General features: G+C 47.6%; 53 protein-coding genes (1 of these 53 running past the window's edge). 14 read left to right on the top strand and 39 right to left on the bottom strand.

The features are described from left to right. Positions 1 to 152 precede the first annotated feature (152 nt). The 9 genes from tuf to fkpA form a co-directional block, all read right to left on the bottom strand. Positions 153 to 1,337: an elongation factor Tu gene (gene tuf, locus J4N39_RS01385; protein ID WP_252021290.1), complete on the bottom strand. Its 1,185-nt coding sequence runs from the start codon at positions 1,335 to 1,337 to the stop codon at positions 153 to 155. A 119-nt stretch (positions 1,338 to 1,456) separates the two neighbouring features. Further along, positions 1,457 to 3,553 (bottom strand): elongation factor G, encoded by a 2,097-nt coding sequence (gene fusA / locus J4N39_RS01380; protein WP_252021288.1) that lies wholly within the window; start codon positions 3,551 to 3,553, stop codon positions 1,457 to 1,459. Positions 3,554 to 3,716: 163 nt separating this feature from the next. Next, complete coding sequence (rpsG, locus tag J4N39_RS01375; protein WP_252021286.1) at positions 3,717 to 4,187, bottom strand: 30S ribosomal protein S7; 471 nt, start codon at positions 4,185 to 4,187, stop codon at positions 3,717 to 3,719. A 97-nt stretch (positions 4,188 to 4,284) separates the two neighbouring features. Beyond that, positions 4,285 to 4,659 (bottom strand): 30S ribosomal protein S12, encoded by a 375-nt coding sequence (gene rpsL, locus J4N39_RS01370; protein ID WP_004399892.1) that lies wholly within the window; start codon positions 4,657 to 4,659, stop codon positions 4,285 to 4,287. A gap of 241 nt (positions 4,660 to 4,900) precedes the next feature. After that, positions 4,901 to 5,176 carry a sulfurtransferase complex subunit TusB gene (tusB, locus tag J4N39_RS01365; RefSeq protein WP_252021284.1) on the bottom strand — a complete coding sequence of 92 codons (276 nt, stop codon included), beginning with the start codon at positions 5,174 to 5,176 and terminating at the stop codon, positions 4,901 to 4,903. Positions 5,177 to 5,184: 8 nt separating this feature from the next. After that, positions 5,185 to 5,541, bottom strand: a complete 357-nt coding sequence (gene tusC / locus J4N39_RS01360) for a sulfurtransferase complex subunit TusC (protein ID WP_252021283.1) — start codon at positions 5,539 to 5,541, stop codon at positions 5,185 to 5,187. Further along, a complete protein-coding gene (gene tusD / locus J4N39_RS01355; protein WP_252021281.1) occupies positions 5,538 to 5,930 on the bottom strand; it encodes a sulfurtransferase complex subunit TusD in 393 nt (130 codons plus the stop codon). Before tusD ends, tusC begins: the two co-directional genes overlap by 4 nt. Further along, positions 5,927 to 6,607, bottom strand: a complete 681-nt coding sequence (locus J4N39_RS01350) for a helix-turn-helix transcriptional regulator (protein ID WP_252023582.1) — start codon at positions 6,605 to 6,607, stop codon at positions 5,927 to 5,929. The genes tusD and J4N39_RS01350 overlap by 4 nt, the downstream gene beginning before the upstream one ends. Before the next feature lie 238 nt (positions 6,608 to 6,845). Beyond that, positions 6,846 to 7,625, bottom strand: coding sequence for an FKBP-type peptidyl-prolyl cis-trans isomerase (gene fkpA, locus J4N39_RS01345; protein WP_252021280.1), 780 nt, complete (start codon positions 7,623 to 7,625; stop codon positions 6,846 to 6,848). A 143-nt stretch (positions 7,626 to 7,768) separates the two neighbouring features. Between fkpA and J4N39_RS01340 the strand changes: the two genes are divergently transcribed. Together J4N39_RS01340 and J4N39_RS01335 are read left to right on the top strand one after the other, a co-directional pair. Further along, entirely contained in the window at positions 7,769 to 8,749 is a 981-nt protein-coding gene (locus tag J4N39_RS01340) for a WD40 repeat domain-containing protein (RefSeq protein ID WP_252021279.1), read from the top strand. A 10-nt stretch (positions 8,750 to 8,759) separates the two neighbouring features. Further along, on the top strand, positions 8,760 to 8,981 hold the full coding sequence (locus J4N39_RS01335; RefSeq protein WP_252021278.1) for a SlyX family protein: 222 nt from the start codon (positions 8,760 to 8,762) through the stop codon (positions 8,979 to 8,981). 92 nt (positions 8,982 to 9,073) lie between these two features. Here the strand turns inward: J4N39_RS01335 and slyD are convergent, their stop codons facing one another. The 4 genes from slyD to kefG all read right to left on the bottom strand — a co-directional run bounded on the left by slyD (position 9,074) and on the right by kefG (position 12,292). Next, positions 9,074 to 9,652 carry a peptidylprolyl isomerase gene (slyD, locus tag J4N39_RS01330; RefSeq protein WP_252021277.1) on the bottom strand — a complete coding sequence of 193 codons (579 nt, stop codon included), beginning with the start codon at positions 9,650 to 9,652 and terminating at the stop codon, positions 9,074 to 9,076. Positions 9,653 to 9,742: 90 nt separating this feature from the next. Then, a complete protein-coding gene (locus J4N39_RS01325; RefSeq protein WP_252023581.1) occupies positions 9,743 to 9,949 on the bottom strand; it encodes a YheV family putative zinc ribbon protein in 207 nt (68 codons plus the stop codon). After that, positions 9,940 to 11,724 carry a glutathione-regulated potassium-efflux system protein KefB gene (gene kefB, locus J4N39_RS01320; RefSeq protein WP_252021276.1) on the bottom strand — a complete coding sequence of 595 codons (1,785 nt, stop codon included), beginning with the start codon at positions 11,722 to 11,724 and terminating at the stop codon, positions 9,940 to 9,942. Before kefB ends, J4N39_RS01325 begins: the two co-directional genes overlap by 10 nt. Then, a complete protein-coding gene (kefG, locus tag J4N39_RS01315; protein ID WP_252021275.1) occupies positions 11,708 to 12,292 on the bottom strand; it encodes a glutathione-regulated potassium-efflux system ancillary protein KefG in 585 nt (194 codons plus the stop codon). The genes kefB and kefG overlap by 17 nt, the downstream gene beginning before the upstream one ends. A 122-nt stretch (positions 12,293 to 12,414) precedes the next feature. Between kefG and J4N39_RS01310 the strand changes: the two genes are divergently transcribed. The 6 genes from J4N39_RS01310 to crp all read left to right on the top strand — a co-directional run bounded on the left by J4N39_RS01310 (position 12,415) and on the right by crp (position 17,951). Continuing rightward, positions 12,415 to 14,337 (top strand): ABC transporter ATP-binding protein, encoded by a 1,923-nt coding sequence (locus J4N39_RS01310; protein WP_252021274.1) that lies wholly within the window; start codon positions 12,415 to 12,417, stop codon positions 14,335 to 14,337. Next, positions 14,334 to 14,798, top strand: a complete 465-nt coding sequence (locus J4N39_RS01305) for a TIGR02444 family protein (protein WP_252021273.1) — start codon at positions 14,334 to 14,336, stop codon at positions 14,796 to 14,798. Before J4N39_RS01310 ends, J4N39_RS01305 begins: the two co-directional genes overlap by 4 nt. A 10-nt stretch (positions 14,799 to 14,808) precedes the next feature. Beyond that, on the top strand, positions 14,809 to 15,828 hold the full coding sequence (locus J4N39_RS01300; protein ID WP_252021271.1) for a hydrolase: 1,020 nt from the start codon (positions 14,809 to 14,811) through the stop codon (positions 15,826 to 15,828). After that, entirely contained in the window at positions 15,785 to 16,000 is a 216-nt protein-coding gene (locus J4N39_RS01295; protein ID WP_252021269.1) for a YheU family protein, read from the top strand. Before J4N39_RS01300 ends, J4N39_RS01295 begins: the two co-directional genes overlap by 44 nt. Positions 16,001 to 16,206: 206 nt before the next feature. Further along, complete coding sequence (locus tag J4N39_RS01290) at positions 16,207 to 17,076, top strand: phosphoribulokinase (RefSeq protein ID WP_252021267.1); 870 nt, start codon at positions 16,207 to 16,209, stop codon at positions 17,074 to 17,076. 242 nt (positions 17,077 to 17,318) lie between these two features. Then, positions 17,319 to 17,951: a cAMP-activated global transcriptional regulator CRP gene (gene crp, locus J4N39_RS01285; protein WP_252021265.1), complete on the top strand. Its 633-nt coding sequence runs from the start codon at positions 17,319 to 17,321 to the stop codon at positions 17,949 to 17,951. A gap of 106 nt (positions 17,952 to 18,057) precedes the next feature. Here the strand turns inward: crp and J4N39_RS01280 are convergent, their stop codons facing one another. From J4N39_RS01280 to pilM, 19 genes are all read right to left on the bottom strand, one after another. Next, a complete protein-coding gene (locus tag J4N39_RS01280) occupies positions 18,058 to 18,849 on the bottom strand; it encodes a DUF1338 domain-containing protein (protein ID WP_252021263.1) in 792 nt (263 codons plus the stop codon). Between the two features lie 10 nt (positions 18,850 to 18,859). Beyond that, positions 18,860 to 20,317: a succinylglutamate-semialdehyde dehydrogenase gene (astD, locus tag J4N39_RS01275; RefSeq protein ID WP_252021261.1), complete on the bottom strand. Its 1,458-nt coding sequence runs from the start codon at positions 20,315 to 20,317 to the stop codon at positions 18,860 to 18,862. A 10-nt stretch (positions 20,318 to 20,327) separates the two neighbouring features. Then, complete coding sequence (gene astA, locus J4N39_RS01270) at positions 20,328 to 21,347, bottom strand: arginine N-succinyltransferase (protein ID WP_252021259.1); 1,020 nt, start codon at positions 21,345 to 21,347, stop codon at positions 20,328 to 20,330. 97 nt (positions 21,348 to 21,444) lie between these two features. Beyond that, positions 21,445 to 22,656, bottom strand: coding sequence for an aspartate aminotransferase family protein (locus J4N39_RS01265; protein ID WP_252021257.1), 1,212 nt, complete (start codon positions 22,654 to 22,656; stop codon positions 21,445 to 21,447). 363 nt (positions 22,657 to 23,019) lie between these two features. After that, positions 23,020 to 23,598, bottom strand: a complete 579-nt coding sequence (locus tag J4N39_RS01260; protein WP_252021255.1) for an aminodeoxychorismate/anthranilate synthase component II — start codon at positions 23,596 to 23,598, stop codon at positions 23,020 to 23,022. Between the two features lie 135 nt (positions 23,599 to 23,733). After that, a complete protein-coding gene (locus tag J4N39_RS01255; RefSeq protein WP_252021253.1) occupies positions 23,734 to 27,027 on the bottom strand; it encodes an ExeM/NucH family extracellular endonuclease in 3,294 nt (1,097 codons plus the stop codon). A gap of 25 nt (positions 27,028 to 27,052) precedes the next feature. Further along, positions 27,053 to 28,129 (bottom strand): porin, encoded by a 1,077-nt coding sequence (locus tag J4N39_RS01250; RefSeq protein ID WP_252021251.1) that lies wholly within the window; start codon positions 28,127 to 28,129, stop codon positions 27,053 to 27,055. 397 nt (positions 28,130 to 28,526) lie between these two features. Then, positions 28,527 to 29,552 carry a tryptophan--tRNA ligase gene (trpS, locus tag J4N39_RS01245; protein ID WP_252021249.1) on the bottom strand — a complete coding sequence of 342 codons (1,026 nt, stop codon included), beginning with the start codon at positions 29,550 to 29,552 and terminating at the stop codon, positions 28,527 to 28,529. A gap of 117 nt (positions 29,553 to 29,669) precedes the next feature. Then, positions 29,670 to 30,338, bottom strand: a complete 669-nt coding sequence (locus tag J4N39_RS01240; RefSeq protein WP_252023580.1) for a phosphoglycolate phosphatase — start codon at positions 30,336 to 30,338, stop codon at positions 29,670 to 29,672. 89 nt (positions 30,339 to 30,427) lie between these two features. Next, positions 30,428 to 31,102: a ribulose-phosphate 3-epimerase gene (rpe, locus tag J4N39_RS01235; protein ID WP_252021247.1), complete on the bottom strand. Its 675-nt coding sequence runs from the start codon at positions 31,100 to 31,102 to the stop codon at positions 30,428 to 30,430. A 105-nt stretch (positions 31,103 to 31,207) separates the two neighbouring features. Beyond that, entirely contained in the window at positions 31,208 to 32,029 is an 822-nt protein-coding gene (locus J4N39_RS01230) for a Dam family site-specific DNA-(adenine-N6)-methyltransferase (RefSeq protein ID WP_252021245.1), read from the bottom strand. 70 nt (positions 32,030 to 32,099) lie between these two features. Next, positions 32,100 to 33,629 (bottom strand): SPOR domain-containing protein, encoded by a 1,530-nt coding sequence (locus J4N39_RS01225; protein ID WP_252021243.1) that lies wholly within the window; start codon positions 33,627 to 33,629, stop codon positions 32,100 to 32,102. Positions 33,630 to 33,659: 30 nt separating this feature from the next. Next, entirely contained in the window at positions 33,660 to 34,745 is a 1,086-nt protein-coding gene (aroB, locus tag J4N39_RS01220; protein ID WP_252021240.1) for a 3-dehydroquinate synthase, read from the bottom strand. Positions 34,746 to 34,770: 25 nt separating this feature from the next. After that, positions 34,771 to 35,289, bottom strand: a complete 519-nt coding sequence (gene aroK, locus J4N39_RS01215; protein ID WP_252021238.1) for a shikimate kinase AroK — start codon at positions 35,287 to 35,289, stop codon at positions 34,771 to 34,773. Positions 35,290 to 35,530: 241 nt separating this feature from the next. After that, positions 35,531 to 36,946, bottom strand: a complete 1,416-nt coding sequence (locus J4N39_RS01210) for a type IV pilus secretin PilQ (RefSeq protein ID WP_252021236.1) — start codon at positions 36,944 to 36,946, stop codon at positions 35,531 to 35,533. Between the two features lie 38 nt (positions 36,947 to 36,984). Continuing rightward, positions 36,985 to 37,506 carry a pilus assembly protein PilP gene (locus tag J4N39_RS01205; protein ID WP_252021234.1) on the bottom strand — a complete coding sequence of 174 codons (522 nt, stop codon included), beginning with the start codon at positions 37,504 to 37,506 and terminating at the stop codon, positions 36,985 to 36,987. Next, positions 37,493 to 38,077: a type IV pilus inner membrane component PilO gene (locus J4N39_RS01200; RefSeq protein WP_252021232.1), complete on the bottom strand. Its 585-nt coding sequence runs from the start codon at positions 38,075 to 38,077 to the stop codon at positions 37,493 to 37,495. Before J4N39_RS01200 ends, J4N39_RS01205 begins: the two co-directional genes overlap by 14 nt. A gap of 2 nt (positions 38,078 to 38,079) precedes the next feature. Further along, positions 38,080 to 38,640, bottom strand: coding sequence for a PilN domain-containing protein (locus J4N39_RS01195; protein WP_252021230.1), 561 nt, complete (start codon positions 38,638 to 38,640; stop codon positions 38,080 to 38,082). Next, on the bottom strand, positions 38,627 to 39,583 hold the full coding sequence (gene pilM / locus J4N39_RS01190; protein WP_252021228.1) for a type IV pilus biogenesis protein PilM: 957 nt from the start codon (positions 39,581 to 39,583) through the stop codon (positions 38,627 to 38,629). The genes J4N39_RS01195 and pilM overlap by 14 nt, the downstream gene beginning before the upstream one ends. Before the next feature lie 144 nt (positions 39,584 to 39,727). Here pilM and J4N39_RS01185 point away from each other — a divergent pair, with 144 nt between their 5' ends. Next, on the top strand, positions 39,728 to 42,289 hold the full coding sequence (locus J4N39_RS01185) for a penicillin-binding protein 1A (RefSeq protein ID WP_252021226.1): 2,562 nt from the start codon (positions 39,728 to 39,730) through the stop codon (positions 42,287 to 42,289). A gap of 49 nt (positions 42,290 to 42,338) precedes the next feature. Here the strand turns inward: J4N39_RS01185 and oxyR are convergent, their stop codons facing one another. Next, positions 42,339 to 43,232 (bottom strand): DNA-binding transcriptional regulator OxyR, encoded by an 894-nt coding sequence (gene oxyR / locus J4N39_RS01180; protein ID WP_252021224.1) that lies wholly within the window; start codon positions 43,230 to 43,232, stop codon positions 42,339 to 42,341. Between the two features lie 206 nt (positions 43,233 to 43,438). Here oxyR and J4N39_RS01175 point away from each other — a divergent pair, with 206 nt between their 5' ends. Both J4N39_RS01175 and J4N39_RS01170 read left to right on the top strand, forming a co-directional pair. Next, a complete protein-coding gene (locus tag J4N39_RS01175) occupies positions 43,439 to 44,167 on the top strand; it encodes a redoxin family protein (RefSeq protein WP_252021222.1) in 729 nt (242 codons plus the stop codon). A gap of 94 nt (positions 44,168 to 44,261) precedes the next feature. Then, entirely contained in the window at positions 44,262 to 44,516 is a 255-nt protein-coding gene (locus tag J4N39_RS01170; RefSeq protein ID WP_503063709.1) for a DUF3624 domain-containing protein, read from the top strand. Positions 44,517 to 44,826: 310 nt separating this feature from the next. Here J4N39_RS01170 and argH read toward each other — a convergent pair whose 3' ends face one another. From argH to argC, 4 genes are all read right to left on the bottom strand, one after another. Beyond that, on the bottom strand, positions 44,827 to 46,701 hold the full coding sequence (argH, locus tag J4N39_RS01165) for an argininosuccinate lyase (RefSeq protein WP_252021220.1): 1,875 nt from the start codon (positions 46,699 to 46,701) through the stop codon (positions 44,827 to 44,829). A gap of 77 nt (positions 46,702 to 46,778) precedes the next feature. Then, the gene (locus tag J4N39_RS01160; protein ID WP_252021218.1) at positions 46,779 to 47,993 is read right to left on the bottom strand and encodes an argininosuccinate synthase; all 1,215 of its coding nucleotides are present in this window, start codon (positions 47,991 to 47,993) and stop codon (positions 46,779 to 46,781) included. A gap of 57 nt (positions 47,994 to 48,050) precedes the next feature. Beyond that, on the bottom strand, positions 48,051 to 48,845 hold the full coding sequence (gene argB / locus J4N39_RS01155; protein WP_252023578.1) for an acetylglutamate kinase: 795 nt from the start codon (positions 48,843 to 48,845) through the stop codon (positions 48,051 to 48,053). After that, positions 48,845 to 49,849, bottom strand: a complete 1,005-nt coding sequence (gene argC, locus J4N39_RS01150; RefSeq protein ID WP_252021215.1) for an N-acetyl-gamma-glutamyl-phosphate reductase — start codon at positions 49,847 to 49,849, stop codon at positions 48,845 to 48,847. The genes argB and argC overlap by 1 nt, the downstream gene beginning before the upstream one ends. A 139-nt stretch (positions 49,850 to 49,988) precedes the next feature. Between argC and argE the strand changes: the two genes are divergently transcribed. From argE to J4N39_RS01135, 3 genes are all read left to right on the top strand, one after another. Next, positions 49,989 to 51,125, top strand: coding sequence for an acetylornithine deacetylase (gene argE / locus J4N39_RS01145; protein WP_252021213.1), 1,137 nt, complete (start codon positions 49,989 to 49,991; stop codon positions 51,123 to 51,125). Positions 51,126 to 51,390: 265 nt separating this feature from the next. Beyond that, positions 51,391 to 54,021 carry a phosphoenolpyruvate carboxylase gene (ppc, locus tag J4N39_RS01140; protein ID WP_252021211.1) on the top strand — a complete coding sequence of 877 codons (2,631 nt, stop codon included), beginning with the start codon at positions 51,391 to 51,393 and terminating at the stop codon, positions 54,019 to 54,021. Between the two features lie 380 nt (positions 54,022 to 54,401). Next, entirely contained in the window at positions 54,402 to 54,941 is a 540-nt protein-coding gene (locus J4N39_RS01135) for a PadR family transcriptional regulator (protein ID WP_252021208.1), read from the top strand. A gap of 59 nt (positions 54,942 to 55,000) precedes the next feature. On the opposite strand, the gene metF is transcribed toward J4N39_RS01135, so the two are convergent. Together metF and J4N39_RS01125 are read right to left on the bottom strand one after the other, a co-directional pair. After that, positions 55,001 to 55,894: a methylenetetrahydrofolate reductase gene (gene metF, locus J4N39_RS01130; RefSeq protein WP_252023577.1), complete on the bottom strand. Its 894-nt coding sequence runs from the start codon at positions 55,892 to 55,894 to the stop codon at positions 55,001 to 55,003. A 160-nt stretch (positions 55,895 to 56,054) separates the two neighbouring features. Further along, a protein-coding gene (locus tag J4N39_RS01125) for a bifunctional aspartate kinase/homoserine dehydrogenase II (RefSeq protein WP_252021206.1) crosses the window boundary here: on the bottom strand, positions 56,055 to 57,671 show its 3' portion. Its footprint extends 795 nt past the window's final position; only the last 1,617 of its 2,412 coding nucleotides appear in the window; its start codon lies beyond the right edge, outside the window; it ends in the stop codon at positions 56,055 to 56,057.

Raw genomic sequence — 57,671 nt, 5'->3', positions numbered from 1 at the left:
TGTATTAATGATGTTCAGTCAACAACTTTCGCCGATTACCGTAAGCGAAGCGTCCGTTGGCCGACTGTCGAGATCAAAAAAGGAGAGCCGAAGCTCCCCTTTTTCAGATGCGTGTTCTTCTTACGAAGAAGCGTGCAAGATTCAACTAAATATTAGTCGAAGATCTTAGCAACAACACCAGCACCTACAGTACGGCCACCTTCACGGATAGCGAAACGTAGGCCTTCGTCCATAGCGATTGGAGCGATTAGTGTAACAGTCATTTGAACGTTATCACCTGGCATTACCATTTCAACGCCTTCTGGAAGCTGGATGTCACCAGTTACGTCCGTAGTACGGAAGTAGAACTGTGGACGGTAGCCTTTGAAGAAAGGAGTGTGACGGCCGCCTTCGTCTTTAGAAAGTACGTATACTTCAGACTCGAACTTAGTGTGTGGGTTGATTGAGCCAGGAGCTGCAAGAACTTGACCACGCTCAACTTCGTCACGCTTAGTACCACGTAGAAGTGCACCAACGTTCTCACCAGCACGACCTTCGTCAAGAAGCTTACGGAACATCTCAACACCAGTACAAGTAGTAGTTGTAGTCTCTTTGATACCTACGATTTCTACTTCGTCACCTACAGTTAGGATACCGCGCTCGATACGACCAGTTACAACAGTACCACGACCTTGGATCGAGAATACGTCTTCGATTGGCATTAGGAACGGCTGGTCTACAGCACGCTCTGGCTCTGGGATGTAAGAATCTAGAGCTTCAGCTAGCTCAACGATCTTGTCTTCCCATTGTTTTTCGCCGTTTAGTGCACCAAGAGCAGAACCTTGGATTACTGGTAGGTCGTCGCCTGGGAATTCGTACTCAGAAAGAAGTTCACGAACTTCCATTTCTACTAGTTCTAGTAGTTCTTCATCGTCAACCATGTCACATTTGTTCATGAATACGATGATGTATGGGATACCAACCTGACGGCCAAGTAGGATGTGCTCACGAGTCTGAGGCATTGGGCCGTCAGTCGCAGCTACTACTAGGATACCACCGTCCATTTGCGCAGCACCAGTGATCATGTTTTTAACGTAATCGGCGTGTCCTGGGCAGTCTACGTGTGCGTAGTGACGAGTTGGAGTGTCGTACTCAACGTGAGAAGTTGCGATTGTGATACCGCGCTCACGCTCTTCTGGAGCGTTATCGATAGATGCGAAGTCTTTCGCTTCACCGCCGTACACTTTAGCTAGAGTAGTACAGATTGCAGCAGTTAGAGTTGTTTTACCGTGGTCAACGTGGCCGATAGTACCAACGTTAACGTGCGGTTTAGTACGTTCAAATTTTTCTTTAGACACGATCGTGTTCCTTCCTAGTTATGATTCGCCCCGAATTCAGCTCCGAGGCGCGCCAGAATTTGCTATTTTATGCGTCAACTCTCATCAACGCAATAGGTTCGTTATTAATCAAATAACGATTAACCACGTTCTGCAATAATAGCATCCGCAACGTTTTTCGGTACTTCTGCATACTCGCTGAATTCCATCGAGTAAGAAGCACGTCCTTGCGTCGCTGAACGTAGGTCTGTTGCGTAACCGAACATAACGGACAACGGCACCTGTGCACGAATAATCTTCAGGCCAGCGGTACCCTCGTCCATACCTTCGATAATGCCGCGGCGACGGTTAAGGTCACCAACAACATCGCCCATCCAGTCTTCTGGAGTGGTTACTTCTACTTTCATCATTGGCTCTAGAATTACTGGTTGAGCTTCAAGCGCACCCTTTCTAAATGCCATCGAGCCAGCGATCTTAAACGCCATCTCGTTTGAGTCGACATCGTGGTATGAACCATCGTATAGCGTTGCTTTAATATCCAGCATTGGATAGCCAGCAAGCACACCGTTGTTCATTTGCTCCTCGATACCTTTCGATACCGAGCTGATGTATTCCTTAGGAACCACACCACCAACGATCTCGTCTACAAAAACAAACCCTTCGCCAGGTTCTGATGGTTCAATCTTCAGCCATACATGACCGTATTGACCGCGACCACCTGATTGACGAACAAATTTGCCTTCAGCTTCTGTGTTGCCGCGAATGGTTTCACGGTATGCAACTTGCGGTTTACCCACGTTACAATCAACACTAAATTCACGCTTCATACGGTCAACGATGATGTCTAGGTGAAGTTCACCCATACCTGAAATCAGGGTTTGGCCTGTTTCGTCATCGGTTTCCACACGGAACGATGGATCTTCTGCCGCTAGTTTTCCTAGAGCAATACCCATTTTTTCTTGGTCTGCTTTCGAGCGTGGCTCTACAGCGATCTGAATTACTGGCTCAGGGAATTCCATGCGCTCAAGAATCACTTTGTGGTTCTGGTCACACAGGGTGTCACCTGTTGTCACTTCTTTGAGACCGATCGCTGCTGCGATATCACCCGCACGAACTTCTTTAACTTCTTCACGCTTGTTTGAGTGCATCTGTACGATACGACCGAAACGTTCACGTTTTTCCTTAACTGAGTTGTAGACCGTATCACCGGAATTTACAACACCAGAGTAAACGCGCATGAAGGTTAGCGTGCCAACAAACGGGTCAGTCGCAATTTTGAACGCAAGCGCTGAGAACGGTTCGTTATCATCAGCATGACGCTCTACTTCGTTCTCGCTTTCGTCAACGCCTTTAATCGCTGGAACGTCAACCGGAGAAGGGAGGAATTCGATCACTGCATCCAGTACCGCTTGTACACCTTTGTTTTTGAACGCACTACCACAAGTGGCCAGTACGATTTCGTTGTTTAGAGTACGAGTACGAAGTGCTTGTTTGATCTCAGCTTCTGATAGTTCACCTTCTTCAAGGTATTTATCCATCAGTTCTTCACTTGCTTCCGCTGCCGCTTCAACTAGGTTGTTGCGCCACTCTTCCGCTTCTTCTTGCATATCCGCTGGAATGTCTTCGTAAGTGAAAGACATGCCTTGGTCGGCTTCATTCCAGTTGATCGCTTTCATCTTGATAAGGTCGATAACACCTTTGAAGTCATCTTCCGCACCAATGTTTAGCTGGATTGGAACAGGGTTCGCACCCAGACGATCTTTAATTTGGTCTACAACACGTAGGAAGTCTGCACCTGCACGGTCCATCTTGTTAACAAATACCATGCGAGGAACGCTGTATTTGTCTGCTTGACGCCATACGGTTTCAGATTGAGGTTCAACACCAGATGAGCCACAGAATACAACTACTGCACCATCAAGCACGCGCAAAGAACGCTCTACTTCGATAGTAAAGTCAACGTGTCCTGGGGTATCGATGATGTTTACGCGGTGATCTTGGAATTGAGCTTCCATACCACGCCAGAAGGTAGTCGTCGCAGCTGAGGTGATTGTGATACCACGCTCTTGCTCCTGCTCCATCCAGTCCATGGTTGCTGCACCATCGTGAACTTCACCAATTTTGTGAGAAAGGCCGGTGTAGAACAGAATACGCTCAGTTGTGGTGGTTTTACCTGCATCCACGTGAGCACAGATACCGATATTACGGTAACGCTCGATAGGGGTTTTGCGAGCCACTTTGCATCCTCAGTTCTTAGAACAGTTAGTAGGAATTATTAATGTTTCAAATACAAAACTATCGCTTAAAAAAGCGATGGCGTTATCAGGCTATTTGAAAGATGAATAAGCCCTAGTAAGTTTAAGGTAAAGTGCTGCGGCGAGCCGCAGCACTTTAAAGGCATTACCAGCGGTAATGAGCGAACGCTTTGTTAGCGTCAGCCATGCGGTGAACGTCTTCACGTTTCTTAACCGCAGTACCTTTGTTCTCAGACGCATCTAGCATTTCAGCAGCTAGGCGTTGAGCCATAGATTTTTCACCACGCTTACGCGCAGCTTCAACCAACCAACGCATAGCAAGTGCGTTACGGCGAACCGGACGTACTTCTACAGGTACTTGGTAAGTTGAACCACCTACACGGCGAGATTTAACCTCTACCGCTGGGCGAACATTTTCAAGAGCTTCTTCAAATACAGCTAAGTGGTCTTTACCAGACTTCTCAGCCATTGTATCTAGTGCACCGTAAACGATTTTTTCAGCAGTTGATTTCTTACCGTCAACCATTACGATGTTTACAAATTTTGCCAGCAGCTCAGATTTGAACTTAGGATCTGGAAGGATCTTACGCTGACCAATTACGCGACGACGTGGCATGGAAATTCTCCGTTGTCTTCTTCAGGTTATCCAAAACTTTTCAGTTTCTTCAAAAATTAAAAATAATTTAGTGTTTGGCCTTACTTAACGGAATCCATTAAGACTTAGGACGCTTCACACCGTACTTAGAACGACCTTGTTTACGGTCATTTACGCCTGCACAGTCAAGTGCACCACGAACAGTGTGGTAGCGAACACCCGGAAGGTCTTTAACACGACCGCCACGGATTAGAACAACTGAGTGCTCTTGAAGGTTGTGACCTTCACCGCCGATGTACGAAGTTACTTCGAAACCGTTTGTTAGACGTACACGACATACTTTACGTAGTGCCGAGTTAGGTTTTTTAGGTGTAGTAGTGTAAACACGAGTACATACACCACGTTTTTGTGGACACGCTTCTAGTGCAGGCACGTTGCTTTTAACAACTTGCTTTGCACGAGGCTTACGTACCAACTGGTTAATAGTTGCCATTAACTAGCTCCTGAATTTACTTAAAGTAAGCTTTGTGAAAAATCTATCCCTAACTACCATTGGCAATTAGGGACGCAAAATTCTATTCAGAGGTGAGAGGTGTGTCAAGAAATATACGGATCTTTTTTGAGCAGATTTGCTGCAACGGTCAGGAAAAGGAACCCGATTGAGCTGCCTATTATTTTGATAGAGGCGCTACAAGCGCATATCTAGTCAGCAAAGAGTGGTGCAGTGCCGGAGATTATGCCCAAGTCGCTGATTTGTCCTGAGCAACCGTAAGGCGAACAAAACCATTATAATCTAGCTGTTCAATCGATGGAGAAATGCGTTGTGCGATACCTCGAGCAACACAATCTTCTATGAGTACCGCTACGTTTTGTTTCGGCAAGTTGGCAAACGCAAAGTGCTGTGAATTACTCGCGTAGACCGCATCTTCAATGAGTAAGAAATTATCGCCTGCTGTTGCATATTGGTTGGCTTGTGTTACTGCCGCAACCGTCTTAATGATGTGTAGCATAGTGACTCCTAAAACGTCAGCAGCTTGCCAGCTTGATTAAGTTTGCTTGCAATTTCAGTCCTTGATAGCTTCTGCGCTTCAATGACCAAGTCAGCATGACCTAAACCTCGCTCTTCGAGTGACTCAAGGCAGACGTAAACCTGCTCTATGTCATACAGGTCAAACAATTTAAGCATTGGCGCATAATCTTTACTCAGGATGACGCCTGGCTGCTGCCCTTGCAGCAACTGACTTACGCCATCACCAACAAAAATAACGCTGATATCCTCACAATAAGCGGAAGCGGCCATCAGCGCATCAATACCTTCTCGACCACCACTAGAAGCGTGCGGTGATGACTGGAATAGATAAGTTAACTGACTCAAAATTGCACCACTCTATCTTGGGTTAACATAGCCTCAGCAAGCGAACCAAGCCCTGCTTGAGTAAAACCTTCGGCCAAGTTGTGATTGGCTAATCCGTGTTGCTGCGCCTCGTCCTCACTTACGATGCCTCGACGTAATGCCGCTGCAACGCAAGTCTCCAGACGTACTTGATGTTCTTTGGCCAGCTTTTGCCACGCTTTGGTGGTATCGACCTCATCATTAGCAGGTACTGCTAATGCGCTGCCATTACTTACTCCATCTTGATAAAAAAACACACTGCGAAGAGTGTGTCCTTGGGAGATTAATGCGTTAGCAAATTGCAGCGCTGTACGTGAGGACTGACTGCCATAGCCAGCCCCGTTGACCACCAGCGTGTAGCTTAAGCTCACTTTTCGCCATCCTCTGTTTTGCGTTGACGTATATACAAGTAAACCGTGTGCTTAGAAATATTCAAGCGGTCTGCAACACGGTTAATCGCATCCTTAATATCAAAAATGCCTTTATCGTATAGGTCCATAACAATTTGTCGGTTCTTAGTATTGTTTGAAACTGACTTATCGGCATTGATCTCTTCGATAGTACGTTCAACCGTCTGATCTACCAGCTCTTCAACGTCGCTGGCAAAGTTAACCGAAGATGCAGCATCTTTGGCGTCATCGGTCGGCATGAATGACTGCAACACCTGAGAGAAAGGGGCATCAAGGTTAACATTAATACATAGTAGGCCAATCACGCGGTTATCCGAGTTACGGATCGCAATGGTGATCGACTTCATCAATACGCCACCTTTTGCTCGGGTAAAATATGAACGAGAAAAGTTACGTTCCGAGCCTTCGATGTCTTTAAGCATTTTTAGCGCAAGGTCAGTGATTGGCGAGCCGACAGTACGACCGGTATTTTCGCCGTTGGCAATTTTCACCGCCGAGGTGTTGAGGTCTTCCAGTGAGTGCAGCACGATCTCACAGTGAGGACCGATCAAGCTTGCCAGTCCATCTACTACCGCTTCATAGGAGCGTAATATGGTTTTGTCGTGCGCCGTGAAAGGTTTTACGTCAATGGACTCCATTTCCAATAGTGAGTCCGTGTCGATTGTGACTTCTTTTGTATCCACGTTTACCAATCCAATGTAGTTATTTTTCTCAACGAATTACTGCAAGTTTATCAGATTTTTTGAATTCACAACCGTCATCCCTATGCCCAACAGGTGACATAGCGCAAACATTCGTGAATTTATCGTACTGCGACCGCTCAAAATCAAGTCAAAAAAAAGAGCCCCGTAGGACTCTTTCATCAATTTGAAGCGCTTATTGAGTTGCTTCTTGCTCTGGAGCGTCTACTTTCAGTAGCTCAACTTCAAATACCAGCGTTGAGTTCGCAGGAATCGTTGGAGTGTCTTGCTCACCATAAGCTAGCTCAGGCGGGATAACAAACTTGAACTTAGAACCTGGCTTCATTAGCTGAACACCTTCGGTCCAACCTGGGATTACGCGGTTAAGTGGGAAAGTTGCTGACTGGTTGCGGTCATACGAGCTATCAAACTTAGTACCGTCAATTAGCGTACCCGTGTAGTGTACTTCTACCGTATCTGTTTCAGATGGAGATTGACCTTCACCTTCGGTCAGTACTTGGTAAAGAAGACCTGATTCAGTTTTCGTCACGCCGTCTTGTTTTTCAAATTCAGCACGGAAGTCACTGCCTTCCTTAAGCGCAGCTTCAGCTTTTGCTGCAGCTTCTGCTTGCATCTTCTCTGCAACACGCTGGTCTAGAGACTCAAGCGCTGCACGGATTTCGTCTTCAGTCATTGCTGCGTTGTCAGCAAACACGTCTTCGATACCTTTAAGAACCAGCTCTTTTTTCAGGTCGATACCGATCTCACTTGGTTTTTCGATGCTAGTGCTTAGGTAGTTAGCAAATGATACACCAATTGCGTACGCTGCTTTCTCATCATCCGATTGGAAAGTCACAGCTTGTGCCGTTTGCTCAACTTTTGGTGCTTCTTCAACTTTAGGTGCTTCTTCTTTTTGGCAACCTACCGCTAGCATTACAGTCGCAGCAAGCAAAGACACTTTAAAAAACGGTTTCATTTATTTCTCCATTATTGGCTTAGCATCTCAGTGACGTTGTTCGACGACACTAATTTTCTAATTCGGGTACACACATGTGCAAAACTGTTGTCGCATCAATATACTAGGTTAATAACCCAAGAGACAAACAGGATTTGTTGGTGATGCGTCTAATTTCTCACTCTATTTGGCTTGCAATTGTCAGCCTGACGTTAAATGGCTGTCTATTTACTGCAGAGCGTGACCAACATTGGTCAATAGAGCCTCAAGGTTCGACAAGCTTTGCGCTGAGTCGAGATGGACGGTTTGCACTTCTGTATTCAAACCGCCAACAACTATTACTTTGGGATCTTTATGACAATAATCAACTGGCACAACTCGGTGCTCAGGATCCCGACGAAAATACGGTGTCGCATATTCGCATTGCAGACAGTGGTCGCTATGCCGTCACCGCCACTCAACAAAATTTCGCCACTTGGGACCTCGGTTGGACTCAAGCACAAGGCCTATGGTCGATATCTGATGGTCTGATCCGTGATATTGATATCAGCAGTGATGGTGAACAGGTGTTACTTGGACTATCCAACGGCAAAGCTATCTACGTGGACTTAGTCAGCGGTCGACGCATGGAGTTCCTTGCACATCGAGAAAAAGTGAATACCGTGGCGTTATCCCCTAACGGACGTTTCGCTCTGTCTGGAGGTAACGATTACCAAGTTTACTTGTGGGATACTCAGACAGGTCTTGCGAGATTCCAATTTGAACATGGCCACCGCATTGTACGCATAGCGCTGCAGCGGGATGGAAAATTAGCCTTCACCTCTGATAGTGCTAACGACGCCTTTATCTGGGATCTCACCACGGGTGAAAAAATCTCTGAGTTGAAAGCATTTGATCGCCAGTTAATCTTTACCACTGCCAGATTCTCTGATGATGGCTCGCAGCTGCTCACTGGCACCCCAGGGGGCAGAGTCATGTTATGGGACACATACTCAGGTAAACGTCTCGACTACTGGGAGGTTCAAGTGCAAAAAGATTCTCGCCCACCACGAGCGGTAGTGTATGATGCCGCCTTTGACCGCAACCAGCGAATCATTTCCGGCTCATCAGCGGGTATCGCTGAAGCATGGCGTATTGAACCGTAATGGAGTTCCTATGAGCGATAAACAGCAACTGGAAAATCGAATTGAAGATCTGGAGTGTCGTTTAGCATTTCAAGAACAGACGATTGAAGAATTAAACGAAGCGCTATCCCAGCAGCAAATGCAGATGTCAAAGATGCAAGAGCAGATGCGCTTTATGGTTAGTAAGGTTAAAAGCATGAACACTTCAAACCTCGCCGACCCATCGGAAGAGACTCCTCCTCCGCACTACTAAGGCGTGTTGACCCACGACACCAATGCCTTACATAAAAAAACCTCGCACAAATTGCGAGGTTTTTTCGTATTCAATCGTTGTAGGCAAATCGATTAGCTTGCGCAGTTACCGCTACCGCAGCAACCGTCTTTCTCGCCATGATCGTGTCCTTCGCCACCACCACAGCAGCCGCCTTCACCTTTGCCTTCACCACCACAGCAGCCACCACCTTGGTGGATATGACCGTGAGCAATTTCATCTTCAGACGCAGCACGAATCGCCACAACCTCAACTTCAAACGTCAGTGTTTGGCCTGCTAGCATGTGGTTACCGTCAACCACAACTTCTTCACCATCGACTTCAGTCACTTCCACTGGGATAGGACCTTGATCCGTGTCAGCCATGAAGCGCATGCCAACTTCGATTTGATCAACACCTTGGAAAACGTTCGCTGGTACACGTTGAACAAGAGCGTCGTTGTGCTCGCCGTATGCATCTTCTGGAGCAATCACAGCCGTGAATTTAGCACCTGCTTCCTTGCCTTCTAGCTCTTTCTCTAGACCTGTGATCAGGTTGTCGTGACCGTGTAGGTAATCTAGAGGCGCTTCTACTGTTGATTGGTCAACAACAACACCATCTTCAAGCTTTAGTTGGTAAGCAAGGCTTGCTACAACGTTCTTTTCAATTTTCATGACTACTCCAGGGAGGTAATTCCCATCAATCGGGAATATATGTATAAATTTTGCTTGGGTTTATTATGGGGATTAATTCCTCGATTACAATCAATCTGGCTTAAATATCCCAATCATCTGATCTGAAGCGTGTTCACTTTTCTCTACAGCTTCAGGGGTGCGTTGCTCGGTGTAATCACAGTCAACACACTCAACCCACTCCACTTTATTTTGCTCCCACCAGCGTAAACTATCGACGCTATGACACTTAGGGCAACTCGCCCCGGCGATAAATCGTTTTTTCACATCTACTCCCAGTTTTGCTTGGCGTCTTTTTCCATTTCTCGGCCAAAGATCTCTTCGAGCTCCTTGCGCGCTTCTTTGGCTCTTAATGCGAGCTCTTTGTCCTCACTGTGTTGAGGTAACAGCTCTTTTAACATGTTCATATCCAGTTTCTTGAAGTGCTCTTGTGCCCGGCGCGCTTGATAAGGGTGCATCCCAAGTTCCACCAACGCTTGACGTCCGAGGTCTAGTGCACCTAGGAAGGTTTCGCGAGAGTAGTTATGCACCCCATGATTGAGTAGCTGATACGCTTCTACCCGACTGCGCGCACGAGCTAATAATTTGAGTTTTGGGAAATGATACTGGCAAAGCTCAACGATCTTCATCACTTCATCAGGGCTATCAGTACAGATCACCATGGCTTCAGCTTTGTCCGCCCCTGCGGCACGCAGCAAATCGAGTTGAGTCGCATCCCCATAAAAGACTTTGTAGCCAAAACGGCGCAACAAAGTGATTTGGCTAGCATCACTTTCCAATACGGTGATCTTTATCCGGTTGGCGTACATCAAGCGCCCAACCACCTGACCAAATCGGCCAAACCCTGCAATGATTACCCTCGGCCTACGGTCAACAACATCGGCTTCTGGCGCTTCTTGTTCATTAAAGGTGCGGCTAAACCAGTGCTTTTGCACTAGCAACAACAAAGGCGTGGTCAACATAGATAAACTCACCACCACCAGTAAGAATGCGATCGTATCCTGATCCAGAAGACCTTCTGTTAGTGCGGCGGTCAATATGACAAAAGCAAACTCACCACCTTGACTGAGAATCAGTGAAATACTGCTGCGAGCTTTGGCCCGAACGCCAAACAAACGAGCGAGGAGGTACAAAATACCTGCCTTAATGCCAACCAAACCCACAACGCACAACAGCACTTCTAACGGCATCGAGACCAATAGGCCTAAGTTTACCGCCATACCAACTGCGATAAAGAACAGCCCGAGAAGCAAGCCCTTAAAGGGCTCAATAGCCGTTTCTAACTCATGACGATACTCACTTTCAGCCAGCAGCACCCCCGCTAAAAAGGTGCCAAGCGCCATAGAAAGCTCAAGATATTGCATGAATACGGCAATGCCTAATACCAACAACAGCGCCGTGGCCGTAAATAGCTCTCGCACCCCTGTCATCACGACGTAGCGAAACAGTGGTCTTAGCAAGTAATGACCAAATACCAATAACCCTAAGATGGCGGCGACATTGATCAATACTTCTTGCCCAGACACAGAGCCACTACCCGCCAGTAATGGGATCATCGCTAACATAGGTATCACTGCGATATCTTGAAACAGCAATACGGCAAAACCTGATTGGCCAGTTTCACTGCCACTATGCCCCTGCTCTTCAATCACTCGTAATGCAATCGCCGTCGATGACAGAGCCAAGCCCATGCCAATCACTAAACTTGATTGCCAGCTTAAACCGGTGAAGTAAATGCCCAATGCAATCACCAAGCTCGTCACGACCACTTGAGCACCACCTAGACCTAAGATCGGCCGCCGCAGTTGCCACAGTTTTTTGGGGTTAAGTTCAAGACCGATTAAGAACAGCAATAGCACCACGCCGAGCTCGGCAAAATGCAAAATAGCGTCCACGTCTGAAATTAGCCCCATACCCCAAGGGCCAATCATGATCCCTGCAAGCAGATAACCTATCACCGAACCTAAGCCCAGACGCTGTGCTAACGGAACCGCAACGACCGCAGCGGTGAGAAACACAACACTACTGGTGAGGATTTCATTGGTTGCTGCCATCGTCTTCCTCCTGCGTTGCTAGTGAGATAATCCAGTTGCGGTATCGCATAGCATGCTCATTACGGTAGCCATCACTGACATTACGCGCCCAATAAAGCACCATAGGTTCAAGCCACTCCATACGACATAAAGAAGCCGTCAGCTCAAATGGCTGCAAGATCTCAGACAAGGGGTATTTGTTGTAGCCGCTGGAGGCAAATGCCGACTCGGCACCACCCGTAGTAATAATGCAGCGCCACTTTTTACCAGCCAAAGCTAGACCTTCACCGAAGGCAAAGTCTTTTTCTATTACTCTATCCATCCACTCTTTTAGTAGCGCAGGGCACGAATACATGTAGAGAGGGTGTTGGAAAACAATGATGTCATGCTCGACCAAAAGTTTTTGCTCGGCTGGCACATCAATGAAAAAATCAGGGTAATGCGCATACAGATCATGCACCGTGACGTGTGGCAAGCCTTCGATGGCTCGGATCAACGCTTTATTGGCGATCGACTTGTCTGGGTCTGGGTGAACGAAAATCACCAGCACCTTGGGGCTATTGGCGGAAAGTATGCGTACATCCTGCATATCAATAAGTTGTCCATAACTTTGAGCATTTAGCCATCATATCGCAAATTGGATAATGATCGACATTTATCCACTTAGCCCCTACTATTTCACGCACTAAAAGCTAGAGAACACCAAACACCATGATTACTTTTTCCGACATTCAACTTCTTCGTGGCGGTAAGCCATTACTCGAACAAGCCAGTGCGACTATCCACCCAGGGGATAAAGTCGGCTTGGTCGGAAAAAATGGTTGTGGTAAATCGACCCTGTTTGCCCTATTGAAAGATGAACTCTCTATCGATGCGGGTAACTTCTCGATTCCAAAACAGTGGGAACTGGCTTGGGTGGCGCAAGAGACCCCTGCACTTGAAAGGCAGGCGCTTGAATACGTCATCGACGGCGATCGAGAGTATCGAGCGCTAGAACAAAAGCTAACTCAAGCAGAGCAAAATGACCAAGGTACGCTCGCCGCAGAATTGCATGGCCAGATTGAAACCATTGGTGGCTACACCATTCGTGCGCGTGCAGCAGAACTGCTCGATGGTCTAGGTTTTAGCCAAGAGCGGATGAGCTGGAATCTTACCCAGTTTTCAGGGGGCTGGCGAATGCGCCTTAACTTAGCACAAGCGCTGATCTGTCGCTCTGACTTACTCCTACTCGATGAGCCAACCAACCACTTAGACCTAGATGCGGTGATGTGGCTAGAGCGCTGGCTGCAAACCTACCCTGGTACTCTCATTTTGATCTCTCACGACCGAGATTTCCTCGACCCAATCGTGAGCCGTATCATCCACGTCGAAAACCAGCTACTCAACGAATACACTGGTAACTACTCTTCTTTTGAAGAGCAGCGAGCGCAAAAACTTGTGCTGCAACAAGCGATGTTTGAAAAGCAGCAAAAGCAAATGTCACACATGCAAAGCTACATTGACCGCTTCCGTTACAAAGCTTCGAAAGCTCGCCAAGCACAAAGCCGTATCAAAGCCCTAGAAAAAATGGAAAAGGTGCTGCCTGCGCAATTTGATAACCCATTTAGTTTTCAGTTTCGTGAGCCAAGCGCTCTACCAAACCCAATTTTGATGATGGATGAGGTAGCAGCAGGCTACGACGACAATTTAATTCTTGAGAAAATTCGCCTTAACCTCGTTCCAGGAAGTCGAATAGGCTTACTTGGCCGTAATGGTGCAGGTAAATCTACCCTGATCAAGCTGCTCTCTAGCGAACTGAAAGCCAAAGCAGGTGACCTAACTTACTCCCAAGGGGTGAAAATTGGTTACTTTGCACAGCATCAACTGGAAACTTTGCACCCAGAAGAAACCCCGCTTCAGCACATGATGCAAATTGCACCGGACCAAACCGAACAACAGCTACGCGACTACCTTGGTAGCTTTGGCTTTCAAGGTGATAAGGCGCTGGAAAAAGTCGCACCGTTCTCTGGGGGAGAAAAAGCCCGCTTAGTACTGGCGCTTGTAGTGTGGCAAAAGCCTAACTTACTACTGCTCGATGAACCGACCAACCACTTAGATCTCGACATGCGTCAAGCACTGACGTTAGCGCTACAGACCTTTGAAGGGGCGATGGTAATTGTCAGCCACGACCGTTACTTACTTCGTGCTACCACCGATGACCTGTATCTGGTTCACGACCGCCAAGTTGCGCCGTTTAACGGTGACCTAAACGACTACTACAAATGGCTGACCGAGCAACAAAAAGTCGAGAAAAAAGAACTGCAAGCCAACGCACCAGAGAAAAATACTCAAAACAGTGCCGCTGCGAAGAAAGAACAAAAGCGACGTGAAGCTGAATTTCGTAAGCTCACCGCACCAATTCGCAAAAATCTGACAAAACTCGAAACTCAGATGGATAAATTAGGCCAAAAGCTTGCAGAGGCTGAAACCCAGTTAGCAGATACCGAACTGTACCAAGCTGAAAATAAAGCTAAACTTAACCAAGTACTCGCCCTACAAGCCAGCGCCAAAAGTGAGCTTGAAGAGGTCGAGATGGAATGGATGTCCGCTCAAGAGGAGCTTGAGCAAATGGAAACGGAGTTTACCCAGCAATGAGTCAAGAGCACGCCCCTTCCCTCACCCTAGAAAGGCTATGGCAATTTAGCCTGCAATACTACGGTGTGCGGGAGATCGCCGAGGCGTGCCTACATTTGCAAAACCACTATCACGGTAACGTCAATTTGGTCTTGCTGCTGAAATGGCTAGATGAACAAGCATTGGGGCTAGATGATAAACACTGGCCCACACTGCATACCTGCCTCGCTCGCACAGAGACACTGCTACTAAGCTATCGTGAGCTGCGTAAAAAGTTCAAAACCCAACTCCCTGATACCACTTACCGAGAAGCATTGCAGTTTGAACTGCAATTGGAAAAACAGCAGCAATCCGACCTTGTCGACTGCATCAACCATTTACCGTTAAAACCCAACGCTACTCCGTCACTGACTCGGCTCTACTGCAAACAGTTAGGAGCAGACCACCTCATTGACGTATTCTCCCGACCAGCACAAATATAGAGCCGACGTTATGACTATTTTTCGTGCCCCAATCGGGCTTAAAAATCCACATGTTCAAACCCTGTTGCCAAGAATGCTGCGCCGCAGGGCATTATTCCACCCAGTAACCGAGCGGCTTGAGTTACCAGACGGTGACTTTGTTGACTTGGCGTGGAGTGAGTCACCTAAGGCTGCCCAAAATAAGCCAGTGTTTGTGCTATTTCATGGTTTAGAAGGCAGCTTCGACAGCCCATATGCCAATGGTTTGATGCGCGCTTTTGCCAAGCAAGGCTGGCTATCAGTAATGATGCACTTTCGTGGCTGCAGCGGTGAGCCGAACCGTAAGGCCCGAGCCTACCACAGTGGTGAAACGCAAGATGCTCGTTACTTTCTCGAGCAGCTAGATAAGCGCTTCCCAACTCAAGACAAAGTCGCTGTAGGCGTCTCTTTGGGGGGCAATATGTTGGTCAACTATCTCGCTGAGTATAAACACCAACCTCTCCTATCTGCCGCAACCGTGGTATCAGCGCCACTTGACCTTGCTGCCTGTGCTGAACGCATCGAACAGGGTTTTTCCAAAGTATATAGAGAGTATTTACTTGGCTCACTCAAGCGCAATGCCATTCGCAAGCTACCACTTATCAATCAAGAACTCAGCGTTAATGAGCTGCACATCACTAAGCTCAAACGCTTGATCGACTTTGACGAATTGCTAACCTCCAGATTACACGGTTTTGATGGTGCCAACGACTATTACCAGCAATGCTCAGGATTACAGCGACTTAAAGAGGTCTCAGTGCCGCTGCAAGTGATCCATGCGAAAGATGACCCTTTCATGACTGAAGCGGTGATCCCTCGCTTTGCCCTGCCTGACCATATTGAATATCAACTACTGGATAGAGGCGGGCACGTTGGCTTTGTCACTGGTACACTATGGCAACCCCGCTTGTGGCTAGAAGAAGCGCTTCCTGCTTATTACGCATCATTTGTTAGTAAAGAGGTCAACAATGATAATTCCGTGGCAACAGATCGAGTCAGAAACACTGGATAACTTGATCAAAGAGTTCGTCTTACGCGAAGGCACAGATTACGGCTCGCAAGAAATTTCTCTTGATGACAAAATTTCCCAAGTGAAAAGCCAGCTAGCGTCCGGCCAAGCCGTTATCGTCTTTTCTGAGCTACATGAGACGGTGGATATTCAAGTAAACCCTGCAAGAGCATAATTTGCGCCACCCCGAAGTCTTACCGCTCTGATTGTGCAAACAGGTTGAGTTCAACTAAGATAGTTCAACTATATGTTTTTGTGTGCAGGGCATAATAAAAGCGCAATATTCGCTCCTTCCCCTTAGAAAGGGGGAGAGTGGATCGAGCTTCTGATTGGCTTATGCACACAAACTCAAAAATGGAATAATAAAGACAAGGTTCGTCAATGTCAGCTAAACACCCTATCATTGCGGTGACCGGTTCCTCAGGTGCAGGAACCACCACTACTTCTGAAGCCTTTCGCAAAATGTTCAACATGATGGACATCAAAGCGGCTTGGGTTGAAGGAGACAGCTTTCACCGCTACACCCGCCCAGAAATGGACGTTGAAATCCGTAAAGCCAAAGAACAAGGTCGCCATATCAGCTACTTTGGTCCACAAGCGAATGACTTCCCAGCCCTTGAAGCTTTTTTCCGCCGCTTTGGTGAGGAAGGTCAGGGAGAAGTGCGTCGTTACTTACACACTTTCGATGAAGCGGTGCCTTACAACCAAATGCCGGGCACATTTACCCCTTGGCAGCAACTGCCTGAAGACAGTGACGTGCTCTTCTATGAAGGACTGCACGGCGGGGTTGTTGATGGGGATGTGAACGTATCTAAACACGTCGATTTTCTGATTGGCATGGTACCCATCGTCAACCTTGAATGGATTCAAAAGTTTGTGCGTGATACCCGAGATCGTGGTCATTCGAGAGAAGCTGTGATGGATTCCATCGTTCGTTCGATGGATGATTACCTCAATTACATCACACCGCAATTTTCCCGCACACACATCAATTTCCAGCGTGTGCCTACGGTCGACACCTCAAACCCACTTAACGCAAAAGGCATCCCAAGTTTGGATGAAAGCTTTGTGGTGATCCGCCTACGTGGCATGAAACACGTGGACTTTCCATATCTGCTATCTATGATTGACGGCTCATTCATGTCGCGACATAACACACTTGTCGTGCCTGGCGGTAAGATGAGTTTTGCTATGGAGCTCATCGTGCAGCCGATGCTGGTTCAGCTGATTGAAACCGGTAAAATTGGCTAATCGTGAGACACTGTATAAAAAATATCCTCAAGCCGTGATGATGTGCACATTTTTGCGTAGTCGATCACGGTTGAGCCCCGATCAAAGTCAAGAAATGGATTCGGAAACACGTTACTATCTTTATCGAGACACAAGATAGCTTGCAGCGTGGCGTCCGACGTCCTATGCTAGTTGACCAGATCAAATCTGGCTCAGTGCGTACGGAAGCTGCTGAGCATACCCTGCAGAGGAAGTGAAAAATTATGGTTCTAGGTAAACCTCAAACCGACCCTACATTAGAATGGTTTCTTTCACACTGTCATATTCATAAGTACCCATCAAAAAGTACTCTGATCCATGCCGGTGAAAAAGCAGAGACTCTTTACTACATCGTAAAAGGTTCTGTTGCTGTACTTATCAAGGATGAAGAAGGCAAAGAGATGATCTTGTCTTACCTTAACCAAGGTGACTTCATCGGTGAACTAGGTCTTTTCGAAGAAGACCAAGAGCGTACCGCTTGGGTTCGTGCCAAAACTCCTTGTGAAGTTGCTGAAATTTCTTTCAAGAAGTTCCGTCAGCTTATCCAGGTTAACCCAGACATCCTAATGCGCCTTTCAGCGCAAATGGCAAGCCGCCTACAAGTGACGAGCCAAAAAGTGGGTGACCTAGCATTCCTAGACGTAACGGGCCGTATCGCACAGACGCTACTTAACCTAGCGAAGCAACCTGATGCAATGACGCACCCAGACGGCATGCAAATCAAGATCACTCGTCAAGAAATCGGCCAAATTGTTGGTTGTTCTCGTGAGACCGTGGGTCGTATCTTGAAGATGCTAGAAGAGCAAAATCTGATTTCTGCTCACGGTAAGACTATCGTTGTTTACGGCACTCGCTAATTAACGAAATCTGACCAAGATACTAAAAAACCACCAAACATTGTTTGGTGGTTTTTTTTATTCATGAAAGTTAGTTTGTGACAGCTAACTTTACTCATACTGGTTTTTACTGGTCGGTACTTTCGAATATCTTATCCGCAGAGGCGGCAACAAACCCTTGATAAAGCTCACCATCACTTGATGGATAGCGCTTAGCAAACTCGTAAAAGCCGCCAGGAATGGTTTGTTCACCATCATCAAAGCGTACAACCACTTTATCAGCCATGGTCGAAGACTGCTCAAGCAAGACCTCTGCTGAACCTTTCACTTCACCACCGACACTATTGATGGTGAAACCCTCTTGGCTCAAATGGTCATTGACCGCTTGAACCTCTGCGAACTGAGTCAATTGATTCACACTGACGGTAAAATGGTTAGCCCCATAACCGTGTGCTGCCAGCCATGCTGCATATTCACTTTCTTGTGCCAGTTGCTGGTAGTGCTCGAAGCTCAAGGTCCAAGGTCGCCCAGAGTAAAGAAATGCACCATCGTCAAAGTCACCAGAATCCAGCTGTCCAATTAACTGATGCACTATCGCCTGAAGTTCGCTTGAGCACTGCTCTATCAACAATTCACTAATAAATACCTTCGGCAAGTTAGGGTCTGGGTGTTGGAAGTGTTTGGCATAGAGCTTTTTCGCCTCAAAGTGGTATTCGCCACCTTGCTCATAACCCATATCAATAAATGGCTTGGCGAGCACTTCTAGCCCAACCGGAGCTAAAGCGAAGGTTCTCAACGCAATGTGGTCGTTGATCAAAGGTTCATCTTCGGTCAACAGTTGATGCACTTTGTGCGCAGATGGACACATACGAGTAATGTAGTCTTGCCATAAACGCTCAAACATAACTTCAGGGTTCATAAACACTCCTTTATAGGCGAACACCCGGCGATAAGGTGGCAGGAAGCACTGGCGCTTCGCCTTCCATCGATGCCATTGGGTAAGCACAGTAATCCGCAGCATAGTAAGCACTAGGGCGCAGATTACCTGACGCTCCAGGACCACCAAATGGGGCATCACCGCTGGCACCAGTTAACTGACGATTACGATTGACTATGCCAGCTCGGATATGGTCAACAAAGTATTCCCACTCGGCATCATCGGTGGAGACTAAACCTGCGGATAAACCAAAGCGAGTATCGTTAGCTTTCTCTACGGCTTGCTCTAATCCTTGATAACGCACCACTTGCAGTAATGGGCCGAAATACTCTTCATCCGGCAGTTCACTGATGGCGGTCACATCGATAATCCCCGGTGAGACAAATGCCGCTTGTCCCGCTTTCGCCTCAACTAAGCTTGAACCACCAAGTTGCTGCAAACGAGATTGTGCATCTAAGATAAATTGTGCGGCTGCCACTGAGATCTGTGGTCCCATAAATGGTGCTGGCTCAGCAAACGGCTGGTCTACGGCAATGTTAGTCGTGGCAGTAACCAAAGCGTTTAGCAATGCATCCCCTTTATCCCCTACAGGTACGTATAGGCGGCGAGCACAGGTACAACGTTGCCCTGCGCTAATAAAGGCCGATTGGATAATGGTGTACACACATGCGTCCAAATCACCGTAGGCGTCTGAAATCACCATCGGGTTATTGCCACCCATTTCTAGCGCCAGCATTTTGCCCGGTTGACCCGCAAACTGCTTATGCAGGATATGGCCAGTATTGGCACTGCCTGTAAAGAGTACGCCGTCGATACCTTTAGCCTCAGCCAAAGCAACACCCGTTTCTTTGGCGCCCTGCACCAGATTAATCACCCCATCAGGCAATCCTGCTTCTTGCCATAGCTTCATCGCTAACTCACCAGTCCAAGGGGTTTGCTCGGAAGGCTTAAAGACGATGGTGTTGCCTGCAAGCAACGCTGGCACAATATGACCATTGGGTAGGTGCGCTGGGAAATTATATGGGCCAAACACCGCCATCACCCCTAACGGGCGATGACGCAACACGATTTGGTTTCCTGCTGCTTCTTTGGCGTGCTCTCCAGTGCGTTCGTGATAAGCACGGATAGATATCGCAATTTTTCCCGCCATGGCGGCCGCTTCAGTGCGGGTTTCCCAGATAGGCTTACCCGTTTCCTTAGCGATCACTTGTGCGATCTTTTCGCTGTTTTGTTTTACCTTCTCGGCAAAAGCCAACACAATGGCTTCACGCTCAGCAAAGGAGCGCTTCTTCCAGTCGATAAATGCTTTACGCGCCGCAATAACAGCCTCTTCCACTTGGGCTGGTGTTGCTGCCTCGCCTTGCCAAACCGGTTCTAAGTTGTACGGTGATAGCGATTGAAAGCTCTCACCTTTTCCTTTGAGCCATTCACCTGCAATCCACTGAGTCATCGCTCTCTCCTTATTGAGCCAACATACGGACAAAATCACCCGATTCAATATTCAGTGCCTTGGCCACTTCTGGCGTAACAATGGCACTATTCGCTTCAGAGTCATACGCCGCTTGGGCGGCAACCGCTCTAAAGCCTTCAAAATCGGTATTAGCGATCAGAAAATCTTTGGCACTAGTGTGCTCTCCGACCACCACTTTGGCGCGAAACGAGTTGCGAACTGCCTGAATATTGCGTAGGTCACACTCCACCGTTGGACCTGCGTCAAAGATGTCGACGTAACCGCGACAACTGAAGCCTTCGTTTTCTAATAATTTAAGGGCTGGTCTTGTGTTGTCGTGAACCTGACCGATCACCGCTTGCGCCTCTTTGCTCAGCAAGTTGACGTAAATAGGCAGTTTTGGCATCAGATCGGCGATAAAGCCTTTCTTGCCCACCCCTGTAAGGTAATCAGCTTGGGTAAATTCAATTGAGAAGAAGTTGTCTTGCAGCCACTTCCAAAATGGGGAATTACCCTCAGCATCAGAAACACCACGCATTTCAGCAAAAACGGTCTCTGAAAAGCGCTGCGGGTGTTCGGCCATCATTAGGAAGCGACATTTAGACATCAAACGACCATTCAGCCCGTGACGGAAGCTCGGTCGTAAGAACAGTGTGCAGATTTCACTGCATCCAGTGTAGTTGTTACCAAACGTCAGTAACTTAACCACATTGTTCACCCCCAGTTTTGGCGAGCTGTGAACAATTTTACTGATATGATAGGTATAAAAAGGAACATCCCAACCAATGGAGGCTTCAATGCCTGTGGTGCCTGCGACTTCACCCGTCTCGGAGTCAACGCCCACCATCAAATAGCCTTCATCGCCAGGTTCACTTACCTCTGGCTTTTCAAAACTATAGACCGAGTGATCGATTCGGTTGGTCAACAAGGTTTCATCGACCGGTAGTGAAGTAAATCCATGTCCTGACTCAACAGCGCACGTATGCAGCGCCTCGTAGTCGGATTTTGCAATAGGGCGAACTACAAGCATCTCAAATCCCTCCGATGCAAAGTTAAAGCAGGTGATACTGCAATACTCACCTGCCTTTTGTATTTATTGGGTTGCTCCCCAAGGTATAGACTATCCGCTATACCAGTGAAGCGATCGCTTTTTCTAAACGCGCTAGACCTTGCTCGATCTCTTCATCGCTGATCACTAGTGATGGTGTAAAGCGAACCACGTTAGCACCAGCAACGAGAACCATCAGGCCTTCTTTACCTGCGGCTACGAGCACGTCACGAGCACGTCCTTGCCACTCTTCATTGAGTGCTGCTCCCAGCAATAGACCTTGGCCACGCACTTCTGAGAAAATTGGGTACTTAGCATTGATCGCAGCCAGGCCTTCACGAAACTTGGCTTCACGCTGCTTAACTCCCTCAAGGACTTCTGGCTGACTGACGACATCGACTACCGCTTCAGCAACCGCACACGCCAGAGGGTTACCACCGTAGGTCGAACCGTGAGTGCCTACCTTCATGTGCTGGGCAAGCTTCTCAGTGGTAAGCATGGCACCAATCGGGAAGCCTCCACCTAAAGATTTCGCCGTGCTAAGAATGTCAGGAGTAACACCTAGACCTTGGTAAGCATAGAAATGTCCGGTACGGCCATTACCCGTTTGCACTTCATCAAAAATCAACAGTGCATTGTGCTTGTCACACAGTTCACGAACCGCAGCAACAAACTCAGGGGTTGGTGAAATGATGCCGCCTTCACCTTGCAAAGGCTCCATCATGATGGCGCAGGTGTTATCGGAAATATGTGCCGCCAGTGCTTCAACATCATTGTAAGGAAGGTGAGTCACATTGCCCGGCTTAGGGCCAAAACCATCTGAGTAAGCCGCTTGCCCACCAACCGTCACAGTGAAGAAAGTACGGCCGTGGAAACCTTGTTTAAATGCGATGATTTCAGATTTATGGTCACCGTAGTTATCGGCAGCAACACGACGCGCCAATTTCAGGGCTGCTTCGTTGGCTTCTGCACCGGAGTTGGCAAAAAACACTTTCTCGGCAAAGCTCACTTGGGTCAGTTTTTTTGCTAAGCGAAGCGCAGGTTCATTGGTCATCACGTTACTTAAATGCCAAAGCTTGTTTGCTTGCTCAGTAAGTGCATTGACCATCGCTGGATGACAATGGCCTAAACAGCTCACAGCGATACCACCAGCAAAATCGATATACTCTTTATCCTGCTGATCCCAAACCTTAGCACCTTCACCACGCACTGGAATGATCTCCATCGGGCTATAACAAGGCACCATGTAATCATCAAACCAGCTACGCTCTACATTCTTATCCATCGTCATTTCACTTACTCCGTTCGCTTTTGTGCTAAGTCTTCGCGGCTTTTAAACATATCTCCAAAGCCTTCACACTCATGGCTGGAATTATTGTCTATACAATCATTGTATTTACAATTCATTAACCAAATCAAGAGCAGAAAGTTTGGTTGTTGCCATCTCTGGCTCAAAAATACCGCATAATCATGAATAGTTATGCAACATTTTTAAGCAACTATAAAGCTTTATTTGTGAGGGAAAAATCTAACATCGATGCTAAAGGAATGAATACTGAATATCTTATCGATGACAGGAAATAATCCTGCGCATAATCTTTCAGCTCAGGATAAATCACAACAAAAAGTGAGAAATGTTAAAAAAAGTGATCTGCTAGCGCTTTAGAAAGTTCGCCAGCAACTCATGACCTTGCTCGGTCTTGATAGATTCAGGGTGAAACTGCACCGCATCGATAGGCAAGGTTTTATGCTGAAAACCCATAATCTCATCCATGCTGCCGTCTTCGAGCTCACTCCATGCGGTGAGTTCAAAGCAGTCGGGCAAAGAGTCATTTTTCACCACTAAAGAGTGGTAACGAGTGACCGTCAAAGGGTTATTAAGCCCCTCAAAGACACTGCGGTTGTTGTGTCGAATTGGCGATGTTTTACCATGCATCACTTGGCGAGCACGAACCACTTCGCCACCAAACACTTGGGCTATGGCTTGGTGACCAAGGCAGACGCCCATAATAGGTAGCTTACCTGCAAAATGTTTAATTGCATCGAGTGATATGCCCGCTTCGTTAGGCGTACATGGCCCTGGAGAGATCACCAAATGAGTCGGGCTCAATGCTTCAATGCCTTGCAAAGAGATCTCATCATTACGCACGACTTTTACCTCTGCGCCCAACTCACAAAAGTACTGGTACAGGTTATAGGTAAACGAGTCGTAGTTATCGATGATTAACAGCATGAAATGGTTCGCAAGCGTTGGGTTAGCATATCAGGGCGGTATTGTGCCCAAGTGAGCAAGAAAGGCAAGGCTCGTGCATGGGAAAGTGGTAAAAAGGGCCAGCGATGAGCTGACCCTTTTACTTTACAAGTGCATTTATCGGCGGCGGCGAAGCCAGCCTAGACCAAACATGGCGAGCAGTGCGCCTAAGCCTAAGCTACCACCAGATCCGCCAGTACCGTCGTACTCTGGTGTTACTGGTTTCACGTTGCTGCTATCGCGTTTGGCGATATCGACAGTGAGAGATTTGGACTCAATCACCTTGGAGGTTTGCTCAGCCAAAGTGCTTTCAGATTCTGTATCTCTCAAACCAGTCAAGGCCATTGACACTGTATAGCGACCAGACTCTAAACCCGTCACATCAAACATCACTGTTTGTTGACCATTAGCCGTCAACGTCACCTTAGGTAAGTTGACTCGCTCCATCGCAGGAGAAATCGAGATAGTCGCAACATCGCCCGCTTTGGCATCTGCGCCAACAGGGAAAGCGATATCGGCACGACCACTCTTAGTGCCAATGCTCACTGGCACATCGCCCGCTTCACCATATTTGTAACCCAGACTGATAATCGCCGAATCATGGTCAGAAGAGCGGTATGGTGTTTCAGCATAAAACGGGTTTGGTTCGTTGCTGTCACCGCCTTTGTAGCGATCACTGTAGTCAAACAGCGACGACTCTGGAGCGTTGATATGCCAATCTGTCGCATCGACTAAACGCGCTTTCAATGACGAACTGATCAACATATGGTCCAGTGACCCCACTTCATCGTTGTACGAGTAACTCCAGGAGGTTTCCCCTTCGGCTGTTTTTAGATCGACAGCATTGAGGTAACCAAAGGTCTTAGTGATCACAGCGCCCTCAGGGCCAAACTGTGGAATATCACCAAAGAAGGTGTAACCCGCCGCTTTGATGGTCTTGCCCGTTGGATTACTGGTAAGCACCAACATTGGATCTTCGTGGGCATAAGCGTTCATATCACCCAAAATCACTTTATCACCAGCGATTTTTTCCATTTCGTTACCTAGATGGTAGGCAGCAGCAACACGGAAGTTTTCACACGATCCTTGGTAATCGTCGTTCTTCACATCATCTTTGACTGGATCAAAGTTCTCCCACTCTTGCCAGCCTTGCCAATCTTCATAACAGGTAGAGCCTTTAGATTTAAGGTGGTTAACCGCAACCGTCAGTTTTTTACCGGTATGAAGCACCTTAAAGGTCGCTGCAACTGTATTACGCTGATAGTTGTTGCCACTTTCACGCACCTCGCCTTTGCTATCTAGGATCACTGCGCCATTTTCGTCGACAATTTGTGGTGCGTGTTGTGAAGGCATCGGAATAATTTTGCCACCGACCAAAGCCACTTTCGACGGACGGTAAATCACTCCCGTGGTGATCGCATCAGAGCCAACGGTATCTTGGTCATCTAAGATGGTATCGCCATTTTTATCAAAGCCGACAAACACGTAACGATTGTGAATCGAGTTTTGCTTACCACGATCACCATAGTCTTCGTCATAGTATTTAAGGTTGATCGCCGCCAACAACTCTTTGATCGCACCAAAATCACCAAAGCCGTTGTTCTCTATCTCCATCAAGCCCAATACATCGGCGTCAAGGCCATAAATAGCTTGCACCAGTTTCGCCTGTTGGCGCTCAAACTCTTGCTGTGAATCTGCGCCGCGGTTATCACCAAAGTTGTTAGAGCTACCGCCATAAGGTGAGTTGAAGTAGTTCAAGACGTTTTGCGTCGCCACTTTAATGGTGAAGCCATCTTTGCCGTAATCTTCGTTAATGCTTGGTGCACTCGTGCGAGGAGTGTTGTGCACAAAAGTAATATTGCCACTCTCTTCAAGCGCTTTTGGCACTATGATGCGGAAATTGCTGTAGGAGTAATCAAGCACCCCGGTCAAACCGACAACACTGTCATTGATTCGAACGTAGTTATTTTGAGGGTCTTGAGCAAATGCTGGGTAATATGGGATCTGTCCGTTGGCCGCTTTACCATCAGATTCAACGTAAACACGAAAATCATTGTTTTCTGCCGCCTGTGCTAGAGACTCGGCACTGCCAGCGACATGATCTTGATTCGGTTGAGGGTTTGGACGCTTATACGCCAGTACCATGTTGTTACGGAACGAATCGTAATCAAAGCTAAAGCTACGTGATACTCGCAGTGCTTTTTTAGCTAGCTCTTGCTGTTTCGCCTCTTTGGCAAGTTGTAACTTAGTCGCAAGTTCTGCTTCACTTTCGCCCTCATCAGTCACCGTCACCTGGTCAACGATAGCGTCAATCTCCGCTTGCTCTGCATCTGAATTACCCATTTCAGCAACCGTTGTGACCAGCATACCTTCGTAACGTTCAAGCGTTGAAGCGAATGTCGTGTCACTGGCAATACGTTTCAGCTCAACGGGTGCAACCGTAGTCACGGTATCATCCATGATCTCCCAGTCATCTTGCAGCGCAAGCTGAGTCAATCCGTAATACTCTTTCGCTTTGGCTACGACACAAACGGTTTTACCGACTAAGTCATCGCTAGCACTTTTGCTGTAAACAAACACCCCGTCAGAGGTTTTCTCATTGCCATCTTCGGCGTAAAGGTAGAAGCCACTGGCTGGGTAGGATGTTACCGCAGACACCACGCCCGTCACTTTGTAGCTATCGGTCGAGATATACTCCCCTTCAGCAATCAGCGGGGAGAAGTTACCCTCACCTTGTACTTCACCGACACTCTTCACCACTATGGTATCGCCAGCCATAGTACACGCCCCTTCGCTTACCGGCGCTGGGTCTTCAAACGTTGGCTTACCTAGGTCGGTATAAATATCGGTTCCGACATTTTTCCAGTGCGCTGCCACATAAGTCGCATCTGCCGTTTTGGCGTCAGAGGTTCGGCGCAGTGTGACTTCTTTGCCCCAGCTTGAGCTATTAGAGCCAATGATGTCGTGGATAGTATCTGCATTATCGGCAGCGCCGATCCAAACAGCGTCATCGCCATTGAAGTTAAGCGCATCGAAGCGAATGCTGCCATAGCTGCCAGAGTTAATCACCGTGGCACTATTTGCCGTCGTCGCATCGGTTAAATCACTGGTGGCATCTTCAGCGACAATCACAATCGACTCACCCGCACCGATAGTGACGCCTTTCAACACTGAGTCAGTACCATTGGGTTTTAAAACTTTGTTTTTGTAGCTGCTGTAATAGATTGCGTAGCTATCTAGGGAAACATCGGTGCTGCCGGTGTTGGTAATTTCAATGGCACTGTTTTTGGCGTATGCATCAACACTGGATTCCACATACTCAGAGATCACCACGTTATTGATATCGGCGAATGCACCACCACTGAGCACCGCAGAAATGGCGCCAGCTAAAAGCGTTATTTTGTTATTCATTTTAATTTCCTTTTGCATCCCTGAATTAGAAGTAAACGCGTGCGTAAGCATAAGCACGCTGAGCCGCTTCACCTGCGTTAAGCTCAAGTGCAATCACCGAAGAACGAGTTGGGCGATAGTTGACACCGAACGTTTGCCAAGTGCGCTCTTTACCCCAACTGGAATCTTTGCCATCCCAGTACTTACTCTCTTTGTCCCACTTCTCATACGCTTCGTAGTTTGCCGACAGCGTAAGCTCCCAAATATCAGTCAGTGCGTATTTGGCTGAGACTAAAGCGCCTTTGTTTTTCAAGGTTTGGAAATCGTTATAGACATATATTTTGTTGTTAGGATCGGTGACATCGATCGGCGTGATTTCTTGAGCTATATCTTCTTCTTCATAGAAGCCGTTGATACCTAACCAAAGATCTTCAGTGGCACGATATCGAGCGCCAAGTCCCACCAACTGTTGTTTACCGTACTTAGAACGGCCTTCAGAACCGGTGCGTCGCTCATATCCGATCACCGCAGAGTAATCGTCATCGAAGTAACCAATGTAGCTACTGGTGACATTACCCACTTCAGAGCCGGAGCTGGTTTTACCCGCATAAGTGTACGAGCCAGCGACTTTGATCTTGTCAAACAACAGCCCTTCATATTTCACCGTTTGGTCTTGGTCGCCCGCTTCACCCGTTTCAACTGTGGTATCAAAGGTGAAATCACCCCACTTGTCGTAATCATCAAATGCAGTATCGGTTAGGCCAACTTCAAGGTAGTGATCATCCAACACATCATAGCCAAGAAAAACTTTGTCTATCGCCAGTACCATGTCTCCTGAACCGCCTGGCCAGTTCTCTCGCTCATAATCCAGCTCCAAGCGATAATGCATTTTGTCTTTGATCCCTTTCACCCCCATGGTGGCGAATGAGTCATCGATGTAGCTTTTATCTTCGGTGTAAAACTCTCCGTATTCGTAACGCGCACCTATGTGCCCGCCGACACCAACTTCACCATACAGCTTCATATAATCACCATTGTCCTGCTGATATATGGTGGCTGCGTGAGCGCCAGTGGCGGCAAACATTGCCGACAAGGCTATCGCAATAGCATTCTTGTTGGTCATATCAATTCCTTTCTGATTTTTAAGTTTTTAACGTTGCTATCTACGCCCGCTGGGATAAACAGGAGGGGATCTCTGCACAAAAACGAAAAATGCAGTGAATTATTCTAAAGTGATACCCAGCATCAGCTGGCGACCAATGTCACTCTTAGTCATGAAATAGAAAAGGATATGTGCAATTTGATGAGAAGCTCATCACTATTGAAATGAGGAATTTTCGAACAAAAAAACAGTTTCAACACCTTTAGATACGGATGAAAATTAAATGGAATATTTACTCAAATACTAGCTTCAGGTCTCATTATTTGCCGTCAACTTACGATATGAAACCTATAGGCAAGTAGAGGCATAAAAAAGGCCAGCAATCATGCTGGCCTTAGTGAGTTTCGTTGGGTAAAAATTATGGGCGAGCCACAAAACCTACTGCATCGTAAACTTTCTTCAATACTTGCGCCGCTCGTGCTGACGCTTTATCAGCACCTTCACGCATCACTTGCTCTAGGTACGCTTGGTCGTTGCGAATACGGCGGTATTCCGCTTGTACTGGTTCTAGCATAGCAACCAGCGCTTCGCCCACATCTTTCTTGAACGGGCCGTACATCTCAACGCCTGCGTATTTTTGCTCAATTTCGTCAAAGCTCAGGCCAGTCGCTGCTGAGTAAAGACCCATTAGGTTTGCGATGCCACCCTTGTTCGCCACATCGTGAGCGATACGTGGTGGGTTATCTGCATCCGTCTGCGCTTTGTTGATCTTCTTGATGATCGACTTAGGCTCTTCTAGCAGGGTGATAACGTTTTTACGGTTATCGTCCGACTTAGACATCTTTTTCGATGCATCTTGAAGGCTCATTACACGCGCATTCACGGTTGGAATGTACGGCTCTGGCACCTCAAAGATTGGCTGCTCTGGGCTGTAGATGTTGTTAAAACGCGTCGCGATATCACGAGCAAGCTCTAGATGCTGTTTCTGATCACTGCCCACTGGCACTTGGTGTGCGCCGTAAAGTAGGATGTCGGCTGCCATCAACACTGGATAATCGTATAGACCCACATTCACATCGTTAGCATAGCGCTGCGATTTATCTTTGAACTGAGTCATACGGTTTAGCTCACCCATTTGGGTGTAGCAGTTAAGAACCCAACCTAACTGAGCGTGCTCTGGTACGTGAGACTGCACAAACAGAGTGCTTTTCTCAGGGCTAACACCCACCGCTAGACAGATAGCTAACGCATCCAGAGTTGCTTCACGCAGTGCTTTCGGATCTTGACGAACAGTGATTGCGTGTAGGTCTACCACACAGTAGTGACAATCGTAGTCATCTTGCATCTGTTGCCACTGACGAAGAGCACCCAGGTAGTTACCAATACTAAGTTCGCCTGATGGCTGAACACCACTCAATACGATCGGTTTTTTTGAGTTGCTCATTGTGGAGATATCCTTGCTTTATTTCTCAGTTAGGAATTATTTGGTGAATGTTCGAGTGTACTGATTAGCAGACAATTTTCTAGCCCCGAATCTAAATAAACTCGGCGCTAGGCTCGATTATTTGAGTTCTAGAAGCTCAGCCACACAGTCTGCCACATAATCAGGCGCTGAATCGCTGATTGGCTCACCATGGTTGTAACCATAAGTTAGGCCAAACGAATGACAGCCCGCATTTTTTGCAGCCAAAATATCATTCTTAGAATCACCGACCATCAGCATCTGTGAAGGCTCAAGTTGATGCTTTTCGAGCAGCCAGTTAAGCGCCATTGGATTGGGCTTTTTCTCTTCAAAACAGTCTCCGCCGAGCACGTCGACAAATAGATGCTCAATGCCGTGATGCGCCAAAATATCAGGGACAAATTTAGACGGTTTGTTAGTGACCAGCGCCAGTGTAAATCCCGCTTGGTGCAATGCATTCAACGTCTCAACCACTTTAGGGTAAAGATGGCTAAGTGCATGGCCGCTTTGGTGGTAGAAATCATCAAACAGGGTGCGAGCTTTTTGTTTCAACTCATCGCTTAATTGCGGGTCTGGCGTAATGCTTTGGCTAAGAGAGCGCGCAATCAGTACGTCGGCACCGTTGCCTACCCAGTCTCTTACCTGCACTTCCTGCACGGCTGGAAAGCCTAGCGACTGCACCGCCTTATCCGCAGCCCATGCCAAATCAGGCACGCTATCAAGCAAAGTACCATCCAAATCAAATGCGATAAGTTTTATTGAATCCAACAACTTAGCCACTCCTGTAACTGAAAACCTGTAGATATAAAAAAAGCGAGAGCCAATGCTCTCGCTTCGATGATACTAAATACGAACGATTAACGCTTAACTTTCGCAAGTTCAGCACGCATCTCGTCGATCACTTCTTTGTAATCTGGACGACCAAAGATAGCTGAGCCTGCAACAAACATGTCAGCACCCGCTTCTGCAATTTCACGGATGTTATCCACTTTCACACCACCGTCGATCTCTAGTCGGATCTCACGGCCAGATGCATCGATACGTGCACGTACTTCACGCAGTTTATCAAGAGTGTTCGGGATAAATGATTGGCCGCCAAACCCAGGGTTCACAGACATGAGTAGGATCATGTCTACTTTGTCCATGATGTAATCTAAGTAGTGAAGTGGCGTTGCAGGGTTAAATACCACACCCGCCTGACAGCCACACTCTTTAATCAACTGAAGTGTACGGTCTAAGTGCTCAGTCGCTTCAGCGTGAACCGTAATCATAGTTGCGCCCGCTTTTGCGAAATCAGGGATGATGCGGTCCACTGGCTTAACCATTAGGTGAACGTCGATTGGGGCTGTGATGCCGTAGTCACGTAGTGCTTTACACACTGGCGCACCAAAAGTTAGGTTTGGCACGTAGTGGTTATCCATTACGTCAAAGTGAACTACGTCAGCGCCAGCAGCAAGCACTTTTTCTACGTCTTCGCCTAGACGAGCAAAGTCAGCAGATAGGATAGATGGCGCGATTAGGAAGTCTTTCATCACAGGCCTCATAGTAGGGAGTTTGTTATTGGGTAGAAATTGGGCGCAATTCTACCTAAGCAATCGTTTAAATCCTAGAGGCAATTTTGATAGTTGAGTTTTCGACTATTTTGTCGGGTTGAACAGGGCGAGTAGTTCATCAACCTTATTGCGCCCAGCCCCATTACGACTAATAGTACGCTTCACCTTAACCACATTAAGCTCTGCACCGTGGTATAGACGACGAGTTAAGGTGGTGTCGTGGTTGGAGATAAGTACAGGGATGCCACGCTCGTTTGCAGTGCGCTCAGCGACATCGGCAAGGGCAGCTTGGTCATCTAAGCTAAATCCGTTGCCAGCATAAGAGGTAAAGTTGGCGGTGGTTGAGAGCGGAGCGTAAGGCGGGTCGCAATACACTACGGCACCTTTGCGTGCTCGGCTAAATGTCTCTAAGTAACCTTCGCAAACAAAAGTCGCTTTCTTCGCTTTTTGTGCAAAAAACTCTAGTTCTTGCTCAGGAAAATAAGGCTTTTTGTAAGAACCGAAAGGCACATTAAAACCGCCTTTTTTGTTATAGCGACACAAACCATTAAAACCAAAGCGGTTCATGTACAAAAACGCAACCGAACGGAAAAACACATCGTCACTGGCGTTGAACTGGGCACGAATGTCCAAATACGCTTCTTTACGATTGTAGTCTGGCTGGAAAAGACGCTTGCTCTCGTCGATGTAACGTTGCGGCTCTTCTTTGAGCAGGTTGTAGAGGTTAATCAGATCTGGGTTGATGTCTGCTAACAGGTAACGTTCAAAGTCAGTATTCAGAAACACCGATCCCGCCCCGACAAAAGGCTCGATCAGTTTTTTCGCTGGCGGAAGGTGGCGTTGAATGTCTTCAACTAAACCATATTTACCACCTGCCCACTTTAAAAAAGCGCGTTGTTTCTTCATTGAACGATCAAACCACTACAGCAAAAATTACGGCTGCGGAATGTAACACATTTTGCCGTAAACCTCAGCGTTAATTGTCACTTACTATCTCTCGCTGCACTTGGTTAACAGATTTTGCCCATGCACCGATCGATTGTAGCGATTGAGGCAGCTCAGAAACCGCATCACGCGCCTGCTGAATGGTTGGGAAATTTCGATAAGTCACTATGTGCCACAATGCTCCATTTCGCTCGGTGTTGTAGACTCGAACTTTGTTTTCCAACTGATGGCGAGCAATAAACGCTGTTACTTCGGCTTCGCTGGTCAGCGCCGCCAGTTGTAAGGTGTAATCGGTTGGACTAAGGGCTTGCAGCTCTTGATGAGCAGTCGTCAATGCGCTGGTTTGCGCAGCCGGCACTTCTTCAGGTGTAGTGACCGTTGTCGCCTCGCTTGCTACTGGTGCGGCGTCGTCAAGCACCACTTTTGTTTCCGGTGGAGTTTGCGCTTGTTGTTGAACTGCGTCTTGCTTGGCGTCGGTGACTGCATCGTCAATCACCTGCACAGTTTGTGGTGGGGTGCGCTCTTCCAGCAGAGCATCTACAACATCTGAAGGCACCACAACTCGCTTACCGTCATTGCCGTCACCACCAACAGAGGCAATACCATCGGCCAGCGCTGGCGGAAGTGCGTCGGAATCATCTTCCACGACGACCATGGACTCTAAAGGCTCGCTGCTATCTGTATCTGTCGCTTTGGCCCCACTAACCATCTCAGGTTGGATAGTTTCGATGCCCGCATCCACCATTTCAGTGTCACCACCCATCGGCATAGGCTTCGGCTGACTGTAAAGCCACCAATAGCCAGCAGCGGTTAGGAGCAAAATAACCAAGGCGACGGCGGCAATGCGCAATGGTGATTCCGTCACCGAGCGGATAATTATCCTTTTTTCCACTTTCTTATTCCCTAAATCCATCAATGGCCCCGGTAGCGGCGGGCACTTAAGTGCTTGCTTACGAATTTTCTGTTTGGCATCGAGACTGCTGGCGTATTTGACCACTAAGAGTTCAGTAAACTCCTGTGCCTCTTCATGGCTCAGTGTCTCTACTTCTAAATCAACCGGTTTGCCTTCTTGGCCATAACTGATGCGAGTCAAAATGTGCTCTAGTGCATCCCCTTCAGAGAATAGCACGATATTGACCATCCACTTGGGCTGCTGCTGAGCTTCAACGACAAGCATCCACAGCTCGGTGAGTAAGTCTTCGCTTAATAGGTGGGCGTCATCAACCACAATGACGATATCGCAAGGCTCATCCCCTACTAAGTGAGCAAAACTCTCAACCACAGGGTCATTTTGGTTAAACAGCGGGTCACTCACTACCTGACTGAGCAACAGCGAACGCTGCTGAGCATCATCTTGATTAGGGTGACAAAGTAGAAGTGCTTGATTTTTATCGGTTGCCCACGCTTCTAAAAAGCGTTGAGCCAGCCAAGTTTTGCCCGCACCTTTCACGCCACGGACATTGACTAAATTGGAGCTAAAACGAGTCAGGAGCTGCAATCTGTCTAGCAGCTCCACTTGAGAAGGTAATTCTAATACTCGTAATTCATGAGCCAAACTCATTGGCCACCCACCTTAAACACTGACGAAGTGTTATAGGTCGCGACACACTTCGATAGCTTGCTCGATAACTTGATTAGGAACATCAGACACTACTTTTGAGGTGCCGATGCTCGTTGGTAATACCAAACGTAATTTACCAGAAAGTACTTTTTTATCACGCATCATGTGCTTGATAAAGTCGTCAAAAGTCATACTGTTAGGTGCGTTCACTGGTAAGTTGGCATTTTTAAGTATAGTGACGATTCGCTCGAATTGCGCTTGATTAATCAGTCCGTGCATTTGAGCTGTCTTAGCCGCCAGTACCGTGCCTGCCGATACGGCTTCGCCATGCAGCCAAACACCATAGCCCATCTCAGCTTCAATCGCATGACCAAAGGTATGACCTAAATTCAAAAGCGCACGAATGCCAGACTCTTTTTCATCTTGCTCGACCACTTCTGCCTTGATCTGGCAGCAGCGGGCAATCGCATAGCTCAACGCTTGAGGGTCTAATGCCACCAGCGATGCCATGTTTTCTTCAAGCCAAGTGAAAAATTCCTGGTCATAGATAATGCCGTACTTGATCACCTCTGCCATGCCAGCGGCAAATTCACGCTCAGGCAAGGTTGAAAGGCACTTAGTATCAATCACCACCGACTTAGGCTGGTAAAAAGCACCGATCATGTTTTTACCCATAGGGTGGTTAACTGCGGTTTTTCCACCAACAGAAGAGTCCACTTGCGACAACAAGGTGGTTGGGATCTGAATAAAATCAACACCACGTTGGTAGGTCGCAGCAGCGAAGCCGACAAGATCACCAATCACACCACCGCCAAGCGCAACCAGAGTCACGTCACGGCCATAGTTTCCTTCTAGCAGGAAAGTCATGATGGTGTTGAAGGTATCTAGAGTTTTGTACTGCTCACCATCAGGAAGGCTAAGCAAGCTTACCTGATACCCTTGAGCCTCAAACTGAGAAACGACAGTTTGCGCGTACAGCGGGGCAACGGTCACGTTGCTAACAACAACGACACGTTGAGATTTGACTTGGGAAAAGTGCGCTGAGTCTGAAAATAACCCAGCGCCTATAGAGATTGGGTAGCTGCGCTCACCAAGCTCGACCGTAATCCGTTCCATGGGTTTGCTCTCCAAAATTAAGAACTTAACGTTCTTCTAGCATTTTTACGATCTGGTTGGCTACCACTTTTGCACTTTGATCGTCGGTACGAACGACAAAGTCAGCCACTTCTTCATACAAACTATTACGCTCACCAGCAAGGTCTTCTAGAACTTCGCGTGGGTTATCCGTTTGCAGTAGTGGACGCTTCTTGTCACGTTGGGTGCGTGCAAGTTGCTTTTCAATTGTAGTTTCTAGATAAACGACAATTCCGCGTGCAGATAGACGGTTGCGGTTATCTTTACTTTTTACTGAGCCGCCGCCTGTTGCTAGAACAATACCTTGTTGTTCAGTCAGGTCGTTGATTACAGACTCTTCGCGCTTACGGAAGCCGTCTTCACCTTCAACGTCAAATACCCAAGCGATATCTGCGCCAGTGCGTTCTTCGATAACGGTATCAGAGTCAACAAATTCCATGTGAAGTTGTTGAGCAAGGTGACGACCAATAGTGCTTTTGCCAGCCCCCATAGGGCCAACAAGGAAAATATTACGTTTTTCAGCCATGTTTAGCAGTAATTTACAACGTTAATTCAATGACATCGCCAAGGGAAAAGCTAATGATTTCATTGCTTAAGTTGCTCCCGAGGCACCAATTCCTCACAGATAATTCGTGATCAGACCCAAAATTATCTCAATTAAGACCACAACAATGCAACCGAATTTTTCATTTATAGCAAAATAGCGACTATTTACAGCCGCTATTTCATCTACTTACGTGAGCGATATTTTATTCCGCTAACTGTACTTACTGCACAACAATTTTCGGCGTGATGAAAATGAGCAGTTCATTTTTGCCAATGTTTTCATATTCACGGCGAAACAGAGCGCCTAACAAAGGTAGATCGCCAAGCAGTGGCACTTTATCGACTGATTGAGACAAGCTCTGTTGATGAATACCGCCGAGCACCAAGGTTTCCCCATTTTCAAGCCACACCTGAGTACCGATCCGCTGAGTTTCAACCGTGACTGCTTCTCCTGTGCCCGCCTTAACCACTCGACCGGGTCTGTCTTGCGTCACACTCAGGTCCAATACCATGCGATTGTCTGGGGTAATTTGTGGGATAACCTTTAGGCTCAATACGGCCTTTTTAAACGCAACCGTGGTCGCTCCGCTCGATGAAGACTCCATGTAAGGAATCTCCGTACCTTGCTCGATATAAGCGGGTTTCTTGTTGGTGGTGATCAAACGTGGACTTGAGATAATTTCCGCTTTGTTTTCACTTTGCAGAGCTGACAGCTCAAGGTCGACCAAGGTATCTGAGCCCAGCTTGGCAAACTGAAACGCAATGCTTGAGGCGTTGGCGTTAGTTGCACCGAGGTTTACGTTAAGAAAGTCTTCTATCGGTAGCGAGCTATCTTCATCATCCCCTCCACCAGAATAAAGGCCAGTGGCCGCCAAGTTGCTTTCAATACTACCACCTGCGGTCACACTGCCATTGGTTGAAGAAAATCCCCAGCGGACCCCTAGCTCTTCTAGCTCACCTTCGACCACAGTAACGATCCGCGCCTCTATTTGGACCTGTTTTACGGGAATATCGAGATCGTCAATGATCTGCTGGATCATGACCACGTTTTGCTCAACATCTCGCAGTAGAAGTGTATTGGTTCTTTCATCTACGGCGATAGAGCCTCGCTCAGATAGCATGGACATTGAGCCATCTCCGCCGATCATTTCCGCCACTTCTGAGGCTTTAGCAAACTCTATTTCAATCACTTGGGTACTTAACGGTTCGAGCTTAGTATTCTGGTTAGCCAACTTGAGCTGCTTTTGTTCACGCAGTTCAAACTCTTGTTTAGGCGCAATCAAGACGACATCTCCCACAACTCGTTTATCTAACCCCTTGAGCTGCAAAATGATATCAAGTACTCGGTCCCAAGGCGTATCATCAATCTTGAGTGTCACGCTTCCACCCACATCATCTGATACGACTAAGTTAAACTGGTTGTAGTCGGCGATCAGCTGCAGCACATTTCGCACTGGAATGTCTTGAAAGTTGATCGATATTTTGTCCCCGGCTTGGTTCAAGACGATCGGTACCGAGTTTTCATCTAATGGCTGGACTTTACTACCTGTTGCAGCTCCCGCACTAAGCGGCACACACAGGACCAGAAAACTAATTAAATAGTGTTGCCACGCATACCAACAAACTGCGTTTTTCATTGCTACTTCCTTGTAATATTCATTATTCACTAGAGGCTCTAACGGTTTAATGCCAGTTTGACCTGACGCTTTTGCCAGCAACCTAGTCCATCGGCCATCACTTCTTCTATGACGATAAAGCCTTTCTCCACATTAACGACTTGCCCATTGTCTAATCCAAGCCGAGAACCAGTGCGAACTTTATGTACCTTGCCATCTGGCGCACGAAGTAATCCGGTGGGAGTTCCGCTGCGCTGCATAATGCCGGTCAGTTGTAGTTGGGCGAGCGGATATCGCTCGAGTGGTGCGATTGCCCCTTTCACTTCAGGCTGCCAGCACTGACGAGTAGGCGATTTATTGGGTGCGACTTGGCGCACTTTAGGCAAATTAAATGGATGGCTGGTAGTTGAGAAATGGAAAGGCTCCGCTTGATACACCGCACTTTGATGTAAGGGCTTTACGGTGGCTTTTGCCATGGCTTGAGTTTTACTCGCCCAGCGCTCAATCGAGGGTTTATCCTCTTGGCACCCAAACAAAAGGCCAGCCATCAGCAGCACCATCCATGTGTTATTTTTCTGCATCTGTGGACCCCGGTCTAAACTGATAGGCAAAGGCTCGAACACGAAAGTGCAAGGTTTTGCTTTCTTGGCTTACCCGCTGCCAATCTACGTCAGCAAAGTTAACTATCCTTGGCAGCTCGCCAATGGCCTGACTGAAATCTCCGATATTCTCGTAGCTGCCTGTCAGTTCAATATTCAATGGGTAGCGATAGAGCTCGCTAGTCACTTGGCGCTCTCCCCAATCAATACGGGTAAAAGTGAGATCGTGCTTAATACCAAGCTCATTTATCGAAGCAAGCAAAGTCGCTAGCTCTTTTTGTTCGGGCAACTGTTGTTGCAACAGCTGGTAACGTTGATTCAATAGCTTGAGCTGCTGGTCATACTTAGGCAACGCGGCCACTTGACGAGCTTTAATTTCAAACAACGATTTAAGACTTTGTTCTTGCTGCTCTTCATGGCTAAGCGCTTGATGCTGTGGCACTAAGTAAAACCACCAACCTAACAGCAGAAGTGCAAAGCACACCAAAGCAATCACGCCCCATTGATAAACTCGTGGCCAATAGGCAAATTCATCCATCTCTAATGACTGCATGCTTATCGTTCTCCCTGCGACTGAACATCAAACACAAAGGAAACCGAGTAATTGTTATAGCTCTGACCAAACAGCTCTCGTCCAGAAACGATCGAATGCATTTTGACATCTTGCGCCAACGGAGTGGTTTCTAGGTTGTCGAGCATGCTGGCGATGGCGGCGGTATTTTTGCTAAACCCTGTCAAGGTGACATGCTCGTCATTCATGTCGATCTTATCGACATAGACATCGGCGGCTATCCAGTTAGGGATTTGACTCATAAACCGCGGTACTTTGGCGCGCTTGTCTTGCAGCTGAGTGACTAAGTTAATCTTGGCTTGAAGCTTCTTATGATCGGCTTTGAGTGAATTCAAACGACTTAATTGGCGATTCATGTCGTCAATTTGAGATTGAAGATACTGATTGCGTTGCAGTTGCTGATTGACTTTGAGTTGATTGAGGTAACCGTAACCAACAACAATGACAGCCGTGACCAGTAGCCCCATTGCGATACGAAGATAAGTTCCTCTTTGGTAAGCCTGCTGCTGCCAATCTCGCCACGGAAGTAAATTAATGGTTTGCATGCCACTCCTCCCAGTCACAGGCCAACAACGCAAGTCCTAACGCAATTTCAAATCCATCAGCCTGCGCATTCGCTGAGCATTTCTTAGCTCTAGGTAATAAAGACAATGCATCGACGAGTTCGACTTCAAGTTCGATTTGCTCAGCTAGCCAGGTCAACTCAAGCCTCGGTGACAACTCGCCACTTAACCATATCTTGGCCGCTTTTTGTGCTGGATGGTTGGAGTTATACAGGTTGAGCTGACGACTCAGCAGTCGTACAAACTGCCCAGCGACATCCTCATCGCCATGACTAGGGGGAAGAGAGACTTCTTTTATATAGGGTTCCGAATTAAACGGACGAGTACAGAGCAATAGTTTATGCTGCCACACGTAAACCAGCATTCCATGCTGTTGGTCCTTTTGATGCTGTGAAATCAGCTTCCAAGTGCTGCTGAGTGCCTGACCTTGTAATGTCATTAATTGGGGACGAAAGCCTACTTTTGAAACTGGCGCTAAGTGGCTATCTACCACGTTTTTTTTAGCGGCAATCACTTGATAATCAGCCACTTTTTCCGAGCCCGATAGCAGTGACTCTACCGAGTAAAAATCTAGGTATAAGTCGTCATCACTGGCACTGGTTTGCAACGCCATTTCTTGGCGTACTGCAAACATCAACTCTTCCTCTTCAAGATCGGGCTGCAACTGCAATACTTTGCTCGCAGCGGCATTGTCTGGTAACGCAAGTGCGACTTTTCGTGCGTACCAAGGCAACGCTTTACGAACTTCTTTGAGTAAATTGACGCAGTCTTGATACCCGAGCGTGTGATTATCGACGAAAATAGCCTTTTGCGAACGCAAACTAACGCATCGTTCAACGCTCATTGAGCGATGAGTTCGCTTGATCAGCACGGCTTTAATGGCGTGCGGGCCTATGTCTAAGCCGGTAATGAACGATGTAGCCATGGACGACGCCAACCTAAATAAAGTGATACACTTGAGCGCTTACGCTGCAGGATAAAAATTTCACTAGCCGAGCTAGTTGATTAATTTGTATCCTAGTGTATCGACTTAACTAACCTAACCGCCTATTAGATCAGGGATTTTTCGGTGAAATTCATAAAGTATTTACTAGCCTTTTCATTGTGTTGCATAGTTTTGGGAGTGGGTGCAATTGTCGGCATGTACTATTACGTACAAGATGACTTACCAGCCATCGACACTCTTAAAGACGTTCAGCTGCAAACACCAATGCAGGTGTACAGCAAAGACGGTAAGCTAATTTCTCAATTTGGTGAGAAACGCCGTATTCCGCTGAAGCTAGAAGAGATGCCTCCGCATCTACTGGAAGCGATTATCGCCACCGAAGATAGCCGCTACTATGACCACCCAGGTATCGACCCAATTGGTATTGCTCGTGCTGCTATTGTCGTTGCGACATCAGGCAGTGCTAAACAGGGTGCGAGTACCATTACCCAGCAGCTAGCGCGTAACTTCTTTTTGAGTAACGAAAAGAAAATCATGCGAAAGATCAAAGAGATCTTTCTTGCACTACGCATTGAGCAGATGCTAAGCAAAGATGAAATTCTCGAGCTTTACCTCAACAAAATTTACCTTGGTCACCGCTCTTATGGTGTGGGTGCAGCCGCTCAGGTCTACTTCGGCAAAGAAGTAAAAGATCTGACCTTGAGTGAAATCGCTGTTATCTCTGGATTGCCCAAAGCGCCATCGACAATGAACCCAATTTACTCTGTCGATCGTGCAACCACCCGTCGTAACGTGGTGCTGATGCGCATGCTGGATGAAAAATACATCACTCGCGAGGAATATGATGAAGCGCGTGCTGAACCAATTGTCGCTCGCTACCACGGCGCAGAAATCCAATTAAGCGCTCCTTACGTTGCCGAACTGGCACGTGCTTGGATGGTTGAACGCTATGGTGAAGACGCCTATACCTCGGGTATGAAGGTGTACACCACGGTCGACTCTAATCTTCAACAAGCAGCACAAACCTCAGCGGTAAACAACCTTCTCGCATACGATATGCGTCATGGCTACCGTGGTGAAGAGCGTGTGCTTTGGCAAGAAGGACAAGCCGCTTGGGATGAAGAACAGATCCAAAAGCAACTGAGAAAAGTACCTACCTACGGCACACTGCTGCCTGCGGTTGTCACTGAAATCAATGGCAAGACCGCTCAGGTCTACGTGAAAAACCACGGCCCAGCGACGTTAGGTTGGGATGGTATCAAGTGGGCACGCAAATTTATCACCGACACTAAGCAAGGCGCTGCACCAAAAGATGCTGGCGATGTACTTGCAGCGGGTGAACAAGTTTGGGTTAGAGAAGTCGCATTACCAGTCACTGATGAGCAACTTGACCAGCAGTATGCGTGGCACCTAAGCCAAGTGCCTGCGGCAAACACTGCCTTTGTGGCCATGAACCCAGAAAATGGCTCAGTCGATGCTTTAGTCGGCGGTTTTAACTTTGTTCACAGTAAGTTTAACCGAGCAACCCAATCTGTTCGTCAGGTCGGCTCAAGTATCAAACCTTTTATTTACGCAGCGGCGCTAGATAAAGGCTTAACGCTTGCTTCTCTTATCAACGACGCACCAATTAACCAGTGGGATAAGAGCCAAGGTACGGCATGGCGTCCTAAAAACTCACCACCGACCTACGTAGGCCCAACCCGTTTGCGCATCGGTTTAGCCCAGTCGAAAAACGTCATGGCAGTACGAGTGTTACGTGAAGTTGGCTTGGACCAAACTCGTCAATACCTGACTCGCTTTGGCTTCAGCATGGAAGATCTTCCGCGCAGCGAAACCATCGCCCTAGGTGCAGGTAGCCTAACCCCGATCAAGATGGCACAAGGTTATTCAGTGTTTGCCAACGGTGGTTACTACGTAGAGCCGTTTTACATCAACCGTGTAGAAGGCCCATATGGCGATCTTGAGTTTGAAGCTTCACCAAAAACCATTTGTCGCAGCAACTGTCAACAAGCGTCAGCTGTGTTGGTTGAAAACACCACTGAGGTTTCGCAGTCAGCAACCCTCGATGCTCAAATGGCGAATGAATTTGATGAGCAGGATCTTAACAGCAAATACGCTCCTCAAGTGATCACCGAGCAAAACGCCTTTTTAGTACGTGAGATGCTTTACAGCAACGTATGGGGTGGCGGTGATTGGCGTCATGGTACGGGCTGGAATGGTACAGGTTGGCGTGGTCAAGCGCTTAAGCGCCGTGATGTGGGTGGTAAAACAGGTACCACCAATGATTCAAAAGATGCGTGGTACAACGGCTTTGCACCAGGCATGGTCGCTATCGCTTGGGTTGGATTTGATACTCACGACCGAACACTCGGCCGCACCAGTAGCAATAAAAACTTAGGCAAGGAGCAGATCACTGGCGCTGAAGCAGGCGCAAAAACTGCGCAACCAGCTTGGGTTGATTTCATGCACACTGCGCTGGAGTCTATCCCACCTCAGCGTAAGAAAGTGCCAAATGGCATAGTGAAAAGCCGTATTGACCGAGCTACCGGGCTTTTGACCCATAAAAATGACCACACATCGATGTTTGAGTACTTTGAAAAAGGCACTGAGCCTACCGAGTACGTTAAACAAAACATTGGCGATACGATTTATAGCCAAGATGAAGATGGTGAAGAGTTATTCTAACTTCGCTTAGAAAATCAAAAAGGGATGCTGCGGCATCCCTTTTTATTATTTAGCCGATAAAATCCATCTGAGTTTGAATGGTTTTAGCTAACTGTTCAAAGCGACTGCGAAGCGGTGAGCCCGGTCGATAAGCCAGCACTATCTTACGGCTCGGGTGAGGCTTCTGAGTGCGGATATAGGTCACGCCACTTTGCGTTGGGCTCTCTGGAATCGCGAGCTCAGGCAACAAGGTGATGCCACTGCCTGCGGCAACCATATTTCTTAGCGTTTCAAGACTGGTAGCTTTAAACCGCTCATCATCGTTAGCACCTGCTGCAAAGCAGTAGCCCATGGCTTGATCTCGTAAACAGTGGCCGTCGCCGAGTGAAAGTACTGTTTTGCCATTGAGTTCGAGCAAATCAAAATCTTCTCTATCAGCCCACTCGTGATCACAAGGCACTGCTAAGTGCATTGGCTCATCATATAAATCAATCTCTTTGAAGTGAGCTGTCTCCTCGACGGCTGCTAAAATCAAACAATCCAGCTTGCCCTCTTCGAGCTGAGTAACGAGCTGATGAGTTTGCGCTTCATATAAGAACATCTCAAGCTCAGGGTAACTCGCTTTCAATTCAGGCACTATATGCGGCATTAGGTAGGGTCCAACGGTGGGGATAAATCCCACATGCAGTGGCCCACTCATTTCTTGGCCTTGCAAACTGGCCATATCCGTAAAAGTTTTGACCTCTCCTAGTATACGCTTGGCTTGATCCACCAGTTGCAACCCTGCTTGAGTGAACAACACTCTGCGACTGCTTCGTTCAAGAAGCGCCGTACCTAACTCGTCTTCTAGTTTTCGGATCTGCCCACTGAGTGTTGGCTGACTCACAAAACATGCTTCCGCTGCTTTACGGAAATGCTGATGTTCAGCAAGTGCGACCAAGTATTCAAAATCACGAATGTTCATATGCTACGTTCTATACTCTTTTCGAGAGCGACTCGGCAACCAAATTGCCTTGCTCGGTGAGTTATTAATAATTAAAACCTATCAAAACCATAGCACCAAACGATTAGAGCTATCAACGAATATTCGCCATAATGGCTTTAACAAAACAATACGAACCTCAGCAATGATGAGGTCAACAAATTTTAAATTACTGATAAGGCATCAATATGTTTACTAACAAAGAAGGGCAAACCATTCCTCACGTCACTTTTCCAACTCGCCAAGGCGATCAGTGGGTGAATGTCTCTAGTGAAGAATTATTCAAAGATAGAACCGTCGTCGTGTTTAGCTTACCGGGGGCTTTCACACCAACTTGTTCTTCAACTCACTTACCTCGCTACAATGAGCTGTACTCAGTATTTAAGCAGCACGGTGTGGATGAAATTGTCTGTGTATCGGTGAACGACACCTTTGTTATGAATGCTTGGAAACAAGACCAAGAGGCGGAAAACATTACTTTCATTCCCGATGGTAATGGTGAGTTTACTGACGGTATGGGCATGCTGGTTGACAAAAACGACATTGGTTTTGGCAAGCGTTCATGGCGCTACAGCATGTTGGTGAAAAATGGTGTCGTGGAGAAAATGTTCATCGAACCTAACGAGCCAGGCGACCCGTTCAAGGTTTCAGACGCAGACACCATGCTAGGTTACATTGCGCCAGAGCATAAAGTTCAGGAATCGATCACCGTATTCAGCAAACCTGGCTGTCCTTTCTGTGTGAAAGCGAAACAGAACCTGATCGATAAAGGCCTAGACTACGAAGAGATCGTGTTAGGTAAAGACGCCACTACCGTGAGCCTACGTGCCATCACTGGCCGTACAACGGTGCCGCAAGTATTTATCGGTGGAAAGCACATCGGTGGCAGCGAAGAGTTAGAAGCGTACCTAGGTTAACCCTTAATCTGGTTCTAAGCTCAAATAGTAAGGCGGACACTAAGTCCGCCTTACTGCGTTTATGGCCAAATTGCGCTAACCTGCTGTTATGCAAATGAGTCGAGTCAACATTGTGAGCTGTCAAAACTGCCAATCCAACTGGTTCTGGAAAAAAATCGGTCGTTGCCATCGCTGTATGGTGCAACTAGCCGTACTCAGTTTGATCTGCTGGCCAACATGGTGGTGGTTGTATCGTGAGACACCAACATCGGTTGAGTCGATAGGACTGTTCATGACAGCCTGCGCATTCAGTGGATTGTTACTGCTGCATTTGGTGATGAAGTTTTTGGTGATAAAGGGAAAGGGTTGAAGGGTTGAAGGGTTGAAGGGTTGAAGGGTTGAAACAGACTAGTCTCTAGATCGCCCTCGTCAACAATGATCACCCCGTTTTGCCCATAGCGGAGCGTCCGTTTACCGTTAGCGAAAGCGTCCGGCGCCCCACCTGCGCCCAAAAAGAAAAAAGCCCCGAAATCAATACTTGATTCGGGGCCTTCTTAGATTCTTCTAAGAAAAAGCAGTGGTATTAGGTAGACCGCTGCTTTTTGCTTTTAGTTCCCAAAAAGATCCGATTTTTTTAAAAAAAGATCAGCTTATTTTAAGAACCTCTAATAAACAGTCACTTACGCTACATTGGTGCGCACAATAACTTGCTCAACTAGATCAATTTCTAGGGCAACTTCGTCACATGCGTGTTGACGAGGGCACTGATCGCAATCTTTCAGCACTTTCTCAGGCAGTAATGTCTTCGATGTTGGAATGAATGCCTGGCGCATAAAGAACTCAGGTACACGAGTCAGTACAAACACTTTCTTAATCGCCATCTGCTTCGCACGCTCTACCAAGTGCTGAACAATGGCACTGCCTTGGCCTTGGTGCTGCCAGCCCGCTTCAACGCCTAATGAACGAATTTCTGCCAGTCCAGAGTCATAAACATACAAAGAGGCACAACCTGTCACTTCACCATGATGCTCAGCAACGGCAAACGAGCCAATATCACGAATTAGCTCACTGCGAGAGCGAGGTAAGTTCTCTCCCAATCCAGCCCAGTAAGCCACCATGCCTTCAAGGGCATCGATATCTGTTAGGCGTGCAGGGCGAACTTTCACTCCAGCATTATCACGCTGCTCGATACGTTGAGTCGCTTGGTCAATCGCGTAGGCAACCTGACTTGGCGATACGCCGCCCAACGCCGAACGTTTCTCGAGGCATGATTCAATGGTTAAGATGTCGTAGACGTCTTCTTCAATCACCTCAGAGAACTGCTTGAGCTCCGCAATCGACAACTCTTCTAATGCACAACCTTTATCAATGGCTGCGACCACCGCCACACCCACAATATGGTGCGCTTCACGGAAAGGAATATCTTTCGCTACTAAGTAGTCCGCAAGCTCGGTTGCGTTAGCGTAACCTTGTTTCGCCGCTTCCAAAGTACGCTCTGCGTTGACTTTGATGCCGTCAAAACAAAGTGCCGCCATTTCAATACAGTCGTTCCAGCTATCCAATGCGTCAAACAGGCCTTCTTTATCTTCCTGCATGTCTTTGTTGTAAGCCAGTGGTAGCGCCTTAACCGTCATCATCATGCCAGCCATTGAGCCATATACACGCCCAACCTTGCCACGGATAAGCTCTAGTGCATCCGGGTTTTTCTTCTGCGGCATCAATGAAGAGCCAGACGTTACTGTGTCTGCCAACTCGATAAAGTTAGACTCACCTGAGTTATAGAAAATCATATCTTCTGCAAGACGCGACAAATGCAGCATAGAGACAGATGCTACCGACATCAGCTCCATGACATGATCGCGGTCTGACACTGAATCTAAACTGTTGCGGGTTGCACGGCGAAAACCTAGGTTATGCGCCAGTTGCTCACGGTCGATTGGGTAAGCGGTACCCGCCAAAGCACCCGAGCCCAGCGGACAGGTATCAAGACGACGAATCGCATCAGATAGGCGAGAGTAATCACGCTCGAACATTTCAACGTAGGCCAAACACCAATGTGCGAACGTCACCGGTTGAGCACGTTGTAAGTGGGTATAACCAGGCAGAACCGTATCTTGGTGGGCTTGCGCCACACTCACCATTTGCGCTTGCAGACGATCGAGCGCTAACAGTAATTGATGGCCTTGCTGGCGGCACCAGAGTTTTAAATCCGTAGCCACTTGGTCGTTACGAGAACGACCTGTATGAAGCTTTTTACCCAAATCACCGACTTTGCCAATCAGCTGCTGCTCAACCCAGCTATGAATATCTTCGGCATCAGACAGCAAGATCTGCTCAGGATCTTCCATCACTTCCAATTTCAATTCATTCAGTGCCAGCTCAAGCTTTTGCTGCTCATCTTCACTCAATACGTTGACCGACAGCAGTGCTTTTGACCAAGCGATAGAGCCAACGATGTCTTGCTCAGCCAATCGGTAGTCGAAACGTAATGAGTCATTAAATTGTTTAAATCTGGTGTCTGCTGCTTGGGTAAATCTACCGCCCCATAATGCCATTGCGTCTCTCCTGCTGATATCGAAAAGCCGGGTTAAACATCACCCGGCCTTGGGTTGCTTCCGTGTATAAGGTGTTATTATTTTTTTGCTTCGTTCAATGCGCGAATGCGGCTTGATAGAGAGTAAAGACGAATGAAGCCGCCTGCATGGCTTTGGTCATATACTTCATCTTCGCCAAAGGTCGCAAACTCTTCAGAGTACAGGCTGTTATCAGAACGCTTCTGAGTCACTGTTGCTTGGCCTTTGTACAGCTTGATCACTACTTCGCCGTTCACATCTTGCGCCAGTTCTTCGGTCGCTGCAAGAATAGACTTACAAAGCGGAGTGAACCAACGACCATCGTACACCAGGTGAGACGCTTTCAAACCCAGTTCTTCACGGAATTCAAACGCTGACTTGTCCAACACCAGCTGCTCAACAGCACGTAAAGCTTCCATCATGATGGTGCCTCCCGGTGTTTCGTAACAGCCACGAGACTTCATACCTACTAGACGGTTTTCAACGATATCGATACGACCTACGCCGTGTTTTGCACCTTTCTCGTTTAGGTAAGTTAGTGCGTTGTACGGAGTCATAGCTTCGCCATCGACTTCAACCACCGCACCCTGTTCAACTTTTAGCGATACGTATTCAGCTTCGTTTGGCGCTTGCTCAGGATCGACTGTCCAAACCCAGCAATCTTCATTTGGAGCATTCCAGGTATCTTCTAGCACACCGCCTTCGGTTGAAATGTGCCAAGCGTTCGCATCACGCGAGTAGATCTTGGTCAGAGAAGCGCTACATGGGATGTTACGCTCAGCGAGGTAATCTAGGCACTCTTCACGGCTGACCAAATCCCACTCACGCCAAGGAGCAATCACTTGTAGATCAGGTGCCAGTGCGGCAAATGCGCCTTCAAAACGTACTTGGTCGTTTCCTTTACCCGTACAGCCGTGACATAGTGCATCGGCACCGACTTTACGTGCAACTTCTACCTGTGCTTTAGCAATGATAGGACGTGCCATTGAAGTACCTAGTAGGTATTTGCCTTCGTATAGCGCACCTGTTTTCAGCGTTGGGTAGATGTACTCTGCCACCATCTCTTCTTTCAGATCGGCGATGTAACACTCAGAGGCACCTGACGCTTTAGCTTTTTCTTCAATGCCTTGCAGCTCTTCGTCACCCTGACCAACATCGGCCACGAAAGCGACCACTTCACAATCGTAGTTTTCTTTTAGCCACGGGATGATCACAGATGTATCTAGACCGCCTGAATAAGCGACAACCACTTTATTTACACTTACTTTGCTCATTTTCTCTCTCCTAAGTCTTCGGCGCTGCGCTAGGCGGTCAGTGCCAAGGATATTCCATTAATTTGGTAAAAATTGGGTGCCAATGCTCTCGCCTGAGAACAACTGGTTTAATTTCTCTGGGTAACGCCAAGTGGCGACCTCAATTGGGCGACCAAGTTCGTTGGCCGCTTGAAGCGCAGCTTTCACTTTGACGATCATACCGTCGGTGATCACCTGCCCTTTAATTAACTCTTCTGCTGTTTTCTCATCAAGCTGTGCCAACAGGTGACCTTTGCCATCCAGTACACCGCTCACATCGGAAAGCAGTACCAGCTCAGCATCAAGCGCGCCTGCCACTGCGACAGCGGCTTGATCAGCGTTCACATTCATTAACTGGCCTTGCTCTGTCATGCCGATAGAACTAATGATGGCAATGCTGCCTGTTGCTAAAATCGCTTGCAGCACTAGTGGGTTACCAGGAGTTGCATTGCCCACTGCACCCAGCTCGGGGTCCAGTTCTGAAATCTGACAAAGTCCACCATCAGCAAGGCTTAAACCCACTGACTGGATATTGGCTTTGATCGCCGCACCTTGCAGCAGCTTGTTGGCCGTGCCCGCCAATGCGCCAGCAATCACGCTAATTTGGTCGTAAGGCGTTACACGCAGGCCATTTTTCTTTACGGTTTTTAGATTTAGGTCAGCCATCAGCTGATCCACTAGGTAACCACCACCATGCACCACCACTATTGGGCGCTGTGCAGTCGCTTGGTAGCTTTGAACTGCACCAAATAGCTTGCCAAGTGTCTCTTCACACTCAAGCGCTGCACCACCAAGTTTGATCACTAAAGGAGTTTTACTCATATCCCGCTCCATTAAACCAAAGACGTCATTGGCGCATAGCCATAACGAATGTTGAGACACTGCATTGCTTGGCTCGCCGCACCTTTTAATAGGTTATCGATCGCTGAAACCAAGATCAGATGCTGGCCTTGCACTTTCCATCCCAAATCAACAAATGGCGTGTTTGCCACGTTTTGAATCGATGGCATTTCACCACCAAGAACTCTCACCAATGGTTTGTCTTGGTAAGCTTGCTCGATAGCCTCTGTCACTTGTTGCTGCGTGACACCTGCGTTTAACTGACAAGTAATCGTCGCTAAGATGCCGCGTTTAAAGTTGCCAAGGTGTGGCGTGAAAATAACGTCACAATCTAAATGAGTGCTGATTTCTGGTTGATGACGATGGCCGAAGACGCCATAAGGTTGCAGGCTGACTTCACAAAAGCTGTTGGTCATGCTCGCTTTACGACCCGCACCCGAAACACCACTGGTTGCGTTGATGACTGGCATCATCTCATTGTTTAAAAGGCCCACTTCAATCACAGGTTTAAGCGCAATCTGAGACGCCGTTGGATAACAGCCTGGTACTGCCACTAAATCGGCCGTAGCGATTTGGCTTTCATTCCATTCAGCAAGCCCATAGACCGCCTTTGCTAACCAATCTGAATGCTGGTGTTCAAAGCCGTAGTAATCTGGGTAGAAGTTATCTGCGCTGACACGGAAGGCACCAGACAAATCAAACACTTTACAACCCTTGGCTAAAAACTGTGGTGCAAGGTCATGACTCACTTCATGAGCCGTTGCCAAAAACACCACGTCCGCTTGCTGGGCGACCTCAGTAACATCCGTCAAAGGCTGCACTGCATCGTCAACCAGACCTTTTAATGAACCATGCAGCGCACTCAAAGGTTTATGTGCATCAAGGCTATTGGCGGACACGTATAAACCTGCTAGCGTGAGGTTTGGGTGTTTGACGACCATCAGTGCTAATTCAGCACCGGTATAGCCACTTGCTCCTACAATTACGGTTTTCAACATCTCAACACATCCAGTATGGACTCAAAGTGACTAGAAATACTTTTCAATTGCGTCAATTTGAGTTTTTATTCATTTAAATTGATTTAATATGTGTTTTATCCTCTTATGGATGCGCTGTCAACAGTAGAAGTAATAAAGCATGCAAATACCATCATTTAAACAGACCTATTCAGAGCTCATTTCGACCCCTTCCATCAGCTCTACAGACCCAAGTTGGGATCAGGGAAACCAACAAGTGATCGCCAAGCTTGCTACTTGGTTTGAAGATCTTGGCTTTAAAACTCAAACAGTTAGAGTTGAAGAGAATAAACATAACCTAATTGCACAGATGGGTGAAGGCGAAGGTGGATTATTACTTTCAGGCCATAGTGATACCGTACCTTTCGACCAAGGGCGCTGGAATTATGACCCGCACGCACTCACCGAAGCGAATAACCGTTTCTACGGATTAGGTACGGCGGACATGAAAGGCTTTTTTGCATTTATATTAGAAGCGGTAAAAAGCCAAGATTGGTCAAAGCAGGTCAAACCCCTCTATGTATTAGCGACATGTGACGAAGAAACCACCATGCTTGGTGCTCGTCATTTCGCCCAACATGCCGCCTTTACTCCCGATCAGTGCATCATCGGTGAGCCTACCAGTTTGGTCCCTGTAAAAGGACACAAAGGCCATATCGCTAATGCTATCAGGATAACTGGCAAATCAGGCCATTCATCAAACCCTGCATTAGGGGTCAACGCTATCGAGATCATGCACGAGGTACTCTTTGCTATGATGCAACTGCGTGACACATTGATTAAGACCTACCACCATCCGGGGTTTGAAATCCCATCACCCACCATGAACCTTGGTCACATCCATGGCGGGGACAGCGCAAATCGTATCTGTGGCTGCTGTGAGCTCCATTATGACGTTAGGCCTCTGCCGGGCATGAGTTTGGATGGTTTGGACAATCTTCTCAAAGAAGCACTAAAAGAAGTGACTGCCCGCTGGCCCAAACGAATAGAGATAACTGCCCTTCACGAACCGATACCTGGATACGAGTGTCAGCATGACCATTCGTTTATCACGCAAATGGAGAATTTATCTGGCCTCGATGCTCAAACAGTAAACTACTGCACGGAAGCGCCTTTCTTACAGCAACTATGCCCGACCTTGGTCTTGGGGCCGGGTTCAATCGATCAAGCCCACCAACCCGATGAGTTTTTAGCGTTTGAGTTTATCGACCCCACAGTCAATGTGCTTAAGCGAGCCATTCGCCACTACTGTTTCTAGTCTCGGGAAAGTTAACCTCGACAGTTCAACACACCCTTCAGGCAGGCTTACGCACCAAACTTGTGCGTAAGCCTGCCCAAGAAATAAGCAATGTAATTAATTTTCATACCATTGAAATACAGGCAATATTTCAAGTTGTTGTTAGGCAATGAAATGTGATTTCCCGATTTTAGGCACGACTTTATTTGACTCAGGGCAATTTTTTTCGCTAGATTGGGGTCTTGGGAAAAAACATTGGATGTAATTTTATTACAAGGCGGGAAGAATGAACGAGAAATATGCCGCGCTGAAGGGCAATGTACGTATGCTAGGCCAACTGCTTGGTAACACGATTCAAGAAGCTCACGGCGACGCTATTCTAGAGAAAGTCGAAACGATTCGTCAGCTGTCAAAATCAGCGCGCGGTGGTAATCAGGAAGACGGAACACGCCTGATCAAAGAACTTGAAAGCCTAAGTGATGATGAGCTGATCCCAGTCGCTCGCGCATTTAGCCAATTCCTCAACTTGACCAATATTGCTGAGCAATACCACACCATTTCGCGTCACTGTGAAGAACACGTATGTGAACCTGACGCTATCAACACTCTGTTTGGCAAATTGGCACAAAACGATATTTCTAAACTGGATACAGCTCAGGCAGTTCGCGACCTTAATATCGAACTCGTTCTGACGGCCCACCCGACGGAAATTACCCGTCGTACAATGATCAACAAACTGGTCAAAATCAACAAATGCCTATCAAAGCTAGAGCTTTCTGACCTTTCTTACAAAGAGCGAGTAAAAACTGAGCGCCGCCTTGAGCAGCTTGTGACTCAGATGTGGCACTCGGACGACATCCGTCAGCAGCGCCCGACACCACTGGATGAAGCTAAATGGGGCTTTGCGGTGGTAGAAAACTCACTTTGGGAAGCGGTTCCTGATTTCCTACGCGAGCTCGACGAGCGTTTGGAGAATCACTTAGGTGAAGGCCTACCTATCGATGCTCGCCCTGTACACTTCTCATCTTGGATGGGCGGTGACCGCGATGGCAACCCGTTTGTAACCCACAACATTACTCGTGAAGTGCTGCGCCTTTCTCGCTGGAAAGCGGCTGACCTTTACTTAACCGATATTCAAGAGCTGGTCAGCGAACTGTCGATGACCAAGTGCAACGACACTGTGCGCGAATTGGCCGGTGACGAGCACGAACCGTACCGTGCGATCTTAAAAGGTCTGCGCACACTACTCACAGACACTGTCGAAGTCCTAGACGCTAAAATCCACGATACTGATGTCCCGAACAAGCAGACGCTTAAATCGGTTGATCAGCTATGGACACCGCTTTACGCCTGTTACCAATCGCTGCACGAGTGTGGCATGGGCTCAATTGCCGATGGTTCGCTACTAGATACTCTTCGTCGCATCAAAGCATTTGGCGTACACTTAGTACGTCTCGACATTCGTCAAGAAAGCACTCGTCACTCAGACGTTCTTTCTGAACTGACCCGATACCTAGGCATCGGTGATTACGATCAGTGGAGTGAGCAAGATAAAGTTTCCTTCCTAGTGAACGAGTTAAGCTCTAAGCGTCCACTATTACCTCGTGATTGGCAGCCATCAGAAGCCGTTCAAGAAGTCATTGATACCTGTAAAGTTGTCGCTTCACAGCCACGTGAAGCGTTCGGCGCATACGTTATTTCAATGGCACGTACCGCATCCGACGTTCTTGCTGTTCACCTGCTGCTTCAAGAAGCAGGTTGCCCTTACCGCATGGATGTTTGCCCGCTGTTCGAGACCCTAGACGATTTGAACAACGCAGAAGATGTGATTCGCCAACTACTATCGATTGACCTTTACCGTGGCTTTATCCAAAACCACCAAATGGTCATGATCGGTTACTCGGACTCAGCCAAAGATGCGGGTGTGATGGCGGCAGGTTGGGCGCAATACGACGCCATGGATAAGCTTGTCAAAGTGTCTAAAGAGACCGACATCGAGCTAACCCTATTCCACGGCCGCGGTGGTACTATCGGTCGCGGTGGTGCTCCAGCCCACGCTGCACTGCTTTCTCAACCACCACAAAGCTTGAAAGGCGGCCTACGTGTAACAGAGCAAGGCGAGATGATCCGCTTTAAGCTCGGCCTACCTGACGTGGCAGTTAACAGCTTCAACATGTACGCTAGCGCCATTTTGGAAGCAAACCTGTTGCCACCACCAGAGCCAAAACAAGAGTGGCGAGAGCTGATGGATGTACTATCAGAAGTTTCTTGCGAAGCGTACCGTAATGTCGTTCGTGGTGAAAAAGACTTCGTCCCTTACTTCCGTAGCGCAACACCTGAGCTAGAACTCGGCAAATTGCCACTAGGTTCGCGACCGGCTAAGCGTAACCCGAACGGTGGTGTGGAAAGCTTGCGTGCAATCCCATGGATCTTCTCTTGGAGCCAAAACCGTCTGGTACTTCCTGCGTGGCTTGGAGCGGGCGAAGCGATTCAATTCTCGATCGACAAAGGTCACCAAGCGATGCTTGAAGAGATGTGCCGTGAGTGGCCGTTCTTCTCAACACGTCTTGGCATGCTAGAAATGGTTTACACCAAGTGCGATCCAGGCATCTCACGCCACTACGATCAGAAGCTAACCGCTGAAGAATTGTGGCCACTAGGTGACAAGCTGCGCAGTCAACTTGAGAAAGACATTCAAGCGGTACTTAACGTTGAAAACAACGAAAACCTGATGCAAAGCGACCCTTGGGGCTTGGAGTCTATCCGCTTACGTAACACCTATGTCTACCCACTTAACCTACTGCAAGCAGAGCTACTGCAACGTACTCGCCAGAGTGAAGCACCAAGCCCTGCTCTCGATGAAGCCCTAATGGTAACCATCGGCGGTATAGCAGCTGGTATGCGAAACACTGGTTAACGCAAGATATTCATCTAGTGATGAGACAAAAAGCCGCTTATAGCGGCTTTTTATTTGGATAAAGGTTCTTAATGAGAATTTTATCAGTTTTTTAGGAAATTTTGTCCCTCTATTCTACTTTATGCTTATTATTATTGATATGCTTGACGCCCGCTGTACACATCTATAACTACAACAATCCACAGCTCAACAGGGCTTAACGGGGCATAAATAAGAGACGGCTAAACAGACCGCTCGCCCTCCTCTAGGTGACATAGGCTTAATTGGTGACAGGGCCCGCATGAAGCGGGAGCATCAAATACACTGACTAAACGTGACAAAGAAGCACATTAGGTATTGATGCATTTTTTTGAGTTAATATTGACCATTGGATTAAAGACATGTCATTACCACACGTAATCCTTACTGTACTTAGTACTCGTGATGCCACCGGCTACGATATCACTAAGGAATTTTCATACAGCATCGGATATTTCTGGAAAGCGAGCCATCAGCAAGTTTACCGTGAACTGAACAAGATGGCGCAGAATCAACTTGTCACTTGTGTGCTTGAGCCACAAGAAGGCAAACCGGACCGCAAAGTCTATTCAATTACTGATGCTGGCCGTAAAGCGCTTGGGGAATGGTTTGAACAACCAACAGCGCACCCAACGGTACGCGACGAGTTTTCTGCCAAATTGATGGCGTGCGCGGTAGAAGGTAGCGCAGCATTTATTGAGCAACTAAAAGGTTTGATTGAAGAGTCAAATCAGCTCATCAGCCACTATCAAGAAATTGAGAACGTCTACTACGGACCAAACAATACCCTTGATACCCAAGCACGCTTAGAGCGCCTGACACTTCGTCGCAACCTACTGCTTAGACAAGCGTGGGTAGAGTGGGCACAAGAGGTGCTTACAGAACTAGAAGCGATGGTTTGAGCCATTGAAAATAAATAAGGGAAGCCACTGGCTTCCCTTATTTATTAGATAACAATCGATTAGACGTTGTTCGGACGCACACCCAGCGTATGGCACAAAGCGTAAGTCATTTCTGCGCGGTTTAGGGTGTAGAAATGGAAATCTTTTACCCCTTCACGACTAAGGATACGTACCATGTCGATCGCTTGGCTTGAACCCACGATTTGACGTGTCAGTGGATCATCGTCCAAGCCTTCAAACTGCTTGCTCATCCAGCCCGGCACTTTCACGTTGTTCATCGCCGCAAAACGAGAAGCTTGCTTGAAGTTCGATACTGGCAAAATACCCGGTACAATCTCCACATCAATGCCGGCCGCAACACAGCGGTCACGAAAACGTAGGTAGCTTTCTACGTCAAAAAAGAACTGAGTGATGGCTCGGTTTGCACCAGCATCCACTTTGCGCTTTAAGTTCAACAGATCCGACTGGGCGCTTTTCGCTTCTGGATGAACTTCTGGAAAAGCGGCCACAGAGATATCAAAGTCATGGCGAGATTTTAGTAGTTCAACCAGATCCGATGCGTACATGTCTGGAGCACCTCCGCCCGGCGGAATGTCACCACGCAGAGCAACAATACTCTCAATACCGTTAGCCCAATAATCTTCTGCGATATCCACCAGCTCCTCACGAGATGCATCGATACAAGTTAGGTGTGGCGCTGCAACCAAGCCAGTTTGGCTTTTGATCTCTTTGATGATTGAGTGGGTGCGATCACGTTCCCCTGAGTTTGCCCCATAAGTTACCGAGACAAATTTAGGTTTCAGGGTTTTAAGACGGTGCACCGAATTCCAAAGGGTCTCTTCCATCTTTTCAGAACTTGGCGGGAAGAATTCAAAGGAAACATTGATATCGTCTGATAACTCAGCGATGTTTTGATTTAATGCGTCTAGATGACTTGCGTGTGTGTAGCCCATTACAGCTTCTCCCTGCTGACGCGGTGCAGCGTCGTGTTTCATATTCCGTTATGACGTTTAGACGTCTATATGTCCATAATGTGACTTGAATCAGGAATTAAGTCAACACTCCCATCATGAAAATTATTCATAATGAGAGTGAAGACATTTCAACACCGATTTATAGCAGCCCAGCCAATCGGTTAAGATCGGATTGCAGTGCCCCTGCGGTCACTTCGCGACCCGCACCTGGACCTCGAATCACCAACGGGTTATCTTTGTACCACTTACTTTCAAGGGCAAAGATATTGTCACATGGCAACAGGTTGGCTAGTGCGTGCTCTTTGCTTAGCGCTTCTACGCCGACAGTCGCTTTACCGTCACGCTCTAAGCGGGCGACGTAACGCAGCACCTTCTCTTCACGCTGAGCTTTCTCCAATCGTTCGGCAAGCTCATCACTGAGCTCTTGCGCCTTATCAAGAAAGTCATCAAGCGATACCTGTTGCAAGCTTTCTGGTACCAACGACTCAACCTTGACCTGCTCAGGCTCGATATCAAAACCCGACTCACGAGCCAAAATCACCAGCTTGCGCATCACGTCAGAGCCATCTAAGTCGGCACGCGGATCAGGCTCGGTTAAGCCTTGTTGCCAAGCAAGATCAACCAGATCACTGAACGGCACACTGCCATCGTACTGCTGGAACAGCCACGACAAGGTGCCAGAGAAAATCCCAGACAACGCGATAATCTCATCACCACTTTCACGTAGGTCACGTACCGAGTGGTTGATCGGAAGCCCTGCACCTACAGTGGCGTTGTACAACCAATGACGACCAGTCTTAGCGAACGCATCGAGCACTTGGTGGTAGAATGCAGTAGAAGCTGAGCCCGCCACTTTGTTCGCCGAGATAAGATGCAAACCGTGTTCAGCAATTTCAGGGTACTGCTCGGCCAACTTTTGACTTGCTGTGACATCCAGCACGATCACTTCATCATACTTGGTCTGATGAGCAAGTTGTTCAAGCCAATCGCGCCCGTTGTGTTCGGTCGCTTCATCGTCGTAACGACTGTTGACTTCGGCAGCATCAATACCGTTAAAATCCATCCAGCAGGTTTGGCTATCTACTACAGCAACTAAATCAAAGCTCATGCCATGACGTTTAGCCAGCTCACTCTTCTGCTCTGCATAGAGGTCAAGCCACGCAGAGCCGATATTACCTTTACCACATAGAGCAATCGCCACACGCTTTTGCGCTTGGAACAATTGATCATGCACGCCTCGCAATAGAGGTTCGGTATCCACTTTGCGCAAAATTGCTACCAAGCTCAGGCCAGATTCGGCTTCACTGATGAACTTCACTGGCGCATTTTTCAATTGCTGATAGAAGCCATAACAGTGATTTGGGTTGGCAGTCACCCCAGCTCCCACGGCAGCAATCAATGAGAAGCCTTCACGTAAACGCAGCTCACCTTCAACACTCAAGTCTTGTAAATAACTCAGGGCTTCGCCAGAAACTTCGGCGGTATAGGCTAACAGCAGCTTGGTTTTATCTTGCTGCACCTCGTGAGCCAAAGGCTGCAATTGTGCACGCGTTAGGGCATTAAGCACCTCTTTGTGCTGACGTTCAAAATCGTGGCCATGAGCAAATGCGACCTCTAACAACAGCACTTCATCTAATGAAGTAACAATTTTTGCACCGCGACCAGAGGCCAACACACGCTCAATGCGGGTGGAGCCACATTCAGGCTGATAGCTACAACGAAGATGTAAATCCATGGCACTCTGTGCCACTGGCTG

The organism is Vibrio sp. SCSIO 43136 (genome assembly GCF_023716565.1).
GTDB lineage: Bacteria > Pseudomonadota > Gammaproteobacteria > Enterobacterales > Vibrionaceae > Vibrio.
The sequence above is the reverse complement of the archived record's forward strand: the minus strand, read 5'-3'. Positions and strand labels throughout refer to the sequence as shown.

Excerpts from the sequence above, each read along its gene's own strand:
- rpsG (WP_252021286.1), bottom strand. The coding sequence starts at position 4,187 with ATGCCACGTCGTCGCGTAATTGGTCAGCGTAAGATCCTTCCAGATCCT.
- J4N39_RS01195 (WP_252021230.1), bottom strand. The coding sequence starts at position 38,640 with ATGCAAACCATTAATTTACTTCCGTGGCGAGATTGGCAGCAGCAGGCT.
- J4N39_RS01225 (WP_252021243.1), bottom strand. The coding sequence starts at position 33,629 with ATGAGTTTGGCTCATGAATTACGAGTATTAGAATTACCTTCTCAAGTG.
- J4N39_RS01160 (WP_252021218.1), bottom strand. The coding sequence starts at position 47,993 with ATGAGCAAAGTAAGTGTAAATAAAGTGGTTGTCGCTTATTCAGGCGGT.
- oxyR (WP_252021224.1), bottom strand. The coding sequence starts at position 43,232 with ATGAACATTCGTGATTTTGAATACTTGGTCGCACTTGCTGAACATCAG.
- kefB (WP_252021276.1), bottom strand. The coding sequence starts at position 11,724 with ATGGCAGCAACCAATGAAATCCTCACCAGTAGTGTTGTGTTTCTCACC.
- J4N39_RS01170 (WP_503063709.1), top strand. The coding sequence starts at position 44,262 with ATGAGTCGAGTCAACATTGTGAGCTGTCAAAACTGCCAATCCAACTGG.
- rpe (WP_252021247.1), bottom strand. The coding sequence starts at position 31,102 with ATGAAAGACTTCCTAATCGCGCCATCTATCCTATCTGCTGACTTTGCT.
- fkpA (WP_252021280.1), bottom strand. The coding sequence starts at position 7,625 with ATGAAACCGTTTTTTAAAGTGTCTTTGCTTGCTGCGACTGTAATGCTA.
- slyD (WP_252021277.1), bottom strand. The coding sequence starts at position 9,652 with ATGAAAATTGAAAAGAACGTTGTAGCAAGCCTTGCTTACCAACTAAAG.
- J4N39_RS01340 (WP_252021279.1), top strand. The coding sequence starts at position 7,769 with ATGCGTCTAATTTCTCACTCTATTTGGCTTGCAATTGTCAGCCTGACG.
- astD (WP_252021261.1), bottom strand. The coding sequence starts at position 20,317 with ATGACTCAGTGGATTGCAGGTGAATGGCTCAAAGGAAAAGGTGAGAGC.
- J4N39_RS01290 (WP_252021267.1), top strand. The coding sequence starts at position 16,207 with ATGTCAGCTAAACACCCTATCATTGCGGTGACCGGTTCCTCAGGTGCA.
- argH (WP_252021220.1), bottom strand. The coding sequence starts at position 46,701 with ATGGCATTATGGGGCGGTAGATTTACCCAAGCAGCAGACACCAGATTT.
- J4N39_RS01210 (WP_252021236.1), bottom strand. The coding sequence starts at position 36,946 with ATGAAAAACGCAGTTTGTTGGTATGCGTGGCAACACTATTTAATTAGT.
- argE (WP_252021213.1), top strand. The coding sequence starts at position 49,989 with ATGCAAATACCATCATTTAAACAGACCTATTCAGAGCTCATTTCGACC.
- argB (WP_252023578.1), bottom strand. The coding sequence starts at position 48,845 with ATGGAGCGGGATATGAGTAAAACTCCTTTAGTGATCAAACTTGGTGGT.
- kefG (WP_252021275.1), bottom strand. The coding sequence starts at position 12,292 with ATGCAGGATGTACGCATACTTTCCGCCAATAGCCCCAAGGTGCTGGTG.
- J4N39_RS01200 (WP_252021232.1), bottom strand. The coding sequence starts at position 38,077 with ATGCAGTCATTAGAGATGGATGAATTTGCCTATTGGCCACGAGTTTAT.
- J4N39_RS01230 (WP_252021245.1), bottom strand. The coding sequence starts at position 32,029 with ATGAAGAAACAACGCGCTTTTTTAAAGTGGGCAGGTGGTAAATATGGT.
- J4N39_RS01305 (WP_252021273.1), top strand. The coding sequence starts at position 14,334 with ATGAGTCAAGAGCACGCCCCTTCCCTCACCCTAGAAAGGCTATGGCAA.
- J4N39_RS01335 (WP_252021278.1), top strand. The coding sequence starts at position 8,760 with ATGAGCGATAAACAGCAACTGGAAAATCGAATTGAAGATCTGGAGTGT.
- pilM (WP_252021228.1), bottom strand. The coding sequence starts at position 39,583 with ATGGCTACATCGTTCATTACCGGCTTAGACATAGGCCCGCACGCCATT.
- crp (WP_252021265.1), top strand. The coding sequence starts at position 17,319 with ATGGTTCTAGGTAAACCTCAAACCGACCCTACATTAGAATGGTTTCTT.
- J4N39_RS01300 (WP_252021271.1), top strand. The coding sequence starts at position 14,809 with ATGACTATTTTTCGTGCCCCAATCGGGCTTAAAAATCCACATGTTCAA.
- J4N39_RS01255 (WP_252021253.1), bottom strand. The coding sequence starts at position 27,027 with ATGAATAACAAAATAACGCTTTTAGCTGGCGCCATTTCTGCGGTGCTC.
- J4N39_RS01280 (WP_252021263.1), bottom strand. The coding sequence starts at position 18,849 with ATGAACCCTGAAGTTATGTTTGAGCGTTTATGGCAAGACTACATTACT.
- tusB (WP_252021284.1), bottom strand. The coding sequence starts at position 5,176 with ATGCTACACATCATTAAGACGGTTGCGGCAGTAACACAAGCCAACCAA.
- astA (WP_252021259.1), bottom strand. The coding sequence starts at position 21,347 with ATGCTTGTAGTTCGCCCTATTGCAAAATCCGACTACGAGGCGCTGCAT.
- trpS (WP_252021249.1), bottom strand. The coding sequence starts at position 29,552 with ATGAGCAACTCAAAAAAACCGATCGTATTGAGTGGTGTTCAGCCATCA.
- J4N39_RS01265 (WP_252021257.1), bottom strand. The coding sequence starts at position 22,656 with ATGACGATGGATAAGAATGTAGAGCGTAGCTGGTTTGATGATTACATG.
- J4N39_RS01205 (WP_252021234.1), bottom strand. The coding sequence starts at position 37,506 with ATGCAGAAAAATAACACATGGATGGTGCTGCTGATGGCTGGCCTTTTG.
- ppc (WP_252021211.1), top strand. The coding sequence starts at position 51,391 with ATGAACGAGAAATATGCCGCGCTGAAGGGCAATGTACGTATGCTAGGC.
- J4N39_RS01295 (WP_252021269.1), top strand. The coding sequence starts at position 15,785 with ATGATAATTCCGTGGCAACAGATCGAGTCAGAAACACTGGATAACTTG.
- argC (WP_252021215.1), bottom strand. The coding sequence starts at position 49,849 with ATGTTGAAAACCGTAATTGTAGGAGCAAGTGGCTATACCGGTGCTGAA.
- aroK (WP_252021238.1), bottom strand. The coding sequence starts at position 35,289 with ATGGCTGAAAAACGTAATATTTTCCTTGTTGGCCCTATGGGGGCTGGC.
- J4N39_RS01350 (WP_252023582.1), bottom strand. The coding sequence starts at position 6,607 with ATGGAGTCCATTGACGTAAAACCTTTCACGGCGCACGACAAAACCATA.
- aroB (WP_252021240.1), bottom strand. The coding sequence starts at position 34,745 with ATGGAACGGATTACGGTCGAGCTTGGTGAGCGCAGCTACCCAATCTCT.
- J4N39_RS01310 (WP_252021274.1), top strand. The coding sequence starts at position 12,415 with ATGATTACTTTTTCCGACATTCAACTTCTTCGTGGCGGTAAGCCATTA.
- J4N39_RS01135 (WP_252021208.1), top strand. The coding sequence starts at position 54,402 with ATGTCATTACCACACGTAATCCTTACTGTACTTAGTACTCGTGATGCC.
- J4N39_RS01175 (WP_252021222.1), top strand. The coding sequence starts at position 43,439 with ATGTTTACTAACAAAGAAGGGCAAACCATTCCTCACGTCACTTTTCCA.
- metF (WP_252023577.1), bottom strand. The coding sequence starts at position 55,894 with ATGGGCTACACACACGCAAGTCATCTAGACGCATTAAATCAAAACATC.
- J4N39_RS01250 (WP_252021251.1), bottom strand. The coding sequence starts at position 28,129 with ATGACCAACAAGAATGCTATTGCGATAGCCTTGTCGGCAATGTTTGCC.
- rpsL (WP_004399892.1), bottom strand. The coding sequence starts at position 4,659 with ATGGCAACTATTAACCAGTTGGTACGTAAGCCTCGTGCAAAGCAAGTT.
- J4N39_RS01260 (WP_252021255.1), bottom strand. The coding sequence starts at position 23,598 with ATGCTGTTAATCATCGATAACTACGACTCGTTTACCTATAACCTGTAC.